General features: G+C 54.3%; 54 protein-coding genes, 1 tRNA gene and 1 other RNA gene (1 of these 56 cut by a window edge). 22 read left to right on the plus strand and 34 right to left on the minus strand.

Annotated features, from left to right (window positions below; all coding sequences use genetic code 11):
• The 5 genes from N9C89_RS08225 to N9C89_RS08245 all read right to left on the minus strand — a co-directional run.
• Window positions 1-1182, minus strand: the 5' portion of a protein-coding gene (locus N9C89_RS08225; protein WP_394358489.1) for an ABC transporter permease. It extends 45 nt beyond the left edge of the window; 1182 of the gene's 1227 nt are visible here — the first part of the coding sequence; it begins with the start codon at window positions 1180-1182; its stop codon lies off the left edge, out of view.
• Between the two features lie 4 nt (window positions 1183-1186).
• Window positions 1187-2476 (minus strand): ABC transporter permease, encoded by a 1290-nt coding sequence (locus N9C89_RS08230; RefSeq protein ID WP_263953406.1) that lies wholly within the window; start codon window positions 2474-2476, stop codon window positions 1187-1189.
• Between the two features lie 81 nt (window positions 2477-2557).
• Window positions 2558-3646 (minus strand): extracellular solute-binding protein, encoded by a 1089-nt coding sequence (locus N9C89_RS08235; RefSeq protein WP_263953407.1) that lies wholly within the window; start codon window positions 3644-3646, stop codon window positions 2558-2560.
• Between the two features lie 104 nt (window positions 3647-3750).
• Entirely contained in the window at window positions 3751-4851 is a 1101-nt protein-coding gene (locus N9C89_RS08240; RefSeq protein WP_263953408.1) for an ABC transporter ATP-binding protein, read from the minus strand.
• A gap of 277 nt (window positions 4852-5128) precedes the next feature.
• Window positions 5129-6499 carry an aspartate aminotransferase family protein gene (locus N9C89_RS08245; protein ID WP_263953409.1) on the minus strand — a complete coding sequence of 457 codons (1371 nt, stop codon included), beginning with the start codon at window positions 6497-6499 and terminating at the stop codon, window positions 5129-5131.
• A gap of 296 nt (window positions 6500-6795) precedes the next feature.
• Here N9C89_RS08245 and N9C89_RS08250 point away from each other — a divergent pair, with 296 nt between their 5' ends.
• Both N9C89_RS08250 and argE read left to right on the plus strand, forming a co-directional pair.
• Entirely contained in the window at window positions 6796-7980 is a 1185-nt protein-coding gene (locus tag N9C89_RS08250; protein ID WP_263953410.1) for a M24 family metallopeptidase, read from the plus strand.
• Window positions 7980-9134: an acetylornithine deacetylase gene (gene argE, locus N9C89_RS08255; protein WP_263953411.1), complete on the plus strand. Its 1155-nt coding sequence runs from the start codon at window positions 7980-7982 to the stop codon at window positions 9132-9134. The genes N9C89_RS08250 and argE overlap by 1 nt, the downstream gene beginning before the upstream one ends.
• A 5-nt stretch (window positions 9135-9139) precedes the next feature.
• Here argE and N9C89_RS08260 read toward each other — a convergent pair whose 3' ends face one another.
• The 4 genes from N9C89_RS08260 to N9C89_RS08275 form a co-directional block, all read right to left on the minus strand.
• A complete protein-coding gene (locus tag N9C89_RS08260) occupies window positions 9140-10000 on the minus strand; it encodes an urea carboxylase-associated family protein (protein ID WP_263953412.1) in 861 nt (286 codons plus the stop codon).
• A gap of 315 nt (window positions 10001-10315) precedes the next feature.
• Window positions 10316-11137, minus strand: a complete 822-nt coding sequence (locus N9C89_RS08265; protein WP_263953413.1) for an ABC transporter ATP-binding protein — start codon at window positions 11135-11137, stop codon at window positions 10316-10318.
• The gene (locus tag N9C89_RS08270) at window positions 11124-12146 is read right to left on the minus strand and encodes a FecCD family ABC transporter permease (RefSeq protein WP_263953414.1); all 1023 of its coding nucleotides are present in this window, start codon (window positions 12144-12146) and stop codon (window positions 11124-11126) included. The genes N9C89_RS08265 and N9C89_RS08270 overlap by 14 nt, the downstream gene beginning before the upstream one ends.
• Window positions 12143-13129 carry a FecCD family ABC transporter permease gene (locus N9C89_RS08275; RefSeq protein WP_263953415.1) on the minus strand — a complete coding sequence of 329 codons (987 nt, stop codon included), beginning with the start codon at window positions 13127-13129 and terminating at the stop codon, window positions 12143-12145. Before N9C89_RS08275 ends, N9C89_RS08270 begins: the two co-directional genes overlap by 4 nt.
• 97 nt (window positions 13130-13226) lie before the next feature.
• Between N9C89_RS08275 and N9C89_RS08280 the strand changes: the two genes are divergently transcribed.
• Window positions 13227-14138: an ABC transporter substrate-binding protein gene (locus N9C89_RS08280; RefSeq protein WP_263953416.1), complete on the plus strand. Its 912-nt coding sequence runs from the start codon at window positions 13227-13229 to the stop codon at window positions 14136-14138.
• A gap of 318 nt (window positions 14139-14456) precedes the next feature.
• Here N9C89_RS08280 and kduI read toward each other — a convergent pair whose 3' ends face one another.
• From kduI to dctP, 5 genes are all read right to left on the minus strand, one after another.
• Window positions 14457-15284: a 5-dehydro-4-deoxy-D-glucuronate isomerase gene (gene kduI, locus N9C89_RS08285; protein WP_263953417.1), complete on the minus strand. Its 828-nt coding sequence runs from the start codon at window positions 15282-15284 to the stop codon at window positions 14457-14459.
• A 39-nt stretch (window positions 15285-15323) separates the two neighbouring features.
• Window positions 15324-16565, minus strand: coding sequence for an AGE family epimerase/isomerase (locus tag N9C89_RS08290; protein WP_263953418.1), 1242 nt, complete (start codon window positions 16563-16565; stop codon window positions 15324-15326).
• A 111-nt stretch (window positions 16566-16676) separates the two neighbouring features.
• On the minus strand, window positions 16677-18428 hold the full coding sequence (locus tag N9C89_RS08295; protein WP_263953419.1) for a DUF2264 domain-containing protein: 1752 nt from the start codon (window positions 18426-18428) through the stop codon (window positions 16677-16679).
• 3 nt (window positions 18429-18431) lie between these two features.
• Window positions 18432-20387 (minus strand): TRAP transporter large permease subunit, encoded by a 1956-nt coding sequence (locus N9C89_RS08300; RefSeq protein WP_263953420.1) that lies wholly within the window; start codon window positions 20385-20387, stop codon window positions 18432-18434.
• Between the two features lie 58 nt (window positions 20388-20445).
• Window positions 20446-21435 (minus strand): TRAP transporter substrate-binding protein DctP, encoded by a 990-nt coding sequence (gene dctP / locus N9C89_RS08305; protein WP_263953421.1) that lies wholly within the window; start codon window positions 21433-21435, stop codon window positions 20446-20448.
• A gap of 210 nt (window positions 21436-21645) precedes the next feature.
• On the opposite strand from dctP, the gene N9C89_RS08310 reads away from it, so the two are divergent.
• Both N9C89_RS08310 and N9C89_RS08315 read left to right on the plus strand, forming a co-directional pair.
• Window positions 21646-22836, plus strand: a complete 1191-nt coding sequence (locus tag N9C89_RS08310; protein ID WP_263953422.1) for a glycoside hydrolase family 88 protein — start codon at window positions 21646-21648, stop codon at window positions 22834-22836.
• Between the two features lie 123 nt (window positions 22837-22959).
• The gene (locus tag N9C89_RS08315) at window positions 22960-23979 is read left to right on the plus strand and encodes a LacI family DNA-binding transcriptional regulator (protein ID WP_263953423.1); all 1020 of its coding nucleotides are present in this window, start codon (window positions 22960-22962) and stop codon (window positions 23977-23979) included.
• An 80-nt stretch (window positions 23980-24059) separates the two neighbouring features.
• On the opposite strand, the gene N9C89_RS16180 is transcribed toward N9C89_RS08315, so the two are convergent.
• Entirely contained in the window at window positions 24060-24281 is a 222-nt protein-coding gene (locus tag N9C89_RS16180) for a helix-turn-helix domain-containing protein (protein ID WP_394358491.1), read from the minus strand.
• A 520-nt stretch (window positions 24282-24801) separates the two neighbouring features.
• On the opposite strand from N9C89_RS16180, the gene N9C89_RS08320 reads away from it, so the two are divergent.
• The 3 genes from N9C89_RS08320 (at window position 24802) to N9C89_RS08330 (ending at window position 25833) form a co-directional block, all read left to right on the plus strand.
• Complete coding sequence (locus N9C89_RS08320) at window positions 24802-24999, plus strand: hypothetical protein (RefSeq protein WP_263953424.1); 198 nt, start codon at window positions 24802-24804, stop codon at window positions 24997-24999.
• Between the two features lie 63 nt (window positions 25000-25062).
• On the plus strand, window positions 25063-25464 hold the full coding sequence (locus N9C89_RS08325) for a hypothetical protein (protein ID WP_263953425.1): 402 nt from the start codon (window positions 25063-25065) through the stop codon (window positions 25462-25464).
• 126 nt (window positions 25465-25590) lie between these two features.
• Window positions 25591-25833, plus strand: a complete 243-nt coding sequence (locus N9C89_RS08330) for a hypothetical protein (protein ID WP_263953426.1) — start codon at window positions 25591-25593, stop codon at window positions 25831-25833.
• 377 nt (window positions 25834-26210) lie between these two features.
• On the opposite strand, the gene N9C89_RS08335 is transcribed toward N9C89_RS08330, so the two are convergent.
• The 7 genes from N9C89_RS08335 to N9C89_RS08365 all read right to left on the minus strand — a co-directional run bounded on the left by N9C89_RS08335 (window position 26211) and on the right by N9C89_RS08365 (window position 33523).
• Window positions 26211-26300 (minus strand) — tRNA-Ser (locus N9C89_RS08335).
• Between the two features lie 124 nt (window positions 26301-26424).
• The gene (locus N9C89_RS08340; RefSeq protein ID WP_263953427.1) at window positions 26425-27147 is read right to left on the minus strand and encodes an alanyl-tRNA editing protein; all 723 of its coding nucleotides are present in this window, start codon (window positions 27145-27147) and stop codon (window positions 26425-26427) included.
• The gene (locus N9C89_RS08345; RefSeq protein ID WP_263953428.1) at window positions 27144-29693 is read right to left on the minus strand and encodes a DUF3772 domain-containing protein; all 2550 of its coding nucleotides are present in this window, start codon (window positions 29691-29693) and stop codon (window positions 27144-27146) included. The genes N9C89_RS08340 and N9C89_RS08345 overlap by 4 nt, the downstream gene beginning before the upstream one ends.
• 3 nt (window positions 29694-29696) lie before the next feature.
• Window positions 29697-30734, minus strand: a complete 1038-nt coding sequence (locus N9C89_RS08350; RefSeq protein ID WP_263953429.1) for a cysteine synthase A — start codon at window positions 30732-30734, stop codon at window positions 29697-29699.
• A 54-nt stretch (window positions 30735-30788) separates the two neighbouring features.
• The gene (locus tag N9C89_RS08355; RefSeq protein ID WP_263953430.1) at window positions 30789-31913 is read right to left on the minus strand and encodes an NUDIX domain-containing protein; all 1125 of its coding nucleotides are present in this window, start codon (window positions 31911-31913) and stop codon (window positions 30789-30791) included.
• A 51-nt stretch (window positions 31914-31964) separates the two neighbouring features.
• Complete coding sequence (locus N9C89_RS08360; protein ID WP_263953431.1) at window positions 31965-32405, minus strand: TrgA family protein; 441 nt, start codon at window positions 32403-32405, stop codon at window positions 31965-31967.
• Between the two features lie 128 nt (window positions 32406-32533).
• On the minus strand, window positions 32534-33523 hold the full coding sequence (locus tag N9C89_RS08365; RefSeq protein WP_263953432.1) for an MDR family oxidoreductase: 990 nt from the start codon (window positions 33521-33523) through the stop codon (window positions 32534-32536).
• A gap of 143 nt (window positions 33524-33666) precedes the next feature.
• Here N9C89_RS08365 and ssrA point away from each other — a divergent pair.
• The 7 genes from ssrA (at window position 33667) to N9C89_RS08400 (ending at window position 38522) form a co-directional block, all read left to right on the plus strand.
• Window positions 33667-34015, plus strand: a transfer-messenger RNA (tmRNA) gene (gene ssrA, locus N9C89_RS08370).
• A 55-nt stretch (window positions 34016-34070) separates the two neighbouring features.
• Window positions 34071-34289: a DUF6500 family protein gene (locus N9C89_RS08375; RefSeq protein WP_263953433.1), complete on the plus strand. Its 219-nt coding sequence runs from the start codon at window positions 34071-34073 to the stop codon at window positions 34287-34289.
• 91 nt (window positions 34290-34380) lie between these two features.
• Window positions 34381-35646, plus strand: a complete 1266-nt coding sequence (gene chrA, locus N9C89_RS08380) for a chromate efflux transporter (protein WP_263953434.1) — start codon at window positions 34381-34383, stop codon at window positions 35644-35646.
• Between the two features lie 226 nt (window positions 35647-35872).
• The gene (locus N9C89_RS08385; RefSeq protein WP_263953435.1) at window positions 35873-36337 is read left to right on the plus strand and encodes an SspB family protein; all 465 of its coding nucleotides are present in this window, start codon (window positions 35873-35875) and stop codon (window positions 36335-36337) included.
• Window positions 36338-36458: 121 nt separating this feature from the next.
• Window positions 36459-37856, plus strand: a complete 1398-nt coding sequence (fumC, locus tag N9C89_RS08390) for a class II fumarate hydratase (RefSeq protein WP_263953436.1) — start codon at window positions 36459-36461, stop codon at window positions 37854-37856.
• A complete protein-coding gene (locus N9C89_RS08395) occupies window positions 37853-38056 on the plus strand; it encodes a DUF4169 family protein (RefSeq protein WP_263953437.1) in 204 nt (67 codons plus the stop codon). The genes fumC and N9C89_RS08395 overlap by 4 nt, the downstream gene beginning before the upstream one ends.
• Before the next feature lie 244 nt (window positions 38057-38300).
• Entirely contained in the window at window positions 38301-38522 is a 222-nt protein-coding gene (locus N9C89_RS08400; protein WP_317134929.1) for a ribbon-helix-helix domain-containing protein, read from the plus strand.
• Here N9C89_RS08400 and N9C89_RS08405 read toward each other — a convergent pair.
• Both N9C89_RS08405 and N9C89_RS08410 read right to left on the minus strand, forming a co-directional pair.
• Window positions 38519-39895, minus strand: coding sequence for a cytochrome P450 (locus N9C89_RS08405; RefSeq protein ID WP_263953438.1), 1377 nt, complete (start codon window positions 39893-39895; stop codon window positions 38519-38521). The two genes, N9C89_RS08400 and N9C89_RS08405, sit on opposite strands and share 4 nt — an antisense overlap.
• The gene (locus N9C89_RS08410; protein WP_263953439.1) at window positions 39892-41118 is read right to left on the minus strand and encodes a hypothetical protein; all 1227 of its coding nucleotides are present in this window, start codon (window positions 41116-41118) and stop codon (window positions 39892-39894) included. Before N9C89_RS08410 ends, N9C89_RS08405 begins: the two co-directional genes overlap by 4 nt.
• Window positions 41119-41244: 126 nt before the next feature.
• On the opposite strand from N9C89_RS08410, the gene N9C89_RS08415 reads away from it, so the two are divergent.
• The gene (locus N9C89_RS08415; protein ID WP_263953440.1) at window positions 41245-41490 is read left to right on the plus strand and encodes a sulfurtransferase TusA family protein; all 246 of its coding nucleotides are present in this window, start codon (window positions 41245-41247) and stop codon (window positions 41488-41490) included.
• Window positions 41491-41565: 75 nt separating this feature from the next.
• Here N9C89_RS08415 and N9C89_RS08420 read toward each other — a convergent pair whose 3' ends face one another.
• The 6 genes from N9C89_RS08420 to purC form a co-directional block, all read right to left on the minus strand.
• Entirely contained in the window at window positions 41566-44481 is a 2916-nt protein-coding gene (locus N9C89_RS08420; RefSeq protein ID WP_263953441.1) for an Rne/Rng family ribonuclease, read from the minus strand.
• 502 nt (window positions 44482-44983) lie between these two features.
• Window positions 44984-46315, minus strand: coding sequence for a sigma-54-dependent transcriptional regulator (locus N9C89_RS08425; protein ID WP_263953442.1), 1332 nt, complete (start codon window positions 46313-46315; stop codon window positions 44984-44986).
• A gap of 7 nt (window positions 46316-46322) precedes the next feature.
• Window positions 46323-48065 carry a sensor histidine kinase gene (locus N9C89_RS08430; protein WP_394358506.1) on the minus strand — a complete coding sequence of 581 codons (1743 nt, stop codon included), beginning with the start codon at window positions 48063-48065 and terminating at the stop codon, window positions 46323-46325.
• 164 nt (window positions 48066-48229) lie between these two features.
• Window positions 48230-48898, minus strand: coding sequence for a phosphoribosylformylglycinamidine synthase subunit PurQ (gene purQ / locus N9C89_RS08435; RefSeq protein ID WP_263953443.1), 669 nt, complete (start codon window positions 48896-48898; stop codon window positions 48230-48232).
• 56 nt (window positions 48899-48954) lie between these two features.
• Window positions 48955-49185 (minus strand): phosphoribosylformylglycinamidine synthase subunit PurS, encoded by a 231-nt coding sequence (gene purS / locus N9C89_RS08440; RefSeq protein ID WP_263953444.1) that lies wholly within the window; start codon window positions 49183-49185, stop codon window positions 48955-48957.
• 12 nt (window positions 49186-49197) lie between these two features.
• A complete protein-coding gene (gene purC / locus N9C89_RS08445; protein ID WP_263953445.1) occupies window positions 49198-49959 on the minus strand; it encodes a phosphoribosylaminoimidazolesuccinocarboxamide synthase in 762 nt (253 codons plus the stop codon).
• A 172-nt stretch (window positions 49960-50131) separates the two neighbouring features.
• Here purC and N9C89_RS08450 point away from each other — a divergent pair, with 172 nt between their 5' ends.
• The 5 genes from N9C89_RS08450 to N9C89_RS08470 all read left to right on the plus strand — a co-directional run bounded on the left by N9C89_RS08450 (window position 50132) and on the right by N9C89_RS08470 (window position 53524).
• A complete protein-coding gene (locus tag N9C89_RS08450; protein WP_263953446.1) occupies window positions 50132-50446 on the plus strand; it encodes a DUF1476 domain-containing protein in 315 nt (104 codons plus the stop codon).
• 218 nt (window positions 50447-50664) lie between these two features.
• Window positions 50665-51678 carry a betaine--homocysteine S-methyltransferase gene (gene bmt, locus N9C89_RS08455; protein WP_263953447.1) on the plus strand — a complete coding sequence of 338 codons (1014 nt, stop codon included), beginning with the start codon at window positions 50665-50667 and terminating at the stop codon, window positions 51676-51678.
• A gap of 178 nt (window positions 51679-51856) precedes the next feature.
• Entirely contained in the window at window positions 51857-52549 is a 693-nt protein-coding gene (locus N9C89_RS08460) for a corrinoid protein (protein ID WP_263953448.1), read from the plus strand.
• A gap of 106 nt (window positions 52550-52655) precedes the next feature.
• Window positions 52656-52853, plus strand: a complete 198-nt coding sequence (locus N9C89_RS08465) for a hypothetical protein (RefSeq protein ID WP_263953449.1) — start codon at window positions 52656-52658, stop codon at window positions 52851-52853.
• Between the two features lie 26 nt (window positions 52854-52879).
• On the plus strand, window positions 52880-53524 hold the full coding sequence (locus N9C89_RS08470; RefSeq protein ID WP_263953450.1) for a DUF1638 domain-containing protein: 645 nt from the start codon (window positions 52880-52882) through the stop codon (window positions 53522-53524).
• Between the two features lie 9 nt (window positions 53525-53533).
• Here the strand turns inward: N9C89_RS08470 and N9C89_RS08475 are convergent, their stop codons facing one another.
• A complete protein-coding gene (locus N9C89_RS08475) occupies window positions 53534-53956 on the minus strand; it encodes a SufE family protein (RefSeq protein ID WP_263953451.1) in 423 nt (140 codons plus the stop codon).
• Between the two features lie 161 nt (window positions 53957-54117).
• Between N9C89_RS08475 and N9C89_RS08480 the strand changes: the two genes are divergently transcribed.
• Entirely contained in the window at window positions 54118-54591 is a 474-nt protein-coding gene (locus N9C89_RS08480) for a hypothetical protein (RefSeq protein WP_263953452.1), read from the plus strand.
• Window positions 54592-54624: 33 nt separating this feature from the next.
• Here the strand turns inward: N9C89_RS08480 and rnd are convergent, their stop codons facing one another.
• From rnd to purM, 3 genes are all read right to left on the minus strand, one after another.
• A complete protein-coding gene (gene rnd, locus N9C89_RS08485) occupies window positions 54625-55782 on the minus strand; it encodes a ribonuclease D (RefSeq protein WP_263953453.1) in 1158 nt (385 codons plus the stop codon).
• A gap of 76 nt (window positions 55783-55858) precedes the next feature.
• Window positions 55859-56452 (minus strand): phosphoribosylglycinamide formyltransferase, encoded by a 594-nt coding sequence (purN, locus tag N9C89_RS08490; protein WP_263953454.1) that lies wholly within the window; start codon window positions 56450-56452, stop codon window positions 55859-55861.
• Entirely contained in the window at window positions 56449-57495 is a 1047-nt protein-coding gene (gene purM / locus N9C89_RS08495) for a phosphoribosylformylglycinamidine cyclo-ligase (RefSeq protein ID WP_263953455.1), read from the minus strand. Before purM ends, purN begins: the two co-directional genes overlap by 4 nt.
• Between the last annotated feature and the right edge of the window lie 176 nt (window positions 57496-57671).

Here is a 57671-nt window from a genome sequence, read left to right on the forward strand (position 1 = left end):
GAGTTCAACCACTGTCAGCAGTGCGATAGAGATCACCACGAGGATGGTCGCAACAGCCAGAATAGTTGGGCTGATCTGTTCGCGTAGGCCGGTAAACATCTGCCAAGGTAGGGTTTTCTGGCTGGCAGAGCCAACAAACAGAACCACAACTACCTCGTCGAATGAGGTGATAAAGGCAAAGAGACCGCCCGAAATCACACCCGGTAGAATGAGCGGCATTTGCACACGGAAGAAGGTCGTCATCGGATCCGCGCCCATGTTTGCCGCTGCACGTGTAAGAGAGCGGTCAAAGCCAACCAGTGTCGCTGTTACCGTGATGATCACGAACGGCACACCAAGCACAGCATGCGCGAGGATTACCTTCACATAGCCAACAAAGGTTTTGTTAAAGCCCAGAGAGTCCTCAAGGAAGTTGCCGATGCTGGAGTAGAAAAAGAACATCCCAGTGGCCGAAATAATCAACGGCACAATCATCGGCGAAATCAACATCGCCATGATCGCACGCCGGCCCGGCACGTGGCTTTGCGACAGGCCGATAGCAGCAAGCGTGCCAAGCGAAACCGAGATGATCGTCGCGATTGGCGCAATAATCAGCGAGTTCTTAAAGCTCCGCTGCCATTCATTGTTGGTAAAGAAATCGCGGTAATGCTTGAGGCTATACCCCTCCGGATCAAAACGCAGCATCTCTGGTGTGAAGGTAAAGAAATTCTCGGCGTTGAACGAGAGTGGCAACACAACAAGGATAGGCGTGATCAGGAAAATGAAAATCGCCGCACAGATAAACCGGAAGCCATAGTGCCAAAGCACCTGCTCCGCCGTCAGATATGGCGGCAGCCCGCGGCGATACTCGCGGAAATGAAGCCAGAACACCAACCGCGCAAAGAGAACGCCGCCGATCGCGCCAAAGAACGCACCGCCAAGGCTCCCGACAGCAAGGCCGGCAGCCGCAAAAAGGAGCGCACTCACGATCATGGCGGCAACATGGGTGCCGAAAATCGACAACAATGCATAGGCCAGCGCAACAGAAAGCCCGACGCCGCCCAAAATGGTCAGCAAGAACTCAGAGAAATCCTCAGCCGTTGTTACACCAGCGACAAGCATCGTAGCCGCAACCAAAAGCCCGATGAGGCTCAAGGTGAAGGACATGGAAATTGGAATGTGAACGTCTTTAAACTTAGCCATTTTTCTATCCCAGCTTCACGTTGTCGATGCCGACGATCTTGTCGTAGGCCCAGTAGAGAATAAGCACGACCGCGAGAAGGATGGTGCCAAGTGCGGCGGCAAGCCCCCAGTTGAGCGACGAGGAAATGTGGTAGGCAATCCGGTTCGAGATAAATACGCCTTTGGTACCGCCCACAATTTCGGGCGTGATGTAGTAACCAATTGCGAGGATGAACACGAGGATCGACCCTGCCCCAATTCCCGGAATACTCTGCGGGAAATACACGCGCCAGAATGCCGTCCAATTGGTTGCACCAAGCGATTTCGCGGCGCGGAGGTATGTTGGCTGAATGGTCTGCATCACCGAATACATCGGCAAAATCATGAACGGCAACAGGATGTGGGTCATGGCCACGATGGTACCGATTTGGTTGTTGATAATCACTAGCCGCGCGTCATCCGCGACCAAACCAAGCCAGACAAGCGTATCGTTGATAACCCCTTGTTGCTGCAACATAACCTTCCATGCAGATGTCCGCACCAAGAGCGAGGTCCAGAACGGCAACAGCACAAGGATCATTAACAGGTTCGATATACGCATCGGCAGGTTGGCCAGCAGCCAAGCCACCGGATAACTCAACAGAATACAAAAGCCCGTAATGATGAGCGACATTTTAAGCGTTCGGCCAAAGAGCGTGAGCAAAATCCGCTTGTTTTCAGGCTGCATTTCTGGCCCTTCGGCGGTGCGCTGCATATCAACCGCATTCAGAAAATAGCCATCGGTGTATTTTCCGGAATGCGTTTGAATCGTCGCCCATGTTTTGACTTCGCCCCATCCATCATGGATATCGATCAGCTTTTCTTTGAAGGGAGCGTCTTCGACCGGATCAAGCTTCTTGATAGCGCGTCCGGAACGGCGGAACATCGAGGACATACCGGTTTCTTCATAGTTCAGCCGCGAACCAAGGCGTGTATGGGTCTTTTCGTCAACGGCGACAACCATATCGCGAACGAAGGCGGCATAGACCTCTTCGGGCGGCAACTCGCCACTTGTGGCGTCCCAACTGGCCAATTCGGCAACGGTTTCGGGAAGCGTTTCCTCAACAATACCGTTCTCGACAGAGCGGAACAGCATGGAGGCAATAGGAACGAGGAAAGATAGAATAACAAACAACAGTAGCGGTGCGATCAGTATGAGAGCACGAAGCTTTTGCCGCCGCAAACTGCGTGCAAGGCTTTGCTTAAGAGGAGTTCCGTCTGCGGCCAGCACGGGGCCGTTGGACTGTGGCGCGTCTTGTTGTGTCGCGTCGGACATTTGTTCCGCCCTGTTTTTTTGAATTTAGTACGAAGGGCCACCGATGCGGCCCTTCGTAATTTTAGGATCTAAGCCAGAGGCTTATTGAGCAAGCCAAGCTTGGAATTTCGCGTCGATGTCGTCGCGGTAGTCAGCCCAGAACTCGTAGTTATAGAGGAACGTACGCTTCGCGTTCTCTGGATCGGTTGGCATATGTGGCGCCATCTCGATACCGAGTTCGGCGTGCTGGCCAACGAGCGGTGCGGAAGATGCACGCGCAGGACCGTAGGAGATGTATTTCGCTTGGTCAGCAAGACGCTGTGTATCTGTTGCGAAATAGATGTAATCCAACGCACGCTGCTTACGCTCTTCGGAAAGACCGGCAGGGATAATCCAACCGTCAAGGTCAAACACCTGCGCGTCCCAGAGCATCGCAACTGGCTGTTTCTGCTCTTCGATCACGGAGAACAGGCGACCGTTGTAAGTCGAACCCATTACAACTTCGCCATCGGCGAGAAGCTGAGGCGTATCCGCACCTGCAGACCACCAAACAACGTCATCCTTGATTGTCTCAAGCTTGGCGAGCGCACGGTCCTGACCTTCGTCGGTTGCCAGCACGTCATAGACTTCGTCGAAGCCAACGCCATCACAGATCAACGCCCATTCCATGTTGTTGATAGGACGTTTCTCAAGAGCACGTTTGCCAGGGTAAGCTTCTGTATCAAATACGGCGCAAACGTCTGTTGGCGGTGTGTCGCCAACCATGTCTGTGCGGTAGCCGAATGTTGTCGAGTAAACGATCTGTGGGATGAAACACTCGCTTACGAGCAGATCACCGAAGTCTTCGGAAGCTGGCGTGCCGTCTGGCGCAGGAGCGAGAACCTCGTCCGCATCGATTTCCATTGCAAGACCTTCGTCACACAGACGGATCGCATCAGAAGCCACAACGTCAACAACATCCCAAGTGACGTTGTCCGCTTCGTTCATTGCGCGCAGTTTGGCAACCGCTTCGTTGGAGCTGTCGTCGTTGATGATCGTAATGCCGGTCTTTTCGGAATATGGCTCGTGATAAGCCTTAAGCTGAGACTTCGAATAAGCCCCGCCCCATGACACAATTGTCATTTCTTCTGCCGTAGCCGCACCCGCAAGGGCAACTGCTGCTACTGACATCAAATACTTGGAATATTTCATTCATATTCTCCCATTCGTCCGCCTTGTTCATGTTCGATAGCCAGGGGCGGATCGATCCCAGCCATCGCGTTCATCCGCGCCGCGAGGCGACGCAGGCAAAGCAATTAAGCGTCGAGCGCCCGACAATCCTCGGCCAACCAGCCGATATTGATTATCTCGCCGGGTTTGAGTTTCACGGCGTCAGGGGCGTTCCGCGTTTTGACGATGAAATCATCGTTTCCAGCCACGCTTAGGCGGAAGCGGAAAATGTCACCCATATAGATGAATTCCTTAACTTCGGCCTTCAGCGTATGCGCATCTTCGTGCAAACGCTCTTTGTTAAATTCTACGCGCTCCGGACGGATAGACACTTTGGTCCGTTCGCCCGCATGGGTCACGTTAACGGGCATGGCGTCGATCTCTTCGCCATTGTCCAAGGTCACCACGCAATGGTTACCGGAGATTTTGGTAACAACGCCTTCTAGCGTATTGTTTTCACCAATAAATTGCGCAACGAAGCTGTTACCGGGCGCTTCATAGAGCTCATCCGGCGGCGCGAGTTGCTGAATACGGCCATCGTCGAATACGGCGACGCGATCCGACATGGTCAGCGCCTCTGTCTGGTCGTGTGTCACGTAAACTGTCGTAATGCCGAGCTCATGTGCCAGACGTGTGATTTCAAACTGCATGTGTTCACGCAGCTGTTTATCAAGCGCGCCGAGCGGTTCGTCCATCAAAACCAGCTCCGGCTCAAATACCAGCGCCCGCGCCAAAGCGATCCGCTGCTGCTGACCACCAGAAAGCTGAGCCGGACGACGACCGCCAAACTCACCCATCTGCACCATATCAAGCGCACGCATAACTTTTTTCTCGCGCTCGGATTTCCCAATTTTGCGAACTTCAAGCGGGAACGCGAGGTTTTCTGCAACCGTCATATGCGGGAACAGCGCATAGTTCTGGAACACCATGCCAATGCCGCGTTTGTGCGGCGGGATGTTGTTGATCGACTGACCATCCAACAGGATATCGCCATGGGTTGCGGTTTCAAATCCAGCGAGCATCATCAAGCAGGTTGTCTTGCCCGAACCCGAAGGTCCAAGCATCGTCAGGAATTCACCTTTCGGCATCGAAAGGTTCAGATCCTTCACAACCAAATTTTCGCCATCGTATGATTTTTGCACGCGTTTGAACTCTACGAACGCGGCGTCGTTTGACAATTTGGCCACAAGGCCCCCCTGTTTTCTTTTCAGCCACTTTTGTTGGGCCGTTTTGTTGAAATCCATTAGAACGCATGCACCTGCGGCAACGCAACCGGATTCTAGGAAGTTCTTGGATCACTCCCCAATTGCGCCGTTTTATCGTTCAAAAACGACAACTTATACCGTGACCTGAATCCAACAGATTCGCCGGAAGCCCCCAAAAACCGATTCGTCACCCTCGCAGTCTCCATCACTGAAAATACTGCAGTAACTGCGATTTTTTGGCGCTTTCCGGCATCATTATTCACCCTAGCACACTCCGAATTGCAGAGGCTGTTTTAGCCGCAATCTCGTCTGCTTCGGACTGGCTCAGGCATAGCGGTGGTGCGAAACCAAGGATGTCTCCCTGCGGCATTGCGCGAGCAATTACCCCCTCTGACAAGAGTGCCGCGGCGATCGATGGCCCGACTTTTTCGCCCGCATCAAAGAACTGTCGCTTCTCACTGTCTTTGACCATTTCGACCGCACAGAGCATCCCCTCGCCGCGCACTTCGCCAACATGAGCCATGTCGCCCACAGCCTCCCGCATAACGGCATTGAAATATGCACCGGTTTTGCCCGCGTTTTCGACCAACCCAAGCTCATCAATCAACTTGAGGTTTGCAACGCCAGCCGCCGCACCAATCGGATGCGCGGAATAGGTCCAGCCGTGGCCAATCGGGCCGTTTTCGTCTGTCCCCTGCTCCAGAACTTTCCAGACCTTGTCGCTGATGATGGAGCCAGAGAGCGGCGCATAGGCCGAGGTAAGCCCCTTGGCGATCGTGATGATATCTGGCCGCATGCCGTAATGATCGGAACCAAACATCGATCCAAGCCGCCCGAAGCCCGTTACGACCTCATCAGCTATCAAAAGGATGTCGTATTTGGCCAATACTGCTTGAATAGCGTCCCAATACTCTTCCGGTGGCGGAACAATCCCGCCTGTGCCCAAGACCGGCTCGCCGATGAAGGCCGCTATTGTCTCTGGGCCCTCGTCCAGAATTTGCGCTTCCAACTTGGCGGCGCAATCGGCAACGAATTCCGCTTCGGACATGCTCGTGTCTTCGCGTCGATAGAAATATGGCGCTTCGGTATGGATGACCTGCGCCAATGGCAGATCGAATTTCTTGTGGAACAACTCCAGCCCTGTGAGCGATCCGGTCATCAGGCCGGAGCCGTGATATCCGCGCCAGCGACTGATGATCTTCTTTTTCTCTGGACGGCCAAGAATGTTGTTATAGTACCAAACGAGCTTGATATTTGTCTCGTTGGCGTCGGAGCCAGAGAGCCCGAAATACACTTTGGACATATGATCAGGCGCACGGTCCAGAACCATTTTAGCTAGTGTAATTGACGCTTCTGTCCCATGTCCTGCATAGGAATGGTAATAGGCAAGCTCTTGGGCTTGGGCCGCAATCGCATCAGATATCTCGCGCCGCCCATACCCCACGTTGACACAATAAAGCCCCGCAAAAGCATCCAGAAGCCGTGTGCCATTACGATCTTCAATATGGCAGCCTGACCCTGTGGTTATAATCCGGCTCGGGCTTTCGCCACGCGCGTGTTGCGCGAGGTGGGTTGAAGGGTGGAAGAAGTTATCGCGGTCCCATGAATCCAGCGTGTCATTTTTCAGCATTGCATATCCTCTGGCGGTATTTGCCTGTGGTGTATTGATCTTCACAAAGCCAGGGGATGCGCACAAATCGGGCAACATGGCTCCGTTCTCCGCAGCAGCGCGCAATGCCTTTCTTGCGGAGACAGGCAATACATAGTCAAAAAAACCTGTCATGGCCACAGTTTAAATGGACAGGTTAATTTCATTGCGGCGCCGCAAGGCTATTGCCATGTGCAAATTTGCATGCTCAAATCCGCGAACGTCGGCGGTATTTCGTACCGCTACGCTTCATGACAACCGAATAGAGGACGCCCGCCATGGCCCATGCAAATCCGGCATTCACGCAAGCGGAATATGCGCGCCGCCTTGCCAAGACACGCGCTGCGATGGCCAAAGCGGGGCTTGATGCGCTCTATGTGCAGGACCCTTCGAATATGGGCTGGATCACCGGTTATGAAGGTTGGTCGTTCTATGTGCATCAGGGAGTGTTGATCTTTCACGATCAGGACCCGATCTGGTGGGGGCGGAATATGGACGCCAAAGGCGCCCTGCGTACAGTCTGGATGGATGACGCCCGCGTGCACGGCTATGACGATACTTACGTGCAATCCACAACCCGTCACCCCATGCAAGACCTCGCCGCCCTTTTTCAGGAGTTAGGGTATAGCAATGGGCGGATCGGCGTCGAACTCGAGAACTATTACTATTCGGCAAAGGCGCACCTTACTTTGGTCGAGAGCCTCCCCGACGCAACGCTGATCGACGCCACTGCCCTCGTGAACTGGCAGCGCGCGGTGAAATCGGACGAAGAAATCGTCATGATGCGCAATGCTGCGCGTATTTCCGAAAGGATTATCGACGGGTTGGTCGAACGCATTGAACCGGGCCTAAGAAAGAATGACCTCGTTGCCGAGATCTATCGCGACGCAATCAGCAGCACAGGAGAAATCTGGGGCGATTATGCTGCCATCGTGCCGCTGCTGCCCTCTGGAGCGGACGCCTCTGCCCCGCATCTCACGTGGGACGGCAAACCGCTCAAATCCGGAGAATGCACCTATCTTGAAATCTCGGGCTGTTATCGCAGGTACCACGCACCGTTCTGTCGCTCTGTTTTCCTAGGTACGCCGCCTGATCACGTGAAAAGGGCCGAAGCTGCACTTGTGGAGGGGTTACAGGCCGGACTTGACGCTGCCCGCGCTGGAAACCGAGCCAAAGACATCGCACATGCGCTTGCAGGACCGCTTGAACGCGCGGGTATTAAACGCGGCGCGCGCTGTGGCTATCCAATCGGTCTTTCCTATCCGCCAGATTGGGGAGAACGGACAATTTCCTTGCGCGACAACGACGATACAATTTTGGAGCCTGGGATGACATTCCACTTCATGCCCGGCCTATGGATGGACGATTGGGGCCTTGAAATCACCGAGTCCATCCTGATCAAACCTGAAGGCCCAGCCGAGTGTTTCTGTGACCGCCCGCAAAAACTGTTTGTTAAACCCTGATGCGTGACCAAACCATTGATATCCTGCGCGACCTGATCGCATACCCAACTGTTTCCTCGGAGAGCAATCTCCAAATGATCGGGCACCTTGCTGGACAGCTTGAAGCCGCCGGCGCGCGCTGTTTTCTCTCGGGGGACGATACGGGCAGTAAAGCCAACCTCTTTGCAACGCTTGGCCCTGACGGCCCTGGCGGCATACTTCTTTCAGGGCATAGCGATGTCGTGCCAGTTCTGGATCAGGACTGGAGCAGCGATCCATTTGAGATGACAGAGCGAGATGGCAGACTTTATGGTCGCGGCACCTGCGACATGAAGGGGTTCATCGCGGCCGCCGTAGCCTTCGCCGGGCAAATCGACCCTGCCCGCCTGATCCGCCCGTTGCATTTTGCCTTTACCTATGACGAGGAAGTCGGGTGCCTTGGGGCACGCCACCTTGTGGGCGAACTGGCCCAGCGCAATATACTGCCGGACATTGCAATTATCGGCGAGCCCACAAAAATGCGCATCATCGAGGGGCATAAGGGCTGCTGTGAATACACCACGCATTTTAGCGGGTTAGAGGGGCATGGCTCCCTGCCCGACGCGGGTGTGAACGCCGCTGAATACGCCGCTCGCTATGTAAGCCGCTTGATGGAGCTGCGCGAACAACTCAAACCCCGCGCGCCACAGAACAGCCGCTTTGATCCGCCGTGGACCACCATCAACATCGGACGCATTGCCGGCGGGGTGGCTCATAACGTGATTGCGGGCAAGGCAGAGGTAGATTGGGAAATGCGCCCTGTGCAAAAGACTGATGCGGAGTTTGTGAAGCAAGCGCTCGCCACCTATGTGCGCGACACCCTTCTTCCGGACATGCATGCGGTTTGCAACCACGCAGCGATCACAACCGAAACCATCGGAGAAGTCACGGGCCTTGACCCCATGCACGATAACGCCGCGCGCGATCTTGTGGCAGAGCTCACTGGATCAAACAGCGCCGATGTTGTCTCGTTCGGAACGGAAGCAGGTTTGTTTCAAGAGCTTGGCATGAACGTTGTGGTCTGCGGCCCCGGCTCTATTGAACAGGCGCACAAACCCGACGAGTTCATTACCGTGGAGCAGCTCAACAAGTGTTGTGACATGCTCGCGCGTTTGGGCAAGAAACTAACTGCATAAAAGGCTTAGGCTCCGTGACTTCGGTCATACGGCGAAACCGCGGGCAATACATGTGCGGCACGGGCCTCTTCGCCCGGGTCCCATACCTCAATGAGCAATGGATAGCATTTCGCCACGTCAGAAGAGTGGGATGCAGAGCAATCACCCCCCGGACAGGCGGAAAGCCCGACGGTAAGGTCAATCTCCGCAAAAAACTCAAGATAGTCTGCCGGACGTACAGGGCTTGCCTTCATGAAATACTGTCCCGTATCCCGCGTAAATCCGGTGCACATGAAAACATTCAAAACATCATGCACCAGCCCCTCTGCAATCGGAAGGTCCATCCCTGCATGCTGCGCCAAGGCGCGGGTGAGGTTAGAGTGGCAGCAGTAATGATAATCCCCACCACCAAGCAAACGCCCCGTGTAGGGATCGCAGCGCGTCCCGATTACATCATGAACAGAGCCGCCGTACGCATCAAAGTCATACCAATCAAGCGTATCATCTACGATCGTCGCCATTGGCCGTAAAAACGGAAAACTCGACCACATCCGGTCTCCGGTCGAAAGATGCGTGCCATGCAACGCACGGGTCTTGCCGGAATAAAACCTCTCGTTCAGGTCTTTGGTGTTCCAGATATTGAGATCCCCAACCTGTGGCCCCTCAACAGACACAATCCGAAAAAATGCGCCAGCTGGGACGTCTATGCATCCTGCATCGCGAGGATCAACAAGGCATTCCGCGACTTTGGTTGCCCCTCCCCGAACTTCGGACATCCGATCTAGGTCAGGCGCTTTCAGACTTTCGGTCGGATAACATATGACGGGCTGAACAGCGCGCCGCTTTTCCGCATCCGCAGGTGCAGAATGAAATGAATGCGTTTTCAAGTCTCAGAACTCCGTTTATCGCGAAAAGCTTTCGGCTCCCAAAGAAACTCTCCTCCAAACGTCAAGCGAACAACTGGAAGCGGACAATGTGATCTCGGTCAACTAACTGACGTCTTCACGCCATTGCCTGCCCTATCTTCGCTGTCGTTCGCGCAAGGAGAGAACTCTTAACTACCTATCCGCCGTGGCAGTGTCTTCCAAGAGGTTTATCGTGTTACATGTTTCCGGCAAACGGAGCCCAGCACACTGGCTAGAAATCGCTCAGTCATAGCCGATAAGAAACCTGTAGCCCTCAACTGACACGATGTAGCTGTTTTACTCCGCCGCACAGATCGCACTTAATTCACAACGCTTCAGCGGGACGATTACTGGGCGGTCGATATCGGGCAAGGTAATGATGCGGCAGTCTATTTCGAACACGGTTCGGATTGCCTCTTCGCGCAGAACATCCTGTGTTGGCCCCTCGCCAGCGATCCGCCCATCATCAAATAACACCACATGATCGGCATACCGCATGGCAAGGTTCAAATCATGCAGCACGATAACAAACCCGTGGCCATTCTCGCGGTTTAGACGCGTAACCAGATCGAGAATGTCGAGTGCGTGAGCGATGTCGAGATGATTGGTCGGTTCATCCAAAAAAATATGCGGCGCTTCTTGCGCCAGTACCATTGCGATCCACGCACGCTGAATCTGGCCGCCCGAAAGTTGCCCGAGGGTGCGCGTGGCAATCCCTGTCATATTGGTTGCCGCAAGCGCACGATCTACTGCGTTTCGATCGGTATCTGTCAACGCAGCAAAGCGCCCACGATGTGAATACCGCCCAAGTAAGGCGAGATCGTAAACTGTCATATCTTCTGGCGCTTGCGGGGATTGGCTCAGCATCGCGACTTCTCGCGCCAAGTCTCGGGGATTCCACTCGCTAACATGACGACCAGCCACCGAGACCGCCCCCTGAACAGGAGAATGCAGCCCACGAAGTACGCGCAATGCAGTGGACTTGCCGCTGCCATTTGGTCCGCAGAATGCGATGATTTTGCCTTCTGGCAAATCCAGATCAACTTTGTGCAACGCTGGCGCGTCATTATATGTTGCGGTGACCTCAGAAAGTGTGGCGAGGGTTTCAACTTTGGACATTTTGCCTCCGAGTTAGGAGCGTCAGGAATAGCGGAGCCCCAAGCAATGCAGTCAATGCTCCGGCGGGCAGTTCGAGCGGATACAGGATCATGCGTGCCACCGTATCGGCGGTCAGCACAAGCAACCCGCCGATCAATGCCGTCACTACGAGATAGCCAAGGGTGAACTGCCCATAGTAAAGGCGCGCAGCCTGTGGTGCGATCAGCCCGACAAAACCAATCGCCCCGACTTGTGACACCGCCAATGCGGTAAGCAGCACCGAAAGGATCAACAAGGCAACACGACTGCGGTTGACAGCGAGGCCGGTGCTCTGTGCGCTTGCGGCATCGAGTGTGATTTGGTTCAGGGGCAAACGCGCCATGATCAGCACAGGTACAGCTATAAACAGCCCGCCCCCAACCACGGCAACGTCACTCCAATGCGCTGCGTTAACCGAACCGGTCAACCAACGCAGCGCTTGCCCAGCGCGATAGACAGGACCGATGATCATCATCAGTGTGACAGCGGCCTTCGCTAGCGCAGACATCGCCACCCCATAAAGGATAAGTCGCAAAGGATCGTTGGGTCTTGGGTCTTGCAGCGCCAAGATCGCAATGAGTGCGGCCAAACCACATGCGCCAAGAATGGCGGCGACTGGCAGCCAGTGAACGGAGACGGTGAGCGCGTTGCTTTCGTTGGAAAACAACCAAAGAAACGTGACGACCCCTAACGCTGCTCCGTCACTGACACCGAGAATTGACGGTACGGCCAGCGGATTACGCAAAGCGCGTTGCATAAGTGCCCCTGCCAACGCCAGCGCCATGCCTGCGAGTACGGCCAAGACGACACGTGGCAGCCGTAACGTCCAAACGATAACACCATCCATGCGGCTTCCACCTCCAAAGACCGCCGCCACTACTCGCTCGGGGGATAGAAAACTCGATCCCAAACCTGTTGCCACAACCAAAGCGACAGCCAAAGCAAACCCGAGCAGCGCAAGCCGCCAATGAGGCTTTCGTAAATAGGTCATAGCGCGACCGCCCGTCGACTACGCAACAGGTACATCAGGAAAGGCGCACCAACGAGAGCAAGAACAGCGCTAATCGGCGCCTCTCCTGGCGCTACGATCAAACGGGCGAGAATATCCGCAAGCACCGCCAAAACCGCACCACAAAGCATCGTGATCAAAGCAAGATGGAAAAAGCCGCGAGACCCGTCGCTTATGCGCCGCGCTATGTGCGGAGCGATAAGCCCGAGAAAGACCACAGGACCAGCCATCGCAACCGCCGCCGCAGCCAATAGCGCCGCCAAAGTTAATGCCGCGAGCCGTATGCGTGTTACTCCAACTCCGATGCCCTGCGCGCTTTGATCATCCAATCGCAAAGCGTCTATGCCACTGGCCATGCTCGCGCATGCGATCAGCGCAACAGGAAGCGCAATCGCCCCGCCCCAAATCATTATGAGAGGCCGATCTGCGAACCCGCCCGAAAGCCAGAACAGCAACGTCTCTAGCGCAGTTTCATCCAGCAGCAACATAACTTGTGTAAGCGAAGCCAACAGCGCCGCTATGGTTACCCCGATCAAAAGGATCGGTCCTGTATTACCAGAAGGTCCAAGCGTCAGGCCAAAACCGAAAACCAATGCAGTTGCTATGAGTGCACCAATCACCGCAAGCGCGCCAATCGCCAGAGGTGAAGACAAGGCAAACACGGTAAGCCCCACTGTCACAGCAAATGCCGCACCTGCGTTGATGCCGAGCAATCCTGGCTCTGCGAGCGGGTTGCGGGTAACGGATTGCATTAACAAGCCGGAGATTGCGAGGGCTGCGCCGGTTAGTGCGCCGATAATCGTACGCGGCACACGAAGAGTTCGAATGATGATTTCTTCGGTTGAAGCGCCTCCGTTTAGCGCTGACCACACAGTCTCAGGCGCATAGACCCGCAACCCGAGGTGCAGGCTGGCAACGCAAGATAACGTCAGGGCTAACACGAGAAATATCAGAGTTCGGATCATTGGCTTCTATCAAGTTGGCTACTGCCGTTGACATAACCAACTAAAATAGTAAACAAAAGCCAATAATTGACAAATACACTCAGAAAAGGATTCCAATATGTTCAAGCCAAGTCGGCTCCTGTGTAGCTTCGGCCTCACGATCGCCCTTGCGACCAATGCCCTTGCGCGCGATATCGAGACTGTCACGGGAACCGTTACAGTCCCTGATGATCCGCAACGCATTGTTGTTTTGACCAATGAGGGAACAGAAGCCGTCCTTTCTCTGGGCTTTACACCCGTTGGTGCAGCCAATTCTTGGAACGGCAATCCTTGGTGGGAGCATATCACCGAAGCGATGGGCGATGCTCTTCCTGTCGGGACTGAAAGCGCTATAAACCTAGAGGCAGTGGCCGCTCTTGAGCCGGATTTGATCCTTGGGAACTTCGCACGCCAAGAAGAGATTTACCCACAACTTTCGGCCATTGCTCCGACGGTTTTATCTGAACGCCTGCGCGGTGACTGGAAAGTCAACTATCGCCTCTACGCAGAAGCACTGGGGCTGGAAGAGGAAGGCGCCGCACAGATCGCGGAATATGACGCCGCAGTCGCAGATTTGCAGGACAAACTTGGCGACAAACTAAACGAAGAAGTTTCGGTTATTCGGTTCCTAGCGGGTCAAATCCGAATTTACCAACTCGACAGCTTTTCTGGTGTCCTCCTGAAAGACGTTGGGTTTGCGCGTCCTGAAATCCAAAACGTGGACGATTTCGCGATCCGTACGGGCAAGGAAGCAATCCCGGACATGGATGGCGACCGTATCTTCTACTTCACCTATGACAACGGAAACGGCGAAGGCCGCTCAGCCGCGCAAGACGCGCTGAATGATCCGCTCTGGCAATCACTTTCCGCAGTGAAAGAGGGCAAGGTGTATGAGGTAAGCGATGCAATCTGGAACACCGCTGGCGGTATTCTTGCGGCAAAGCTCATGCTCGAAGACCTCGACGAAATCTATTCACAAGACGATCAGTGAATACAGTTGGGGTGCTCTAAGAGCGCCCCAATTCCAATTCTATTAGTTTGGCTGCCTATACATAAGATAAGAAATCACGGTTGCTTGTCGCCCTTCACTCAAACCAAAGCCTTTAGCTTGGATTGCCACACACAGGTGGAAGACGCTTTGACTTAGGCAAGTGTCTGCAAACGGAACCAAAGCAAAAGCTCAGAGTTTGCAGCTATTCGCGAGATCAAATAGCGTTCCTGCTCGATGCCGAAACTAAGTTCAGATTTTGGCTTAGATAGCAGGCAAAAGTGTTCTCTCACTTCTGCCTGCTTTTTAATGTTCTAGGATCTATTTGAGTTCCGACGGCTGGATGAAGTCCATATCGGTATAGTCAACGTTGTCGCCGGCCATTGCCCAGATGAAGGTGTATTTGCCAATTCCCGCACCAGAATGGATCGACCACGGCGGCGAAATTGCACCTTCCTCATTGCTGATAAACAAATGACGGGTCTCTTCCGGTTCCCCCATGAGGTGCAGAACGCGCGACTCTTCATCCATCCCCCAATACAGATATGCTTCCATACGGCGATCATGGACGTGCGCGGGCATTGTGTTCCACACAGACCCTTCAAGCAGCGCCGTATACCCAAGTACCAATTGGCAACTCGGCATAACAAGCGGGTGAATAAACTGGTTGATACGCCGTTTGTTCGACGTATCTGCCTCTCCCAAGACCACTTCTTTGCTCTCGGCAATCGTCACAAGACGGTTCGGGTACGCTTGGTGGGCCGGACAGGACGTAATATAAAAACGACCCTCGCCAGCGAAGGTGATCGCCCCTGTGCCCATCCCAAGGTAAAGAACGTCGCCCTGCTCTAGCGTATATGTCTCGCCATCTGCTTCGACGGTGCCGGTTTGGCCAATATTGACAATCCCCATCTCGCGACGTTCGAGAAAGGTCTCGGTACGGGTCTCTTCGACCTTATCAAGAACCAGCGTTCCATTTCCTGGAACCGCGCCACCTACGACAAAGCGATCATAATGGGTGTAAACAAGGTTGATCTCGCCAGTCACGAACATCTTCTGAAACAGAAAATGGTTGCGCAGTTCATCTGTGCCCATTTTTTTGCAATGGTCTTGATGAACGGCGTGGCGGGTTTCGACGTTAAGTGTCAAGTCGTTACTCCTTTGAAGTTGATAATGCCCATTGGGCGGTTAGCCTGCTTTAGCAGACACGCGTGAGAGCGCGGGAACAGGCGGGAAAAGTCCCGCTTGGATGGCGTGGTAAATATCTGGCTTCCCCAAGAATTGCTTTGAAACGGCTTGGCCGGCGTCGTCCAGCTCGGGGAACCAGCCGCCCTTCTCGTGGTCAATCAAGTAGCTGTCTGCGAATGCCCAAAGCGCACGATAGCGCTCCTCATCCTTGGGTTGCGGGTCGACCTTTTGAAGAGCCGCGAAAGCGCCGATTGCCTCTGTCACAGGCCACCAGTACCGATCAGGGACAGATACTTTCCCATCGCGCAAGGTATAGACCAACCCACCGTCGGGCCGCGCCGCATCTGTATAGGCCGTTTCAATCACCCGCCGTGCCTTTGTGGGCATGCTCGCATCGCTTCGACCTTTCAAATCCCAATACTGCAACAGCATACGACCAAGCTCCATGCTGTGCCCAGGCGTACTTCCCGCAGGGCGGAACATCGGGTCGCCTTCGTAGTCGGCATCAACCTTCCAGTTCTCGTCAAAATGCTCCGGCAAACGCCAGTTATACGCGGGGGCCAGTTCATCAAAGAAGAACGAAAGAATTCGACCGGCGCGTTCGAGATATGCAGTGTCATCCGTTGCTTCGTATGCGGCCAAATGCGCTTCGACAGCGTGCATATTGGCGTTTAACCCGCGATAGGCGGAGAATGTCGTCCAGTCCGCACGGAATTCATCCGCAAACCGGCCATGTGCCTCTTCCCAATAGCGGGTTTGCAGAACTTCGGTCACATCGGCAAGCAAACGGTCCGCATCACTATGCCCTGCATCTTTTGCAGTCGAGGCCGCGAGCAATACAAAGACATGCCCATAAGCAAGCTTAACGTCACTTGCCGCCGTGCCATCGCGGTTTACTGATGAAAAGTATCCGCCATGAACCGGATCCCGTTGCTGGTTCCACAGATACGCCATCCCCGCATCAATTACGTCATCACACCCGTCAAATCCGAATTGTTTGGCAAGCGCGAAGGAATGCACCATGCGCGCTGTTGTGTGAATTTCTTGCGGCCCGTCGGGCAGTGGTGCACCGTCAAAATCCGGCACGTCAAATCCACCATCACTGCGCAGCATAGGTCGGAAAAAACCGAGCTGCGCCCGAACGTCGTTCTTTAGAAACTTCTGGTGCATTGGGTCGTTGATCCAAAGACCGTCCCACTGTGGATCGCCGATTATCGCTTGAGTAGATTGTTTGTTCGCCATTTGGTACACGCCATTATTGATTTTCATTTCATTTAAACTTGCTGCGAACAGCAAATTCACCACAGCATTGACATCGGCCAAAAGACTGCGGTGCAAACCTGATTGTTCACGCTAACTATGCCCTCTACCGCATTCCACATAGCAAGCGAACCAGCTTTCTCCGTTTTTTGCTGTGCCGAGAAGCTGTGGTACTTCAACTTTCGGTGTCAAAAGAGACAAGTTTGCTGCAGGCACATGCAGGCGAGATTTTCGATTTCCGTTCAGGTCTTGGATCAAGCTTCCAAGCTCAGCTTCAACACGCCCCGCTGTGTCCCATGTCGATCGAACATGCGGCAGCATGCAATCACGCGGTGAGGCAAAGCCCCCTTCGATCAACTCGAGCTCAACTGCACTGCGAATACGATGCTTCCTGATGTGACCTGCGCCGTCAAAACTCAGCCAACTCTCAATTATTACATCGTCATAAGGCTGCCATTGTGTGTGCAATACCTTCTCTGTCAGGCTAATGCGGGTGCTATTTTGCCGTATTTTCCAAGGCCGCCCCACAACATTAACCGCGAGTGAGTTATCAAGCGCAGCCGTATCAAATTGCGTATCTCGTGCTTCAACACAGAATGGCGCCGCAGTTGAGTAGGCAAATTTCGCGTATTTCTCGGCACCATGTCGAAACATAGGAGCGTCCTGCCCTGCGGAAAGTACAGTGACCTCACTATCAGCGTTTCGAAGCAAAAAACCTGGCTCCTTTTGAAGCTCAATTTGATCGGCACCGAACGGAAACGGCAACTCCTCTGCCTGCCAGAAGGGATGCTCGTCAGGGATGGCCAGCAAGAGAAATGTCTTCATGGCCCAGTAAGGAGACCCAGGTGAGTTATAATCCTCTGCCATTTGGGGGTTGGCATAGCCATAGCCAACAGACAAAATGCCATCACGATCAGAAATCGGCTGCTCTGACCACCAACGTAAGTTCCGCAATACTATCCCTTTGAGCACACCCCACGGCAAGACCGGATCAGGATCGCACAAAGCGTAGACTCCGAAAAACGCTGTCATGGCAAAGCGATAAGTCATAGAGCGGCCAAAGGCTAGCCCGCGCCCCTCGCTGTCAAACCATCGCGCAAATTGCGGCGCGAACTGCCTTGCGCGGGCAAGGTGATCGCCCTTATCGGTTTCTGGCGCAAAGTGTTGCAGCAGCAGGCCGTAAACGTGAAACGCAAATCCGACATAGTGATCAACACGGTTTCCCGGCCCATCCTGGTACCACCCCTGCCCCAGATACAGGGCATCCAACGCGGCGCGCTCCTGATCGCCACTATCACCTGGTGGGCCATCGCCCGTAGCTCGTAAACCCGCGTCGATCAGCAGACGAAAATACATCCAATTGTTGGGCGAAAACTCTCGCGTCCTGGCCTGAAGCAAATAGGCCCGTACCCGCAATTTCGCTGGATCCGACAGCGGTTCCCAAAGTTCATCTTTGGCGACCAGAAGCGCAAACCCAATTGCCGCTAGCTCCACAAGGCGTTGATCGACATGGTTCAGGTCGCCCCAATATTCCGAATGTTCCGGATTGGTACCGTTCTCAAGCCCTCTGCGATAAGGCTCCCAATCAATTTCCTTTTCACCACCAGCGTATGCGGCCGCCAATGCCCAAAGCGGGCGAGCAAACCCTTCAAGCTCCGCGGCGCCATGATCAAATATCGCACCCGTCGGTCCAAGCCGAACACGTGCACGCCCTACTGACCGATGCGCCTCAAGCGGTTCCAGTAGACGAAACATAGCCGCAATTAGGTCTGATTTTGTTTTCAGGCGCTGCCCATGTAGCGGGTTGTGCCTGACATATGGCGCAAGTGCCTTATCAACCGCCATCACCTACAACCCGAATAGCGTTGGCAGCGCCAAACTGATTGCCGGAACGAATGTAATAAGCAACAACCCAGCAGCCTGAAGCGCAAAGATGGGCAACAACGGTCCGATTACTTTACTGATGGGTTCACCGCTAATCGAACAGGACACAAATAAGACGGTACCAACCGGCGGCGTCACGAGGCCAAGTGCGAGGTTATAAATCAGAATTACACCAAAATGTACCGGATCAACACCAAGTTCTGTTACGATTGGATAGAAAATCGGCGTAAAGATCAGCATTGCCGGTGACATATCCATAAATACCCCGACAACCAACAAAATCAGGTTGATCATCAGCAGAATGACGATGAAATTGTCGCTGACGGACGTCATCAACACGCGCACAGTCTCGGGGATCGAGGCGAATGTCATCGACCAGCTCATCATCGTCGAGGCTGCAATCAAGAACAAGATTGCGCCCGTAACGATTGAGGTATCGCGCAGGATTTCAAAGAGCTTGCGCAAATTGAGGCCACGATAAACCAGCGCAAGCATGAGACTATAAACAACCGCGATGCCTGACCCTTCGATGGCGGTAAACGCGCCGCCGAGAATACCCGAGATCACGATTACAACCAACATGAGGCTTGGGGCTGCGCGCATAAACAGTCGCATGGTTTCTGCGCGGGATGGCTTGTCGGACTCAGCTTCGTAGCCGTGTTTTTTGGCATACCAATAAGCAACCAACATAACCGAAAGCCCCATGATAATGCCCGGCAAATACCCTGCCATAAACAAGGCAATAATAGACGCCCCACCACCTGTAATCAGAGAATAAACAATCAACGCACCGGACGGCGGTATCAACATTCCGGATGGCGCCGATGCGGCGTTCACCGCCGTGGTCATTGCCATATTGTACCCTTTTTCACGGGCCACCGGATTGATGATACCACCAATCGCCGTCGCCGAAGCAATGCCGGACCCTGAAAGCGTCCCGAAAAGCATATTTGCAAGCACATTGGTTTGCCAAAGGCTTCCGGGAATACGCCCCCCCAAAAGCATCGCAAAATCAATCAAACGCCGAGCGAGGCCAGTGGCGTTCATGATATTGCCCGCCAGAATAAAGAACGGCAGAGCCAGAAATCCAAAACTATCAAGGCCGTTGAACATTGTTTCGCCAACGGTTGGCATCATCACATCAAGATCGATCTGAAGGCCAAGCGTAAGAACACCAGCAAAGGCAAGCCCAATCGCAATTGGCGCGCCGATGATTAGAAAAACAACGAAAGTCGTGAATAGAACAATCGTAGAGGTCAATTCCAAAGAGGAATAGACGTGCTCTGACATCCAATCAGATTGCCAAAGCGTCACAATACACGCCCCAAAGATAGCAACTATAAGCGTTGCAATTGCAAGCTGCCCAAAGGTAGCCCCTTCTGTCGGCGCAGGAGCTTGAGGATCACGCGGTACGATACCGAGTTGACACAAGACCCGGATCGTTTCCGCAATCAGGATCATGGCACCGCAAATGATCAACACAGACTGCAACCAGCCAACGGGAATCTGTGTCATCGGGGTCAACATTTTACTGTTGGCAACAAAGCTTGTGGAGCCGCCCCAAATCAGGATGGCGCCGAATATCATCGAAAGTTCGGAGTTAATGAACCGCAAAATCTTCTGCGGCACCGGCGGCAATACATCAATCAACAGCGGCAAACTCATATGCCGCCCGCCAACAAAGCAATACCCCGCCGCTATCATCCCCAACCAGATCAGAGAAAAGCGCAAGAATTCCTCGGAATACATGCTTGGGATATTCAGCAAATAACGGGATGCAACCTGCCAAGAGATCGCAACGACCATGAGGGCCAAAAGGATCGCAAGAAACAACGCGATCGCACCTTCGACAGCCCGCCCAACCTTGATAATCGCAGGTGTTGTATTCCCGCCTGCTAATGATTGCGCAGGATTTTCCATGATGCCCCCTCCACGGTAGTAAACCCCGCCGCCCGTTTTCGGGCGACGGGAAAGTATATTAGAACTCGCGGTTCTCGATTGCGAAGATCGCTTCGATCAAAGGACGTTTTGCCTCGTCAGCGCGAGCATTTTCATACATCGGACGCACCGCTTCGATAAAGGGAGCAGTATCGACTTCGATAACTTGAACGCCCATTTCGTCAACAGCTTTCTGAAGATCAGCCGCTTCGCTTGCATCAGAGAATTCAACCGACTTCAGGCTGATTTTCTGGAACTCTTCCTGAACGATCTCAAGATCAGCAGGGTCAAGGCTCTCAACAAAACGGTTCGACGTCACAACAAAGTCCGTAAGTCGAGTCTGGTTAGTAAGAAGTGCGTATTTTGCGACCTCACCGAATTGCGCAACATAGAGCCCCGCAAGACCACCCTCGGCACCATCAACGATCCCTTGCTGCAGTCCGGCATATAGCTCGCCAAATGGCAACGGTGTTGGTACTGCACCAAACAACGACAGCATTTCCATATAAGTTGGGCTCGCGATTGCACGCAGCTTCAGACCCTGAATATCCTCGAAGCTCTCAACAGGCTCTGTTGTGTAAATCGAGCGGAACCCCGAAGAGATAAAGCCTAGCGGAACAACATTGTGCTCTGCTGTAGCATCAAACAGCGCTTGCTGGACTTCTGGAGCTGTCATGACTTCGGCATATTCCTCGGATGTACGGAATACGTATGGAAGGTTCATAACCCCAACAGCCGATGCAACATTCTCAAGTGTACCGGAGTTTACAAGACCCGCATCGATAACGCCGCGCTGGATTTGCTGGAAGTACTGGCCCTGATCGCCAAGTACACCGTCATTAAACATACGAAATTCAACACGCCCTTCTGTGCGCTCTGCAACTGCGCCCGCAAATTCGGCAAGCAATTGGCCCGCGGTGCTGTTGTCGGACACGTTTGTTGCCAAACGATAGGTGTCTGCCATAGCAGTAGTAGAAGCCAAAGACGCGACCAAAGTGCCGGCTGCAGCCAAACGGGTAAACATAGTCATGGTATTTCCTCCTGTAGCGCGGCGCACGCGAAACTTTCGCTTCGATCCGCACAGCCGCCTCCCATTTCAACACGTAATTTTTGCGAGTTTTGTAACGTTCTCGCATCATTTCGATGACCCTAGTTACGAAGTTCGTCACACTTCGTCAAGAAACTTTCTTACTTGACGAAACATTCGAAAAGAGAGAAACAGCATTTCGGAGGACGAAAAATGAGCGACACACAAAAGACTTCATATTTCTCAGGCGCATCCGATGCGAATGCCGAGGGTAATCCCACTTACGAGGCTGCTCTCCTGCGCTGTGTTGAGCGTCTGAGAGAGGTCTTGCCGAAGGCAGGGCTGCGCAACCCCAAGATCGGGCGTGCCGATAATACGTGGATCTGGTGCGATGGCCCGGATTGGGTCATGGGCTTTCTCTCCGGACAGCTGTGGCTCGCCCACCAACTTACTGGTGACACTACATTTTCCGCCGCTGCCCGCGCCCGCCGCGGCGCCTTCCGCCAAATGCTAGATGATCGCAAAGCACGCGACCATGACCTCGGATTCGTTTACTCTCTCTCCTCTGTCGCCGAGTGGCAGATGACGGGTGACAAAACCGCACGCGACATGGGAATCGAAGCCGCCCGCGCGCTTGTCGCTCGGTTCCGCGAGGACGGACAATATATACAAGCTTGGAACCCCGTCGGCCCTCATGATCGTGAGCAAGCTCGATTCGCCAATGGGCGTATGATCGCGGACACGATCCAAAATCTGGCGCTCCTTCATTGGGCCCACCGCGAAACCGGAATCACCGATTTTCGCGAAGTGGCAGACCTTCACGAGGCAACATCACTGCGCTTTCTCGTTCGCGCTGACGATACAACGTTCCACACCTATACATTCGACCCAGCCACCGGAGAGCCCCTCCGCGGTGAAACGCACCAAGGATATGCGGACGATTCCTGCTGGGCGCGCGGACAGGCTTGGCTCATTCACGGTTTTGCCAATTGTTACCGGCTAACAGGGCGTATTTCGGCGTTAGACGCTGCCCGCCGTCTCGCAGCAAAATTCGAAGGATTGTTAGGAGATAGCGCCGTTCCGGTTTGGGATTTCGCCCTGCCCGCCAACGGATCACACCCAATCGACAGCTCAGCTTCAGCAGTCACCGCCGCTGGCGCATTCATGTTGGCAGATTTGGTTCCCGCCGAAGAAGCACCACGCTGGAAAGCTTTTGGGCATCGCCTTCTGGATGGGTTACTTGAGGAATGTGACCTCACCAATATTAAAGGAGCGCAAGGCCTCCTTGGGCATGGGGCTGGACATGTTCCGGCAGGCCGTGAAGATGCAATGCTTCCTTATGGCGATTACTATTTCATGGAAGCCCTGATGCGAGCTCAAGGCCACAAAGCGTTCTTCTGGTAGTACGACAGATATTCAGAACGCCGCTACGAAAGTTTCGTTTGCCTCTCGTGGCGATGTCCTGCTACCCAGTAAGGGATTGTAAATACAGGTTTCAACCGCGTTTATCACAGGAAAGACCCTACCGTGGCCACATCCCGAACGACCAATCCAACTCTTAAGGATATCGCCAAAGCAGCCGGTGTCTCTGTGGCCGCGGTTTCCAAGGTCTTAAATAACCGCGAGGGCGTCGGCGAAGACACACGCCAGCGCATCCTGACCACAATTGATGAACTTGGCTATAACGGGCGCGCGGGTCGTGACTCCATCGTCGGCAGCGCGACCATCTTGACTTTAGAGCAATACGTTACCAACGATGCGTTCTACGGTGAAATTCTAGAGTCTGTAAAAGCCGCCAGCCTGCGCTCGGGGTTGGATATCGGGATTTCAGTATATCGCAGTGCAACAGACATGCGCGTGGCCGTAGAGAAAAGCACCGTCGGCGGACCACTTATGCTTATGGGAGTCGACCAACCCGATATCGTTGACGCTGTGATTGACCGCGGTTTGACAGGTGTGATCGTGAACGGCATGGATCGCTCAATGCAACTCACCAGCGTTTCGCCGGATTATCATTTCGGCGCCGCACTTGCGACGCAACACCTTATTTCTCTCGGGCACAAAGACATTCTTCACGTTACACACCCCTACCGTGAATCAATCAGGCGACGCATTGATGGATTCCGAAATGCACTCGAAGAAGCCGGTATTGCATTCAACCCCGAGCAACATATCCTTGACCTCGGAGCGCCTCAGAATATTTCACTCGCAGCGCGAGATATCGTGCTGCAGAGGCTCAAGCACGAGCCCGTTCCTACAGCAATTTTCTGTATGAACGACATGGTCGCACTCGGCGCCATGCAAGCGGCACAGAGCTTGGGCCTATCTGTTCCTGACGATATTTCTATTGTTGGCTTTGACGGGCTTTCAATAGGTGAGTACGCGACACCGCCGCTTACCTCTGTTCAAACCAACCGTGCGTCTCTTGGTGAAATTGGTGTGAGCCTCTTGGTCGAGCGCATCAACCAGCCCACCGCCGCAGTTCAGCGCGTGACAACAGGCGGCAAACTGATCGTGCGCCGTTCATCAACTACGTCGCCAAGGTAAGAAACGGATTAGGCCCACCAAGGCTCGTATGTAAGTTTGGTTTCTAAAACGGCACAAGCAGCGGCCTTGACCGGAACCGATCACATTCGAGCAAAAGAAGACGGTGGCCTTCCGCAGCTACTGCGGAAGGCGCGGCTAAAATTCTGCGCACTCTCATAGCCAAGATAAGTTGCAACATCCTGAACAGACCATGCTTCGTCTTTCAGAAGACACTTTGCTGTTTCGGTTCGCACTTGATTACCCAAGACCCGAAAGTTGGTGCCCTCTGTTCTCAAGCCGCCGCTGCAAGGCTCTTGCTCCAATATCTAAAGTGTGAGCCGCATCCTCAAGTCTGATATCATCATTGGCGATTTGAAGCATTATGATGCAAAAAATAATTCTGAGAAACTTTTGGGAAGCGTCTCTGAGCGCTCCAGAACAACATCGTTCAGCGTAGTGCCCAAAGCATCGGCAGAACTAGCAGATTTTTTCATCTCAGTTTGACGAAACCTGATTTTAAGCCGATCGCTTCCCCACACGATTTGGCAACCAAACGTATCTGCAATAGTTTCATGATCTTTGGGACGAGGAAGATTGCAGGTAATCCGAAGAGGGCGTCAAGCGTTCCCGAGGTAATGCCTAAAGATAATGAAGACCGACAAGACCGTAAATCAACCGAAGGATTGCTCGGAGCCGACAAACGAGATTGCAAACAGGAAGAGCGCGCGGCCTCATAATTGAGGTATCCTAGGTTTCTTGAAGAAAACTTCGAGAAGGAAACTGTTCGCATCGTCGCTGTTCGGAGAAACGGCCGCACCAACCGAACCAGACGAAAGAGAAACAATGAAGATCAACCTTATGCTGTCCGCAACAGCTATGTCATTGGCAATGCCTGCGTTTGCTCAGGACTACGCTGCCGATGTTCCTGAGAATGTTCTGACGCCGGATGTCGTGGAAACACAAACCCTTGGAGCCATAGTGTTTTTTGACAGGATGCCGAATGCAGATACGTCGAGAAGGTTCTTGACAATCTGGACCTAATACGCACAACCACTGCTTTCTTGGATGGTATGAAAATTGCATCTCTACACGGCATTTGAATACATGGCCGATATCGGCGCACTCGGAGCGGACAAAGGTAAAGGTGGGAAGTATCTTCCGCTGCACAATGACGATGAAACGCCAGTAACAGAAGGCTATTTCGAGCTGCGGACCAAGACCTACGAGCATTGGCTGTTGTTGCAACGCTCTCCTGAATCTTACGGAAGCGCCGAGGGGCCGGTTACCGAAATCAAGGATGGCCTAAATGTCTATTCATACGCCAACGCCGAAAACCCTCCAGAAGAAACCTTCATCAATATCTCGGGCGTGCAGCACAACACTGTGCGTACCAACAATGCAGACTTCTTTGAGGAAGTCCACATTGAATTGGAATACAACCCCGAAAGCGCGTTCGCGCCCGAAGTCCTTGGCACTTTTGCCTCAATCGGCTTGAAAAAAAGGTGAGCCATTTGAGCCCGATGAACGCATGCACTCGATCATGACGAAGGCCGCTCGTATCGCGAATGCCACCGCGCGAGCGATTACTTATGCGTCACGTAACCAAGGCGTTAACTTCTACGAAGATCGCCAATGGAATTCGCCCTTTCACGCCAAAGCTACGAGTTCCTCCAGGATGGTGCCCGCATTCTAGATGACCGCACCTATTTCTCCTACATGGCAGCTACACTATCTACGTCGGCCCCAAGGCGCCTGAAGGCTGGAAAAACAACTGTCCCTGTCAAAAGCTTCAACGTCATGATGCGACTCTACGGCCTTCTGGAGCCGTGGTTTGATAAGAACTGGAAATCGGGCGACTTTGAACTGGTAGCGTAGCTCTCGATTTCATTGAGTGTGTATCAGCTGGTGGAGCGTAAGAACTCCATCGGCTTCTCACATTTTTCAGTGATAGAATTGCTTGAGACGGCAAAATCAGGTGCGAAGAAGAACCAAAGCGCATCTTGGACGCGTTACTCGGATATTTAGCAAAAATGAACAGTAGAAAATGTTTCATTGCCTCTAGTGTTCTCAAAAAATTTTCTTCGTGCAAAGTACCCAAAGGCTCATATTGCTCCAGCGTCCTTAGCTCATGTTTCCGATCCATTTCTCATTCAGAGAGCCGCAAGAAACTTAGAGTAGAGCCATGCTGCTGTTTTGCGCAGATAAAGGAGCAGCCTCTTTAGGGCCCCAACGAACTGAAGAAAAAAGAAAGGTGGCGGACAGACAGGGATTCGAACCCTGGAGACGGTCTCCCGCCTACACACTTTCCAGGCGTGCGCCTTCGACCACTCGGCCACCTGTCCGTAGCGCGGGTTTTAGTGCGGGAGCTTCAGGGTTGCAAGGGAAAATCTTGGGGATTCACAAGGAAAATTGGCCCGCGCTGTTCTGACCTTGAAAGAACAGGAAAACGAGCACAATTTCGGGCCTTTAGGCTTCCAATAGAAGATTTACGCGACGATTGGTTTTGCCCTTTTTCTCGACTTTGCCGAAGTGAACGCGCCCGATTTCACTTGTGCGGGCAACATGGGTTCCGCCGCAAGGTTGCAAATCGATCATGTCCTTGCCTTCCCCGATTGCCACAAGGCGAATGCGACCCGATCCGCGCGGCGGCTGCACGCGGAGTGTTTTGACGAGGCCGGGGCTGGCATCAAGTTCTTCGTCGGTAATCCACGTTTCGCGAATGGGAAGGTCACGGTCAATCAGCCCGTTTATCCCCTCTTCCAACGCATCTCGGTTCTCTAAAGGTTCGGGCATGTTGAAATCCAGCCGACCCTTTTCAGCCCCAACAGCCCCTCCGGTTACGGGCAATGGAATAACCACCGAAAGCAAATGCAGCGCCGTATGTATACGCATGTGGCGGTATCGACGCTCCCAGTCGAGCTTTTGGTCCAAATGGGTACCGATCGGTGGCATAGGGTTTGGCGCAGCGGGAACCAAAACAATCTGATCCCCCTCGCCTTTGATCGTTGTCGCGATCTCAAGCGACTGCCCGTTATTCCATGTCAGCACACCGGAATCGCCGGGCTGCCCGCCACCTGTGGGGTAAAACACGGTTTGATCCAAAATGATGCCGCCCTCATCTGTGTGGCCGAGCACCTTGCCCTTGGCTTCACGCTGATACGGGTCGGAACGAAATAGCATCTCCGTCATGCAGAGTCCTCTGATGGAGTTTTAGGCGATGGTTGTGCGGTTGGCCTTGACGTGGGGCGTAGCGCCTCTGGGTTGCGCAGCCAAATGTCGCGCTGTGCGAATGGAATCTCGATGCCCTCCGCAGCGAAACGCTTAAGAATTTCATGGTTCATCTCGGAGGCAACCGCCAGCTTCCAGTTCACATCACGTAGGATTGCGCGAATTTCGAAATCTATGCTGTCTGCGCCAAACCGTACAAGGAGCGCGGATGGCTCTGGTGCCGCAAGAACCATTGGATGCCCCTTGGCCACTTCCAGCAGGATTTCTTGCACGCGCTCCGCATCAGACCCATAAGCCGCTCCGACAGGAAGGACCAGCCGACCAACAGAGTTACCACGGGTCCAGTTTGTGACGACGCCAGACACAAGATCGCCATTTGGGATAATCACATCGGTGCGGTCAAAGGTTTCAATGCGAGTGGAGCGCACGGAAATGTCGCGCACATACCCCATTTGCCCACCGACATCGATCCAGTCCCCTTCTGAGATTGGTCGTTCCACCAAAAGAATAATGCCTGATACAAAGTTTGAGACGATGTTTTGCAGGCCAAAGCCAATGCCAAGCGAGAGCGCACCCGCGACAAATGCGAGCGACGTCAAATCAATTCCCGCAGACATAACAGCAACGAGGCCAGCAAGGAAAATTCCGACATATCCAACGCCCGCGACCAGAGCGTTCTGTCCGCCGATATCAAGGCGTGTTTTCGGCAAGATTGTCGTGCGCAGCGCTCCTTGCACCAGCCGCGTGATCATGAAGCCGATCGCAAAAATCAGCGCGAAGTAGAAAAATATCTCTGGCGAGATTTGAAGCCCGCCGATGGTTACGCCCTCGCGGATAGTTGTCCAAAGTTCAGAGAGCTGCGCAGCCCGCACGCCCCAGATCAAAGCAAAGACCGGCAAGGAGGCCAAACAAACCAGAAAGGCGAACATCACCGGCAACAGCGCGTCGTTATGAGCGCCTGATTGCTTCGACACAGCGTCATAAACTTCGTTAACCACGCGGAACAGCAAAGTCAGAACAGCGATCAAGCCAATCGACGGGATCATCGGGAACACCAGCGCAACCGATGCGGTATAGTATCCAGCGGCGGCCAGAACCGGACCGACAATAGAAATCGCCATAACGATACGGCAGATGAACTTCAGAATCTTGTCGCGGAATGCGGTCTGCTGCTCTTGGTCTTCAAGTCGATTTAGTGAGATTGCCTTAACCACGACATGTGCGAAACGATACGCCAGCAAACCAGTTGCCACGATCAGCGGGAACAGAATGACAGCGCGTGTGCCGATCTCCGGAATCTCAAATCGGAAAATCACGCGCGCAAATAGAAACAAACCATAGATCAGGCCAAGAAGTTCGAAATACAGCCGCGCCTCAAAGCGCCTGTCGCTAACAAGATCCGCAACGCCGATGCGATCATCCGCGCTTGGAAACAGCATATGCGCCAGCCAATGCGCCACATAGAAAGAGATCGCAAGATACTGCAGCCCCTCGACCAACGCGGCGGCCCGTAATCGCACATATCCAGTTTCCGATATGGCCTCGAACACCAGCAGAAGCCCCGCGAGCGGCGCCATCGACGCAAGGAAGCTTAGAACAAATACGATAAGCCAGTGGCGCGACGATGCGACATCGGCATCGGATTTCGGCATGTAGGATCGCACGAGCTTTGAACCACGGAACAATAGCGCAAGCCCAAGAACCCCATACAAAATAATAAGATGAAAGTTCTCTTTGAAGTGATCATAACGCCGACGTTCGACCAAATCGCTTGAGACGACATCCTCGCGCTCAAAAGCAAAATTATAGAGTAATTCAAGCGCGCTGCCCCAATATGTCGGCAGCAGTGGCGACGGAGCAATCTCAGACAGCGCATCAACTTGCCGCTCGCGCATCAAGGCATCAATCTCGCGAATAAGCCCCGTGGCCTGTGCTAATGCCTCGTCGACGGCTTGATGTGGCAATCGTACACGAGCGATCTCTTCTTCGAGCGCTTTGCGTTTCTCGGTAACAACATCGACTTCAGGAGTTTCCGGCGTGGGCTTTGCGATGGCGGCGAGTTGCGCCTCTAGTGTTCTCAGCCGCTCTTCGTTGCCAGGACGCCCAGTTAGAAACACCTCGCGCCACTGAGCAACCTCGCTCCGGAGTTCCTCGATCTCTTGATCAGTAGCCTCAGGGTTGCCTATTATCTCCTCGGCTTGCCGCGCTGTTATCTGCCAATCTCTGTAAACACCGGTGCCGACGATATCTTCTGCGTCGAGCAAATCCAGATCAGCCATCGCAAGCAGGCTTCGAACCTGCTTGGCCTCGCCCTCAAGAGGGATACTTTCGCTTTCTCCAGTTACTTCGCTTGCGGCCTCGGCTTCATTTCCTTCGGCAGGCGCCTCTGCATCCTGCGTAAAACCGGCACCAGCCCACAGCAAAATGAACGCAGCACACAAGAGCGCCGCGCCCCAACGAAGCCAGTTAAGAGATTGGATGTGACGCTCCGAACCGGCTCGCTGCATATCTTAGTCCTCGAATACTCCGGGGATCGAGCGCGGAGCTTGATCAAGCCAGTTTGGAACAGGAAGCCCCTTGTCTTTCAGGAACGCCGGATTGAACAGCTTACTCTGATAACGCGTGCCGTAGTCGCACAGGATCGTTACGATCGTATGGCCCGGTCCAAGTTCCTTTGCCAGACGCACCGCACCCGCGACGTTGATACCAGAAGATCCACCAAGGCAAATTCCTTCTTCTTCCAGAAGGTCAAATACATAAGGCAGAGCTTCGGAATCAGGGATTTGGTAAGCGTGATCAACGGAAAGCCCCTCAAGGTTCGCTGTGATACGCCCCTGCCCGATACCTTCAGTGATCGACGTTCCTTCGGACTTCAACTCGCCGTTCTTATAGAAGTTATAGAGCGCTGCACCTTCCGGATCAGCGATCCCGATTTTCACGTCCGCTTTTTTCTCTCGAAGCCCCATAGCCACGCCCGCAAGCGTTCCGCCTGATCCAACTGCGCAGATAAACCCGTCAACATTGCCCTTTGTCTGCTCCCAGATTTCAGGCGCAGTTGTCTCATAGTGGGATTGACGGTTTGCGACGTTATCAAACTGGTTCGCCCAGATCGCGCCGTTGGGCTCGCTTTTGGCCAATTCTTCGGCCAAACGCTGGCTGTAACGCACGTAGTTATTCGGGTTTTTATAAGGCGCAGCAGGCACTTGCACCAGCTCGGCCCCTGCGAGGCGGATCATGTCTTTCTTTTCCTGACTTTGCGTTTCAGGAATGACAATCACGGTTTTAAACCCCATCGACGCGCCCACAAGCGCAAGGCCAATACCGGTATTACCCGCAGTCCCCTCGACGATCGTACCGCCCGGTTTCAGAGCACCGGATTCAATCGCCGCACGAATGATATAAAGCGCAGCGCGATCCTTGACCGACTGGCCCGGATTCATGAATTCGGCCTTACCCAAAATCTCGCAACCAGTGGCGTCGGAGACAGAGTTCAGGCGCACCATCGGGGTGTTGCCGATCAATTCCGGCAGGTCTTTACAAACGCGCATTTCAAGCCCTTTTTCTAAGATGTTGGCACTGTTTAGGATGCAGCGCAACGGAACTCAAGCGCCAGCGTTGGCCAGCATACGAAGTCGTGAGCGGTTTTGAGCCAGCCACAACGCCGAAAGTACCAACGGCCCATTGGCATTCCGCCCACCAGAAACCAGTGACATAAGCGCCTCAAACGAGAGAACATGGCTTTTGATGTCTTCCCCCTCCTCGGCAACACCGGAGATTCCGGCGATACTATCAGGCAGGTCGGCGATCCCCACATAGCTGGTGAGATACTCGCTCGTCCCGCCCGGAGACGGGTAGTAACGGCTGATGAACTCCAACCGCGCAAACGAGACGCCAGCTTCTTCCTGTGCTTCTCGGTGAGCGGTGTCTTCTGGTGTTTCGCCCGGGTCCATACGTCCGGCAATTGGCTCCAGACTTAGCGAATACCGGTCTCCTCGTGCAAATATCCCCGCTCGGAATTGCTCGATCAGTAACACCTTATCCCGCTGCGGATCATACGGCAGGACCGTAACAGCATCCGCCATCAGAAACACGGCGCGTTCTACTTCTAGTTCGCGCTGCCCGTCAAAGCTGGTGTGAGACAGCACAAGATCATCAACTGCAAAGAACCGATCATATCCGCGTGACTGCTTCTTCACAGCCGCGACCGGACGTGCAGCGCCTGCCCCTTCTCGTTCCACTTCAGCCATGGCGCGCAATTTCGAGGCTGCGCGAATGCGGATCGGCCCGAACCGTGCGCCAACCTCTTCTGGCGCTTCCTTGCCAAATCGCGACATGACCTCACTGGCGGCCTCGAGGGCGATTGCCCCCCACCGCGTGGACCAAGCCTCAAGGTCCCAAACCGCATCACTTTCTGGCTCTTTGAGCGGACGAAACACGTCTGCGATTTCGCCATTCGCGAGCGTCACACTCTCGAGCGCGTAGCCAAAACAAGCTTCGTAGAAGGCCAATCGATCACGTACGCCAGTGTCGGCGCTCCGCAAGCAAAGGCCCTCGGCGCGCTCGCCCTTGGCATGTACCAAACAGGGATAATCTGCTCCGGCAACAGTATTGATTGCATGATCTTCTAGGGTCGCGGCACCAAGGCTTGTTGTTAGATCACGCCCCGCAACAAGGTTGAGCAATGGCAGGTAACGCAATGTACCAAAAAGAAAAATCGCATCAGACATAAATAAAACGGCCTTATCACTCCGGCCGCTTTCAGCATGAAAACCGCTGGCTTAGTTCCAGCGGCGGCTTGCCCATTCGACCATATAGCCAGCGGCACAACCGCCAACCAGAAGCGTAATAAACACCGCAGGCGTTGCAAGGTAAAGCGCCATTTCACCGTAGATTTTTGCCATCTCGACAAGCGCATCCATCGGGCCATCATATCGGCCTCGCATAGAGGTCATGATCATCTCGTATCCGGATTGAAAGAAGAGGCAGGTAAGAACCGCCGCCACCATGGCCGTGAACCCGTTTCCGAGCGCAGCAGAGTAGCCGATCCGTTGCCGAACGCCAGCCACGCGCCATGCAACGATACCTGCAAGAATCGCGTTCACCTCTGATAGTTTGCCTGCGTTCATTCCTTCCGGCAGTTCAAACTTCACCAATTCAGACGCAAACCACGCAACCGCTGCAAACGTCACAAAGGCCATAACTCGAGACATCGAGAGCATGAAACACCCCTTTTTTGTCATGGGTACGGGGGTTTACTCCGTGGAGCAACGGATTTCACGCCTACATGCGGTTTTCCCTACGCAGGGTTGCACGCGCACAACGTTCGGGTGTGGCGCTAAAGCTCAAATCACGCACGCACATCCACAACAACGCGTCCTTTGACCTGCCCCTTCAGGATATCGCGGCCAAGTTGAGGAAGGTCTTCGAGCGTCGCGGGAACGATCATGTCGTCAAGCTTGTCTTTTGGAAGAAATTCAGCAAGCGCATTCCATGCTTTCACCCTGTTTTCAAAGGGTTGCATGACACTATCAATCCCAAGCAAGTTCACCCCACGCAGGATAAACGGCAAAACAGTCGCCGGCAATTGCGGTCCTCCGGCAAGCCCAACCGCCGCGACCGAAGCGCCATATTGCATTTGACCAAACACCCGCGCCAGCATATCGCCGCCAACGGCATCAATGCACCCTGCCCATGTTTCTGACTCTAATGGCCGCTTAACAGTTTCGGCAATCGCTTCACGCGGGACAATTTCTGTGGCGCCAAGCCCTCGCAGGTATGGCTCGGTTTCTGGCCGCCCAGTCACTGCGGCAACTTCATATCCTTTATTTGCCAAGATCGCTGTTGCAACGGAGCCAACACCGCCTGCCGCTCCCGTAACAAGAACCTTGCCCTTGTTTGGCGTAAGCCCGTGCTCTTCGAGCGCGACAGTCGCCAGCATTGCGGTCAATCCCGCAGTTCCGATCGCCATGGCTTGCCGCGTTGTGAGCCCATCCGGCAATGGAACCAACCAATCCGCCTTCACACGAGCCTTTTCAGCATAACCGCCCCAATGAACCTCTCCTACGCGCCAACCAGTCAGAACAACCTTGTCGCCAACCGAATACCGCTCATCACTGCTTTCCGCGACTGTTCCTGCAAAATCAATACCCGGAACATGCGGATAATTTCGGACCAGCCCGCCTCCGCTCCCAAGACATAACCCGTCTTTATAATTCACAGTGGAATAGTCCACATCAACGAGGACATCACCGTCAGGAAGATCATCGACAGAGATATTCTTTACACCCGCGTGTGTTTTTCCCTCATCATCTTTCTCGACAACCAGCGCTCTAAACATATGAAAATACTCCCTGATTTCGGCAAACCACAGATAATCTCCCGTTTGCCACTCCACCCTTTAAATCAACAAGACACCACGTTGGCGCATATTGCAAGAACAGCCGAACCAATGCGGGCAAGACCGGAAAATTGCGGCGATGATCCCTTGTAAGTTCCGCGCGCCGCGCCTAAGTTGAGGCTGTCCTTCGGGACTATGAACATAAACGCGCTCGTAATAAGCGGATCGGACCCGGGGGCGGTACCCGGCGACTCCACCAAATACCTTCATTTGAGGTCCATGGGGTCGAAATAGGATCGACGAACGTCTAAAGGGGTTTGCTTTGTTTCGGTGAGTTACCACCGTTATCGGTACATTTAAGCTAGTTGCAAATGACAACGACGCTCCGATGGCTCTGGCTGCTTAAGCAGTCCGAAAAGTCGAAACTTTAAGCCCTAGCGCATTGCTGCCCTAGGCGGGGTTCGCAGGTACCTGGCAACAGAAACCTGCACTTACCTTCCCCAGTATTTCGGCATAAGTATGAAGCTCCATGTTTTAGGGTTTCCTTATGCGCGCCTCTCTCCGCCAACACATCCTTCGCGTCTGCGACGAAAAAATCGCCCGTAAAGGCGATGATGTCGGCGTATCGTTTTATGCCTTCTTCAAGAACAAGAATGACAACCCCGCCCTTTTGATGGAAGCGGCGACATGGTGGATTGAGACCCATCAGCTTGATCACTTTGTCAATGCGGCAAAGATCAAAGAAATGGTCATGCGCGGCGATTGAACTCTATCCGTTCAAAAGAATTGACCCAATATCGATAACCGCCTAACTCTCGACGCAACTAACACGCTGAAAACAAGCCTGAAAGTACGTCGTGAATAACCCCACTCTCTCTGAGGCAACTCGCATCTTTGCCCGTATTGGCCTGCTGTCGTTTGGCGGGCCTGCGGCGCAAATTGCACTGATGCACAAGGAGTTGGTTGAGGAGCGACCGTGGCTTAGCGAGTCTCAATTCCTCTCGGCGCTGTCGTTCTGTATGTTACTTCCCGGACCCGAAGCGATGCAGCTTGCGACCTATGCTGGCTGGCGGCTTCATGGCGTGAGGGGCGGTCTGATTGCTGGCGCTTTGTTCGTCATTCCCGGGGCAATCGTGGTGCTGGCGCTGGCGATGGCCTACGCGCTCTTTGGCGAGGTGCCTTTGGTCGAGGCTCTTTTCCTCGGAGTAAAAGCAGCGGTGGTCGTGATCGTCATCGACGCTTTGCTCAAGGTCTCGCGTCGCGCGCTCAAATCACCACTTGCATGGGGAATTGCGGCCTCAAGCTTCATCGCAATCTATGTGTTTGCGTTACCCTACCCGCTCATCGTTGCACTTGCCGCTCTGATCGGTGCAATCGGGCTTCGTGGTTCACTTCCTGAAATGACCGTCGAAAATGGGCCTGCAACGCGCCCGCAAACGTTAAAAACCGTTTTGACTTGGGGAAGCCTATGGGCCGCACCTCTCGCGCTTTTGTACCTCTCCGGCGCTCAGCTCCTAACTGCAATCGGTTTGTTCTTTTCAAAACTTGCGATCGTCACCTTTGGCGGTGCCTACGCCGTACTCGCCTATATGACCCAAACCGTGGTGGCCGAGCATGGATGGATCAGCACCGCAACGATGATGGACGGGCTCGGACTGGCCGAAACAACTCCCGGCCCGCTTATTCTGGTTACGGAGTTCGTTGGATTTCAAGCTGCCTATAACGCCGGAGGCATGGCGCTCGGGATCGCCGGGGCTCTCGTTGCGCTCTGGATGACCTTTGTGCCCTGTTTCCTCTGGATTTTCACCTTCGCACCTTACCTTTCAACTCTAAGCACCCGACCAAAACTTTCCGCCGCGCTCGCAGGGATTACCGCCGCTGTGGTCGGTGTTATTCTGAACCTCTCGTTCTGGTTCGCGGCCCATGTGCTATTCAAGGATACGACCCAGTACAGATACGGTTGGTTTGATGTGCTCCTGCCGAATCCGGCGAGCCTTGATCTTGCCGCTGCTGGCCTCGCTGTTCTTGCCGGAATACTCATGTTTGTAGCCAAGCTCGGCATGGGGCGAACCTTGCTTATCATGGCGCTTGCGGGCCTTGGCCTTCATACCATTGGACTCTAAAGCATCGGGCGAAATTTCTGGATCACTTACGCGCTGCCTCTCGTAATCAGCGAGCTCAAAAATTGAAACATGGTTGTCATGAGCCTGTGGCCGCGCGCTTTGGGCAAAGTTCATAGAACCTCACAATTTTCATTGCGCCGTTTCGGGAAAAACGCTCGCGCCCCCTTTCCTTCCCGAAACCGCAGGCTTATGCTTTTTAAAGACGCGACTATCCAAAGGCCAAAAAATGTCTGACTTCATCGACTATGGAAACCTGATGCACAGCGCCATGCGGAGCCTTATCCAAAAGGTGCTTCAAGGCGTTCAGGAGAATGGCCTTCCAGGCGCGCACCACTTTTTCATTACCTTTGACACCCTGCATCCCGACGTCGAGATGGCAGACTGGCTATCGGATCGCTATCCGGGTGAAATGACGGTGGTAATGCAGAACTGGTTTGAAAATCTTGAAGTTTCGGATGACGGTTTCAAGGTTACGATGAAATTCGGCGGAACTCCGGAAAACCTATATATTCCATATGATTCCATCGTAACATTTGTGGATCCTTCGGTTGAGTTTGGCCTTCGGTTTGAAACCCAAGAAGACCGCGAAGAAGAGGCCGACGCCCCCGTTGAAGAAGCCCCAATGGCCGAAGACGTGGAAGAAGAAGCAAAGGACGCCGAAGTTGTCAGCCTCGACAGCTTCCGCAAATAGCCACCGCGCCTAATATTCGGGCAATTTACCGCGCCCCTTCCCCCTCCTGAGAGATTGTCAAAACCGCGCCTGCGCTCTATAGCTTACGGCGAATTTTGCCTTGAGTTCTCAGGAGAGATAAATGACCGCAACTCGTACCGAAACCGACAGCTTTGGCCCTCTTGAGGTCCCTTCCGACAAATACTGGGGCGCGCAAACGCAACGGTCGCTTATCAATTTTCCGATCGGCTGGGAGAAGCAGCCCGTTGCCATCGTTCGGGCGCTTGGCGTCATCAAGAAAGCCTGTGCGCAAGCCAACGTAGAAAGCGGCGCACTGGATGCGAAAATCGGCGGTGCGATTGTTGAGGCCGCTGGCGAAGTCATCGACGGTAAGTTCGATGACAACTTTCCGCTCGTCGTCTGGCAAACAGGCTCCGGCACGCAATCCAACATGAACTCCAACGAGGTGATCGCCAACCGTGCGATTGAAATTCTCGGTGGTGTGATCGGCTCCAAAGATCCTGTGCATCCCAACGATCACTGCAATATGGGCCAGTCCTCGAACGACACCTTCCCAACTGCCATGCATATCGCGACCGCAATGACCGCGCGTGATGTCTTGATCCCCGGCCTTGAGAAGCTCCACGCTGCGCTCGAAGCCAAAGTTGCGGAGTTTGAGGGCATCATCAAAATCGGCCGCACCCACACAATGGACGCAACACCGCTCACCCTCGCACAGGAATTCTCCGGCTATGCCCACCAGCTTGCCAAGGGGATCGAGCGCGTAAAAGCATCCCTGAACGATGTTTACGAGCTTGCACAGGGCGGTACTGCCGTTGGAACCGGCCTGAATACACGCGTCGGCTGGGGCGAGAAGGTTGCGGCAAATATGGCCGAAATCACTGGTCTGCCCTTCGTAACAGCACCAAACAAATTCGAAGCGCTTGCCGCCCATGACGCGCTTGTCATGTTCTCCGGCGCGTTGAAAACCGTTGCGGCGAGCCTGTTCAAAATTGCAAACGATATCCGCCTTCTCGGTTCCGGCCCACGCTGTGGCCTTGGCGAGTTGTTGTTGCCTGAGAATGAGCCCGGCTCCTCGATCATGCCTGGCAAAGTGAACCCGACACAGTGTGAATCCATGACGCAGGTTTGCGCCCATGTCATCGGCAATGACGCCGCGGTTGGTTTTGCGGGCAGCCAAGGGCACTTCGAATTGAACGTTTATAATCCAATGATGGCTTATAACGTCCTGCAGTCCATGCAGCTTCTGGGCGACGCGGCCTCTGCGTTTACTGATAATTGTGTGGTCGGCATCAAAGCCAACAAAGACCGCATCGAGAAGATCATGAATGAATCGCTCATGCTCGTGACAGCCCTCGCCCCGACCATTGGTTATGACAACGCAACAACCGTTGCCAAGACCGCGCACAAAAACGGCACAACCCTCAAAGAAGAGGCGATTGCGCTTGGCTTTGTGGACGAGAAAACCTTTGACGAAGTCGTGCGGCCAGAAAACATGATCGGCCCCAAAGACGCATGACCAAAATCACCAATCTGAACCGTGCGCGGAAATCCCGCGCACGGGAAGAAAAACGCGCGCAGGCGGATCAAAACGCCGCGCAATTTGGCCGCTCCAAGGCTGAGCGCCTACTTGATGCATCTCGCAACGAAAAAGCGCGCAAAATGCTCGACCAACACGAGTTGACAGAGCAAGAAGACGACGGCTTTGAAGCCGACTAGTACCGCCGGCCCGACACGCTCGGGCTGGCAATCCGGCGCCGCAGTAGCCACCACCTTGCGGCCCAACGTACTTTGTTTCTGAGTAAAATAGAGAAAACACGCCCAAGTTGACGTAAGGTCGCCTGACTTTTGTACAGGTTGCCAAGGATTCCTGACGATTTACGATGGGGATGTTCGGGCGTGTAATGTTTGCCCGAAGGTAAAGGACGTTCGGGCCAAATTGCTTGATCGAAAGTATATGAGTATGAGACCAAAAAAGCGTTCTTTGACCTTGAACGGTCATAGAACGAGTGTGTCGCTGGAAGATGAATTCTGGGCGGCCTTTAAAAAAATTGCGGACGAGCAGAAAACTCCGTTAAACGCCCTAGCGGCACAGATAGACAAAGAGCGTGGCATTGACCTCGGGCTTGCCTCGGCGATCCGGCTGTACATCTTGAAATATTATCAGGACAAGCTGAAGAGCTAGGCGCTTTTACGGGAACTGACCTTTAACCAAATACCATTTTTGGCGCGCACTGTGAGATGCGCAACGGGTATTGGTTTTGGTCCATCGGCCGCGCTAAAGGAAAAAGCGCGGAGCAGATGGGCAAGGATCATCGGCCCTTCAGCCATCGCAAACCCCGCGCCTGGACAGACACGCGCGCCCTTTGAAAACGGAAGATAGGCCTTGCGCAGCGCGGCCTTGCCTTCAGGTGTTTTGAAGCGGTCCGGATCAAAACAATCTGGGTTATCCCACATGCCAGTGTGTCGCTGCATATGCCACGGCGAGATCACAACCTGTGCGCCCTTCTCAACATTCCGTCCGCGAAACTGGTGCGGACATTGCGCCTCTCGTACCATCATCGGAACCGGCGGATAGAGACGCAACGCCTCTTGAAACACATCGCGCGTTAACCGCAACTTCCCGAGTTTAGATAAGCTTACCGGACCTTGCCCAACCTGCGCGTCGATCTCGTCTTGAACACGGCCCTGCATGTCCTGATCGACCGCCAACAGATACATGGCCCAAGCGAGCGCAGAGGCGCTTGTTTCATGCCCAGCGAGGAAGAATATCGCCACCTGATCGACCATTTCTGCGGGTGAAAAGCAGTTGCCGGTTTGCGGGTCCTTCGTTGTCATGATCTTCGTCGCTAAGTCGTCTGGTGCGTCGCCGCGCTCAATGGCTTTGGCGCGATCCATCACCAGCTCGGTGATAAGCTCACGTAAGGCACGCGCGCGCTTGATTGTCGCACGTCTGTGAAACCGTGGGACCCAACGTGGAATCGGCAAGAATGCTGCCAGATTGAGGATCGGTTGTGTGCGCTGAAACCCTTGGAACTGCACAAACACTTCGGACGCGGTGTGATGGGTAATCGGAATGGAAAACAAAGTCCGGAAAATGATATCGGCGGCTGTAAAGCTTGCCTCCTGCTCAAACTCTACCGGATCATCCCCCGCCCTCTTCGCGAGCCGCTCCACCATTGCCGCACTTGCCGCCTCCATCGCCGGAAGCACTTCGCGCAGTCTCCCCCCTTCAAACGCCGGATTGATGATACGGCGCTGCCGCTCCCACTCCGCACCATTGGTCAGGAACACAGAGTTTCCAAGCAGGGGTTCCAGCCCCTCTCGGATACGGTTCGACTTGGGAAATTCGCTCGGGCGTTCCTTCAGGACCAAGTCCACAAGTTCTGGCTGGTTAATGAGAAACGAGCGAAAGAACGGCGTTTTGAACTCGGCCATCTTGGCGCCATAGAGCTTTTCCGGCTGGGCAGAGAGGATATCTTTGCGAAACGCCCGTAAATAGGCGAAAAGACTGGCTTTTTCGGGACGCGAAGAAGGTTTAGGAGGTGTGAAACTCATGTGTCTGTATAAGGCGATGCCTCAACATCTATCCTTGATTTTGATGGGGCTCGCCCGCGAAAGCGTTCGGCCAAGGTGAGCGGGCCAGCCGTAATCTGGAAATAGTCATAGTCGTTCGGACGGTCAAACGCACAGAGATACTGAAAATGCAGGCGAAAATAGCGCCTTTTGAGCTTCTGCCACATCTCGGGGCTTAGAGTTTGAGAAAATGCCGCAGAGATTACGAGCGGCCATTTCTTATTGCGCGGCGCGACACCAGACACAGCAACAGGATCGCAGAGCGCGAAGGAACACCCATCCGCCGGCGCAGACACATCAACCCAGCACAAATCATCACGCGTTGACAAGAACGCCAAATCGCCACGTAGCCGACGCGCCTCGGGTAAGAAAGACATCATAGGAATGGCTTGCCCAAGCGTGAGCAGCGCCAGCGCAGGCCCCTGTGGCGAAGGTGGCGCCTTGCGGATCAAATCAGCAAGGATCGATACCGCTAAATGCGCGCCGGAAGAGTGACCAACAACAAGAACCTCGTCGTAATCCTGTTCCATCGCATCTGCTATACTGTGTCGAAACGCTTTGATAACTGCCTCATCTGCATCCGAATAGGCACCGCGCAGTTGTACCGCATGCGCGTAGTCATGCATCAGGTAGTAAGCGTAAATCTTGCTATCGATCGAGCGAAACCACCTGAGGATCATCACGAATACAAGCGGGAAAATCACCCAACCGACGTTGGGATAAATCGCCCAAGACACCGCCCCCGCCGCTACACGCGCAACGAGGAACGCGGCCAAGAGTTGCAAGAGCAGCGTCAAAACAGGATAAAATGCCGCGATGATTGGCCCTTTGCGCAACATCATCAGGCTGCGCAATGTTCCGGTTCTCGTATAAATCCACGTCGTTCGAACAAGCTGCCAATAGGTCGACAGAACGCCGCGCGACATGGATTTTTTGACAATGTCCGTCCATGGCAAAACGGTTACATCTGCTTGGACGGGCCTGCCGTCAATTTGCGAAAGTACCTGCCAGCCAAAATCATCCTCGCCGATGATCGGGCGGCCGAAGGTTATGTCGTATTCCGAAATTTCGCTCTGCCGGATTGCCTCTGTGCGATACAACTCACGATACCGCCGAGGCGGATGCGGATCATATCCGGGAATGTAAAAAACCTTGCGCTTACTCACCAATCCCGGTGTTTTCTGCCTAAGCTCTTGCCCCACCACGTCAATTTGCCCGTTCTTGCCCTCGATAAACCACAGCCTAGCGCAATTACCTGAATGAAATAAGTACAAAATCAGCGGCAGTGAAGAGCAATGGACAAACCGCAAGGCGCGCCATAGGTTCTGTGCATGACCTATGACGAAGACATTGATGCGCTTGGCCTTTTGTGCCCGCTACCTGTTTTGAAAGCCCGCAAGAAACTTGGCACAATGCAAGCTGGAGCGGTTCTCGCCGTGATCGCAGATGATCCCGCCGCAGAGATCGACGTGCCGCATTTCTGTGCTGAAAACGGACACGAGTTTCTAGGTCAGGAAACCGCAGAAGGCCTTGGACATGGTCGTGCAGCGACGCGGTACTTCATCCGCCGAAAATAGAAACTCAACGCTACAAATGCCAACGCCGAGTCCAAGACTCGGCGTTGTTTCGATTTTCTAATGTGCCGCTAAGAGCTACTTCCCGAGCGACCACCAGCCCTTTTTCTTGGGCTTCTCTTTAACTTCAGGCGCGGCAGCTACTGGCTCTGGCTCCGGCTTTGCCACTGGCGCGGCTTCCGGTTCAGGCGTTGCAACCGCAATTGCGGCCTCTTCCTTAGCAGGCTCTGCGGCCACTGCAGGGGCCTCTTCCGCAGGTTTGGCCTTTGGCTTACGGCTTCGCGTCTTCTTAACAGGAGCTTCCTCGGCCGCCGCTTCTGTTGAAGCGTCTTCTTTTGCCTTCTTACGCGGTGCGCGTTTGCGTGCTGGCTTAGCCGGCGCCTCTTCAGACGCTACTTCCGGCGCATCCGTAGAAACAGTCGCGTCACCTTGATCAGCAGCTTCTGCAGCTTCCTTTTTCTTGGAAGTGCGGCGACGCGCTGGTTTCTTCACTGGCTTCTCTTCCTTAGAGGACTCAGCTTTAGCGTCTTCGCCCTCTGTAGAAGCCTCCTCTTTTACCTCAGCGTCAGAGGCTTTCTTACGCGGAGCGCGGCGACGTTTCTTAGGCGCCTCCTCTGTCTTTGCTTCAGAAGAGTCTGCTGCTTCCGCCGGTTTAGCTTCAGCGTCCGCTTTCTCCTCGTTCTGAGCCTCTGTCGGCTTGTCATCAGAGGTTTGCGTATCTGTCGAGTTCTCGTTGTTGGCGTTTTCAGCGTCAGCATTGTTATTGCCTCCGCCACCACGACGACGGCGACGACGACGACGGCGCTTCTTGGGCTGCTGCTCTTCCTCGGACCGCGCGGAATTCTCACCGTTCTGATCGTTGGATTGGCCGTTTTCGCTCTCGATATCTTCGTCAACGCCATCCATCAGGGATGCATCAACTGATACAACTGGCGCAGCGGTTTCGCGAAGGTTCCGAGTCGCTGTTTTGAACCGCTCAATCGAGAAATCAGGGCTAACAAGGAACGGATCGGCTTCAATCCGCACCGAAAGGCCGTAACGCGCTTCGATCTGGGCGATGTGTTCACGCTTGGTGTTCACGAGGAAGTTCATAATGCCAACTGGCACCTTCAGCAGAACCTCGCGGGAACGGCGACGCACACCCTCTTCTTCAAGCTGGCGAAGGATGGACAGCGCAAGGTTGTCATCAGAACGGATCAAGCCCGTGCCGTGACAATGGTGACATGGCTGTGTTGTAGCTTCGATCATACCAGGGCGCAGGCGCTGGCGTGACATTTCCATCAAGCCAAATCCAGAGATGCGACCGACCTGAATTCGGGCGCGATCGGTCTTGAGCTTTTCCTTCATCCGCTTTTCAACGGCAGCGTTGTTGCGGCGGTCTTCCATGTCGATGAAGTCAATCACGATCAGACCGGCCAAATCACGCAGACGCAACTGGCGAGCCACCTCATCGGCGGCCTCGAGGTTGGTTTTGACGGCCGTGTCTTCGATCGAGCCTTCTTTGGTGGCGCGACCAGAGTTTACGTCAATGGCCACAAGCGCCTCGGTCACACCAATCACGATGTAACCACCTGATTTAAGCTGCACCGTCGGGTTAAACATTCCCGCCAGATAGCTCTCGACCTGATAGCGCGCAAACAGCGGCAAAGGATCAGTATAGCGTTTCACATTTTTGGCGTGGGACGGCATGATCATTTTCATGAAGTCTTTGGCCACGCGATAGCCAGCTTCGCCCTCTACCGCGACTTCGTCGATATCACGGTTATAAAGATCGCGGATCGACCGTTTGATCAGATCGCCCTCTTCATAGATTTTCGCTGGCGCGATGGATTTCAGTGTCAGTGCGCGAATTTGCTCCCAGAGGCGCTGAAGGTATTCATAGTCGCGCTTGATCTCTGGCTTGGTCCGCTCGGCCCCTGCGGTACGCACAATAAGGCCCGCGCCTTCTGGCACGTCAATTTCTTGCGCGATCTGCTTGAGTTTCTTGCGGTCGGCCACGTTGGTGATCTTGCGTGAAATGCCGCCACCGCGCGCAGTGTTTGGCATCAGAACACAGTACCGGCCTGCGAGCGAAAGATATGTGGTCAGCGCCGCGCCTTTGTTGCCGCGCTCTTCCTTTACGACCTGTACCAGAAGGATCTGGCGAACTTTGATCACTTCTTGGATTTTATATTTGCGTGGACGACGCTTGCGTGGCACGCGGATTTCTTCAGTGACATCCTCGTCCGCAACCGACTCGATCTGGTCGTCTTTTTCAGTTGCGTCTAGCGGCGCATCATCATCGTCGTCATCGCTGTCGTCAGTGTCATCCTCAGAAGCATCATCGCCTGCGCCATCGGATTTCGCGTCTGCTTTCGAAGCATCCTCAACAGGTGTCTCAGCGCCTTTTGTTGCTTCTGTTTTCTCGTCAGCAGCAGCGTCTGCGGTGCTGTCGTCTTCTGCAGCCTTCGCAGTTTCTGCTTCGCCTTCGGTTGCAGCAGGTGTCTCGACCGGTGTTTCGCCGACGAGTTCCATGGGCGAGCTGCCCTCTTCGGACTCGTCAAGATCAACCACATCCATACCAGACGGACCGGACTTGGATGCAGACGTTTCCTCGACCTCTTTGGTCTCTACAGCGTCGTTGGATTTGTTCTCTGCGGCTTTACCACGGCGACGACGGCGGCGCTTGGGGGCAGGTTTTTCGTCCTCTTCCTCAAGCGATTTCGCATATGCGCGTTCCTCGGCCAACAGCGCTTCGCGGTCGGCAACGGGAATTTGGTAGTAATCCGGATGAATCTCGGAAAACGCGAGGAAACCATGACGGTTTCCGCCATAGTCGATAAAGGCCGCCTGAAGCGACGGCTCAACCCGTGTTACTTTTGCAAGATAGATGTTGCCAGCAAGCTGGCGTCTGTTTTCGGACTCAAAGTCAAATTCCTCAACCTTGGTTCCATCAACCACCACAACGCGAGTTTCCTCTGCGTGGGTGGCGTCGATAAGCATTTTCTTAGCCATGTGATCTCTTTGCACGCTCGCAAGCTGCGCAATCCTGTTTGGGATCCGCGTATTGCAAGGTGTCTGATAAGGGCGAACTGCGTGTCCAGGAGTCGCGGCATGGCTTTAGGGGCGGCGCTTACGCTCGCTCTTGCCTCCAGCCTCTGATCTCCGGCGCGTCTCATCGCGTTTCTTCTCCGATGCTCTCTGCAGCTAGCGACAACGTCGTCAATTGCGGAGGCACCCGTTCATGCGCCCGGGCCGGCTTGCGGCCTCTCGGGCAAATTAGTGGCCTTTCGGCCTATCGGTCTGCGCCGTCGCCAGAGCCTTGGCTCCGTCCCGCCGGTCGCAGCGAAACTTTCCGTGCGGTACAGCCCAAAATCAGGGCGGCCCACCGTAGCACGATACTAATGGGCTTCTACAGGCAATTACAATGGGGAAAATACCCCACAACGCGAAACGGGGGCGAAAGATGGCGGTAAACACCATCTCAAACGCCCCGCAACCCGTCACTTTTCAGTGTTTAGAGGTAATCCGAGCGCGACAGCGCATATTTCGCCATTTTCTCGTTCAATGTCCGTCGCGGCAGGCAAAGCTCGTCCATAACAGAGACGATACTGCCCTTGTGGCGGCGCATTGTGTTGTCAATCAACATACGCTCAAATGCCTCGACATACTCCTTGAGCGGTTTGCCTTCGGTTGTCATTGTCGGCGCAACTTCTTCGTTATCGGCCATCAACAAGCTGGCAATTGTCCCCGTGCCACGACGATTTTGCAACACCGCACGCTCGGCAATATTGATAAGCTGACGCACGTTACCCGGCCATGGCGCTTGCAAAAGCTGCGCAGCCTCTTGCGCGCTCACTTCAGGCGCGTCACAGCCATATTCGTCAGCGAATTGCTCTGACAGACGTGTGAACAGCAACAAAATATCTTCACCACGTTGGCGCAGCGGCGGCAGCGTGATTTTAAGCGCGGCAAGACGGTAAAATAGATCGGGGCGCAACGCATCTTCACAGGTTTTACCCTGTTCCTGAAGGTTACAAATTGCAATGATCCGCGTTTCTGCGGGGGTTCCCTGATCATTGATAAAGGTCAGCAGCCGCGCCTGAAGTGCCTGACTTAGAGCTTCGATATCTTCGAGAACGAGCGTTCCGCCGCGTGCATCTTCGACAAGTGGTTGGTTGCCACCATCCTCAATCGGGCCAAACAGGCGTCGCGCAAGCTCTTCTTCTTCATACGCACCGCAGGAGATCAGCTTGAACTTCTTCCCTGCGCGTGCGCCGACAGCGTGCAGCGCGTGGGCCACAAGCGTTTTGCCGGTTCCGGTTTCGCCTTCAATCAGAACATGGCCGTCCGCCTGCCCCAGATCGAGAATATCCTCGCGCAGGCGCTCCATGACTGGGCTGGCACCAATCAGCTTTTTCATCACTGCGCCACCATCACCAAGCTCACGACGCAATGCGCGGCTGTCGAGTGTTAGGCGACGGGATTGGGTGGCTTTCTTCGCCAATTGGGTCATTTGGTCGGGGTTAAAAGGCTTTTCAAGGAAGTCATACGCTCCGACCCGCATCGCCTCCACCGCCATCGGCACATCACCGTGACCAGTGATCATAATGACGGGAAGCCCGCTATCAATGCTCATCAGCTTCTTCAAAAGCGCCATGCCATCCATTCCAGGCATGCGGATGTCGCTCACGACGATACCGGGATAATCCGGCCCAACAACCTTGAGTGCCTCTTCAGCGCTCGCGAATGTTTCCGTGTCAAATCCGGATAACGCCAACCATTGACTGATGGACTGACGCATGTCCTTTTCATCATCCACGATTGCAATTTTCATTGCCTTTGCCATGAGGCCCTCATTCGGCTGCTTCAAACTCTTCGCTTAATATGGGGAGTTGAACTTCAAATACAGCCCCCCCTGCTTCTGCATTTCGTGCGGTCAACCGACCGCCAAAATCATTGACGATGCCGCTGGAAATTGCCAGCCCGAGTCCGACCCCATCGCCTGGGGCCTTGGTTGTATAAAACGGCTCAAATAGCGAGTCGAGATCATCGATCCCATCACCATTGTCCCGCAAAGCCAAAACCGCTGTTTCTCCTGCAGTTAGGAGAATATCAACTTTGGGTGATTTTGCCGTTTTGGTTGCGTCAAGCGCGTTGCGGAACAGATTGATAATCACCTGCTCAAGCCGCATTTGGTCCGCCATGACCCAAACGGGCTCGTTCGGAATTGTACGTGTCACCTCGACCTGCCGGCTCTTGAGTTGCGGCTCCATCATAGCCAAGGCAGAGGACAGCGCGGTGCGAACATCCACGGGCTGAAAACTTTCGCCGCCCTTTCGGGCATAGCTTTTAAGCTGTTTCGTAATCGCGCCCATACGTTCGATAAGGTCGTCAATCCGCTGAAAACTCGCGGCTGCTTCTTCTGGTCGTTTGCGTTGAAGAAGTAGCTTGGCCCCCGCCAGATATGTTTTCATGGCGGCAAGCGGTTGGTTCAATTCGTGGCTCACGGCCGCAGACATCTCTCCCAACGCCGCAAGTTTGGAGCTCTGTGCGAGGGTTTGTTCGGCCATATCCAGATGTTTCTCGGCTTTCTCGCGCTCCGCAATCTCGCTCTGAAGCCGCTGGTTCAGGCGCCGCAATTCTTCGGATTCATTTTGGAAAAACATCGAAGACACGCGCGCACGCCGCGACACGACATAAAAGCCCAGCGCCAGCAGAATGGCAAAGGTCATGATTTCGAGCGCAAGGAACCCGTTCACCCGTTCGCGCACGGATTCATAGGAGGTAAAGCTCGTCATGCGCCACCCTTGGAACGGAATGCGCACATCCTGCCGCATGAAGGAGTCCCCCTGTAGATACGCATCTACAGGCAAGTTGGTCCATTCATTCGCAGAACTGAACGCGCGGGCAATGGCGGTAGACGGCGATTGCGCCGCGAGGGCTTCGCCTTCTTTCAACCCGCGCCACCGCGGTTCGGTCGTCAGGATGATCGTCCCTTCGGAATCGGCCACCATAACCGCGTCGGCAAACCCTTTCCACGCGACCTCGAACTGGCGCAAATCGACTTCGACAACAATCACACCAATGAAATTGCCGTTGAAGGATATCTTCTGCGAATAGGAGAACCGCGAGAGCCCTGCTTCGCTCGTACCAGAAGAAAAGACCGACTTCTCAGAGCGTGTCGCCGCAACAAATGCCGCCGAGGATCGCGCATTCTGACCCAAGAGATTGCGGTCCGTCGCCGCGACGACCCGCCCCTCGGAATCCATCAAGGCGAGCCCCTCAATGCCGATTTCATTGGCATAAGAGATCAGCTGCTGGCTGGATTTCGAGTAATCCCCAGACGTCAGCGCAAGGGCGAGCGCCGGATCACGCGCCAGCACCTGTGGCACAACCGCGCTTTGTTGAATTTCAGCGATAATATTACCCGAATAAAGCGCAAGGCGCACTTGCGCGCGGCTGCGCGTGGATTCGGTATAGCGGTCTGTCAAAAGGATATTGGTGGACCAGACAATTGCGACCGCGATAACGATTGCCAATACCACACCAAGCCGAAGCCACCATGACATACGCATTTCGCCACGGTTGGCCTTCATCCTGCGCAATCGCGCCCGCGCCTCGGCCCGTGACCTGCGGCCACCCGAGCGCGGCAAGAACCAAGTCTTGCCAAAGGGTTCCCGACCCGAAGAGGTGGACGTGGATTTTTTGTTGGCCATGCCCCAGCTTATGCCGCTAGGGACCTGTGCTCAAGCGCTGGAGATCAGGCGGAAACCATTTCCTCGACGAGCGAGCGGAAAAACGCCTGTCCGTCGGAATTGCCATGCGCATCTTCGAACGCACGCTCAGGATGCGGCATCATACCAAGAACGCGTTTGTTGGCGCTTAGTACTCCGGCAATGTCGTCCGCGGAACCGTTCGGGTTTTCGCCATAGGTAAAGGCAACGCGGCCTTCATCCTTGAGCTTCGCCAAAGTGTCCGGGTCGGCGGTATAGTTGCCATCATGATGGGCGATTGGAATGTTGATCACCTGCCCCTGCTCATATCCGCGCGTATAGGCGGTTTCGGCATTTTGAACCACGAGCGGAACCGTGCGGCAAATGTACTTCAAGCCCGCATTGCGCAGAAGCGCGCCGGGAAGAAGGCCAGTCTCGGTCAGGATTTGAAAACCGTTGCAGACGCCAAAGACATAACCGCCCTTTTGTCCGAATTCGACAACGGCTTTACAGATCGGGCTTTGCGCTGCAATCGCGCCACACCGCAGATAGTCACCAAAGGAAAACCCGCCCGGCACACCGATAAAATCAAGACCGGAAGGTAGCTCGCTATCTTTGTGCCAAACGCGGGTCACATCTGCGCCGCTGTCGCGCAGCGCCACTTCGAGATCACGATCACAGTTCGATCCAGGGAAAACGATGACGGCGGCTTTCATGGGAATGTCCTTTGCAAAGTCAGGCAGTTGGCGGCCAGTAAGGGAAATGCGTGGGGTTACACAAGTTCGATCGAGTAGCTTTCGATCACTGTATTGGCCAGCAGCTTCTCGCACATGTCTTTCACTGTGTCTTCGGTTGTGCCATCGGCAAGGTCGAGTTCGATGATCTTGCCCTGCCGGACCTTCTCTACGCCTTCAAAACCGAGCGTTCCGAGCGCGCGGCGCACCGCAGCCCCCTGCGGGTCAAGAACACCATTCTTCAACATCACATGCACGCGGGCTTTCATAGCAGTCGGTCCTTAGTTAATCAGAGTAGGTTTTGGAGTGTGGGTCACGTTGCTGGGCATGACGCCAAGCCGTTTCGCCACCTCGGTATAGGCATCGGCCAAATCGCCAAGATCCTGCCGGAATACATCCTTGTCGAGCTTGCGTCCGGTTTCGATATCCCAGAGACGGCAACTATCAGGGCTAATCTCATCAGCAACGATCAGACGTGGGAAGTCACCTTCGTAAATACGACCAATCTCGATCTTGAAATCAACGAGCTTGATGCCAACCCCATAAAGAACACCAGATAGGTAGTCATTCACACGCAGTGCCAGCGAAATAATATCGTCAAGGTCCTGCTGGCTCGCCCAGCCGAAAGCGATGATATATTCTTCGGGAACCATCGGATCCCCTAGCGCGTCGTCCTTATAGGAAAACTCTACAATCGGGCGCGGCATCGGAGTGCCTTCTTCGACGCCCATACGCTTGGAGAAAGATCCGGCGGCAAAGTTGCGCACAATCACTTCGAGCGGAACAATCTCGACGCTCTTGATCAACTGCTCTCGCATATTGAGGCGCTTGATGAAGTGAGTCGGCACGCCAATATTGGCCAGACCCGTCATGAAAAACTCGCTCAGGCGGTTGTTCAACACGCCTTTGCCGTCAATTACATCGCGCTTTTCGGCGTTGAATGCGGTGGCATCATCCTTGAAATACTGCACCAATGTGCCTGGTTCCGGCCCCTCAAAGAGTGTTTTTGCCTTACCTTCATAGATCTTTTTACGACGTGCCATCTGGTCTCCGATCTTCGGATGCTGTGGATAGACGCAGACCCCGAGTCCACATCCCTTGCGCGCCCTATAAGGCATGGACCGTTTTGCCGCAAGCATCACCATCACTCTTGCAGGTCGGTGCGCGAAGTTACATATTGAGAAAGAACACCACTTACACCTCTGAGGACCAGACATGACGACATTTGACGATCGCGAAAACGCATTCGAAGCCAAGTTTGCGCATGACGCGGATATGCAGTTCAAAGCAGACGCCCGCCGCAACAAGCTTATCGGCCTCTGGGCTGCTGAGTTGCTCGGAAAAACCGGTGAAGCTGCAGAAGCTTACGCCAAAGAGGTCGTTAAAGCCGATTTCGAAGAAGCCGGTCACGAAGACGTCGTGCGCAAGCTGGTTGCAGACCTTGAAGGCAAGGCCGACGAAGCCACCATCCGCGCACAGATGGAAGATTCGATGAAAGAGGCCAAAGCGCAGATCGCCGAAGAGCACTAATCCGCGCGAGAAAACCTTACAAAAACGCGTCAGCCTCTCCGCTGGCGCGTTTTTTGTTTCAGAATGCTCAATGTTAGCACCCCAAGTCGCACCGCAATTGAGCCAGTTTCACAATCATTATGACCATTATGAATTTGCACCCGCCGACTAAAACTGGCATCTGGTGCGCAAACGCCCTTGTTTATGGGGCCACTTCTGTATTTTGAAAGGCGAAACCAATGACCAACGCGCTGCAAGCCATGCTTTCGGAGAGGGATTGGATTCTCGCTGATGGGGCAACCGGAACCAACCTCTTTAATATGGGGCTGTCATCTGGTGATGCACCAGAGCTTTGGAACGTCGAAGAACCAGAGAAAATCAAGGCGCTCTATAGCGGCGCCGTTGATGCTGGCAGCGATCTGTTCCTAACCAACACATTCGGCGGCAACGCCAGCCGCCTCAAGCTGCATGACGCCCAAAACCGCGTTCGCGAGTTGAACATTGCAGCGGCACACCTCGCCCGCGACATCGCAGACGCAGAGGATCGCCCAGTGATCGTTGCTGGTTCTGTTGGGCCTACTGGCGAAATCATGGAGCCAATGGGAAGCCTCACACACGCGATTGCCGTTGAGATGTTCCACGAGCAAGCCGCAGCTCTTAAAGAGGGTGGCGTTGATGTGGTTTGGGTTGAAACCATTTCCGCCGCCGAAGAATTCCTTGCTGCTGCCGAGGCTTTCAAACTCGCAGATATCGACTGGTGCGGCACCATGAGCTTTGACACGGCCGGACGTACGATGATGGGGCTAACCTCGTCTGATCTTGTTGATCTCGTTGCCAAGATCGAAAACCAGCCGCTCGCCTTTGGCGCAAACTGCGGTGTTGGTGCGAGTGACCTGCTGCGCACGGTCCAAGGTTTCTCGGCTCGTGGTCCTGTTGTTCCGCTTATTTCCAAAGGCAACGCGGGTATCCCGAAATTCCACGACGGCCACATTCACTATGACGGCACGCCCGAGTTGATGGCTGACTATGCCTGTCTCGCTCGTGACAGCGGCGCGACAATCATCGGCGGCTGCTGCGGCACCACGCCTGAGCATTTGAAAGCGATGCGCGAGGCGCTGGAAACGCGCGAGAAAGGCCCCCGCCCCTCGCTCGAAACAATTACAGAGCGCCTCGGCGGTTTCTCTTCTGCGGGCGACGGCACCGGCGAAGACGCAGCCAAACCAGAGCGCACACGCCGCCGCCGCCGCGGTTAAGTAAATCGTATCTTCCGGCAGGCAAACTGGCGGAAACCACATAATTTCGGGGCTTTGCCCCCAATGGGGTCGGAATTTCCGCTGCTTTGGTCGTAAATCACCAAACACACCCGCAGCGCTCCGACCAAGAATAACAGGACCACCCCGCGCGCCCGCGCCTTTTTGATAGGGACAGACCATGGCTGACGACGAAGACATCATCCTGAGCGAACTTTCCGACGATGAACTCGTGCTGCAGATGCAGGACGATCTCTATGACGGAATGAAAGAGGAAATCGAAGAAGCCGTAGAAATCCTTTTGGAACGTGGCTGGGCTCCTTATGACATTCTAACCAAGGCTCTGGTTGCTGGGATGACAATCGTGGGACACGACTTCCGCGATGGTATTCTCTTTGTACCTGAAGTCTTGCTTGCAGCAGGCGCAATGAAGGGTGGCATGGCAATCCTGAAACCGCTGCTGGCCGAAACCGGGGCGCCACGTATGGGCAAGATGGTAATCGGTACAGTCAAAGGCGACATTCACGACATCGGCAAAAACCTCGTCGGCATGATGATGGAAGGCGCTGGTTTTGAGATCATCGACCTCGGCATCAACAACCCTGTTGAAGACTACCTTGATGCGCTGAAACGTGAGGACGCGGATATCCTTGGAATGTCCGCCCTGCTTACCACCACCATGCCCTATATGAAGGTCGTGATTGATACGATGGTTCAGGAAGGCATCCGCAACGACTACATCGTACTCGTTGGTGGCGCACCGCTTAACGAAGAGTTCGGCAAAGCGATCGGTGCAGATGCATATTGTCGTGACGCGGCGGTTGCTGTGGAAACGGCCAAGGAACTCGTAGCGCGGCGGCACAACCAGCATTAGGGCAAAGCAGAGACAACCTTGTTTCGGCACCTTCAGGGCTAAAAATTAGATGCGGCGCTCCATATATCATTGAAAGACCACAGGTTTCGCAAAGATTGGAGTGCCCATGCCGCGCAATAAGTTCATTCTTCTACTGAGTGCCGTTTTCGCTGCGGCCGCAGGAACCGTATTTATCGGCAGTTTTCTTGCCGAAAGCATCTCTGCACCGTGGGTTGGCATGTTAATCGGCCCTCTGATGCTATTGGCCTATGTCGCGGTTCGCGTTGTCAGAGCCCGCCTTGAAGCTGACCAGACCGACACATAAATCAAACTCCCTCTAAGGGGCTCCACATGCCTACCGGCGATCAACCGTTAAACGACCAAACGCTAACCGACCAAGAGATCGCGCCGGTGAAGTCCGGTTCGACCCTTTTGATCGCCTGCGGCGCGCTTGCACATGAAATTTTGGCCCTCAAGAAGCTGAATGGATGGGATCACCTCGCTCTGCGCTGCCTTCCGGCAAAGCTGCATCTGTTCCCCGAGAAGATCACCTCCGAGGTGGCCCGTGTTGTCAACGAAGAGCGCGAAAATTTCAACAGTATCTTTGTCGTCTATGCAGATTGCGGCACGGGCGGACAGCTTGCCGCTTATTGCGCAGAACAAGGCATCGAGATGGTACGCGGCCCGCATTGCTATGCGTTTTATGAGGGTGTCGATGCTTTCGCTGCCCACGACGATGAAATCACCGCCTTTTACCTAACCGACTTTCTGGTTCGGCAGTTTGATGCCTTTGTCATTAAACCCATGGGCCTTGATCGTCATCCCCAGCTTCGAGATGCCTATTTCGGCAATTACACCAAACTTGTGTACCAAGCCCAAACAGACGACCCCGCACTCACAGAAAAAGCGCGCGCCTGTGCAGAGCGGCTTGGCCTTGCGTTTGAACGGCGGCTTACGGGCTATGGCGATCTTATACGCGAGCTATCGCGCGCCTAACGCTGCAAACTAAAGCGTCTCTTGTGCAATTCGACGGATACGCTCGACCATAGACCGCACACCGTTTGAACGCTGCGAAGATAGATGCTCGTCAAGTCCCAGACGACCAAGCTCAGCGCCCGCATCAACCTCAAGCACCTCACGGACCGTCAGGCCAGAATATAGAGCCTGCAAAACGGCAACGAGGCCACGCACGATCATTGCGTCGCTTTCACCGCGAAAATCGAAAATCGCATCTGCGCCCTGCCCTTTTACCGCAGGCATCAACCACACTTGCGACGCACAACCGTCCACTTTGGTGGCAGGAACGCGGAATTCTTCCTCAAGCGCATCCAACTCCTGCCCCAACTCAATCACGTGCCGATAGCGGTCTTCCCAATCGTCCAGGAACTCGAACGTTTCCGCAATTTCCTCAAATGCCTGACTTGCCATTGTCTGCTCCGTCGCTAATTCGTGCCAACAGTTAGGCGTCAGAACGCCAAAGGTCCAGAGGCGGTTTGACGCTTTTCCATTCGCGGCCTTTTCAAAATGCCCAGAGTGCGCTACGCCTTTCACATATTGATGAGTTTTCAGTCGCGTAAGGAATACCCGCCATGAAGAACCAAACTCTGGCCCTTGCAACATGTGCGCTTTTTCTGGCGGGATGCAGCAGCGTTTCGGATTCCAATTACAATCCGCTAAACTGGTTTGATGGCGATAGTTCGGACCAGCAGCTCGAGCCAGAAGAAGGTTATGTAACGGTTACTGATCCGCGAAACCTGATTGCCGACGTTCGAGAATTGAGGATTGAACCGACCCAGGGCGGCGTTGTCGTTGCCGCTATGGGAATGCCACCAACCCAAGGGTATTATCGCGCCGATCTTATCTCGCCGACCAATAACATTCCGGAAAACGGGACTCTCACACTCGAATTTCGTGCTGCGAAACCACCGACGCAACAGCCCGTTTCAACAGAGGTCTCTCGAGAGGTTTGGGTTGCCTACTTCCTGTCGAGCATAGAGCTTCGGAATATTCGCCAAATCCGCGTGGTTGGCGCAAACAACAGCCGCACCAAGAGCAAACGCTAATTAAATCGGCGACGGAGTAGTCTGACCCAGAGGTCAGACGTCAACCACATCCACGGTCTGGCCTTTAAGCGCCAAAGCAACTTCGCCACGGCATAGGCGCAAAGCGTCTCGCCCGAACACCTCGGCCCGCCAACCAGAGAGCGATTTAACATCTCTCTCCCCTGCCGCGATCTGGTCAAGCTCTGCGGAATTGGCGATGAGCTTCGGAGCCACGCCGGTAATTTCGCACTTTGCCTTGAGCAAGACTCGCAAAAGATCGGCCAAGGCCGGATTGACCTGTAGCTTGTCGCGCGACCGATCCGGTCGTGGCAACTTGTCAGCCGGTTTCGACAAGCCTGCTTCAACGGCGGCAAGGATACCATCTGCAATGTCGCCCCGCCGCGCCTCTCGTAGCAACAAACGACTACGGCCAAGGTCTTGACCTGTTTTGGGTTTGGTCGAAGCAAGTTCGAGCAATGCATCATCCTTAAACACACGATTGCGCGGGATGTTGCGGCTCTGGGCATAGCTTTCACGGAACTTTGCAAGCTCCATAACCACGCCCATGAACTTGGCGCTGTTGGTGCGGGTTTTGACCCGCTTCCAAGCATTCTCTGGTTCGACAATATAGGTCGAGGGGCTCATAAGCACCTGAATTTCTTCTTCTACCCATTTGGAACGATTGGACTTCTTTAGTTCTTCGGCAAGAAACTCATAGATCACCCGAAGATGCGTCACATCGGCCAGCGCATAATTCTTCTGTGCATCAGTCAGCGGGCGGCGCGACCAATCGGTAAAGCGCGAAGTCTTGTCGATCTGGGCTTTGGCCACTTTCTTGACCAACGTTTCATAGCCAACCTGCTCGCCGAACCCACAAACCATCGCGGCAATCTGGGTGTCAAACAGTGGTTTTGGAAGGACATTACCCTCTATGTAGAAAATTTCGAGATCCTGCCGCGCGGCATGGAAGACTTTCACAACGTTTTCGTTGGCAAAGAGCTCATAGAGCGGCGCCAGCGACAGGCCCTCAACCAGCGGATCGACCAAAACTGCGTCTTCTTCGGCATCGCCTTTGACGGCCAATTGCACAAGGCAAAGTTTGGAATAATAGGTGCGCTCGCGCAGGAATTCCGTATCAACAGTCACATAGGGCATTGTGGCCGCCCTTTGACAAAAGGCTTCCAACTCGGCCGTCGTTGTAATGGTGATCATATAGCGCTGTACTTTTTCTTGTTCTTTCAGTTTCTGCGATCTTAGGCAAAGAGTTGCAGAAAGGAAAGAGAACCCGTCAGGACAAGTTCAAAAGCTCGCGTTCGCCTTTGATAAACCGACGAAGCACCGCCGGATAAAGCTTATGTTCAAGAGGAAGGATACGTGCCGCAAGCGCATCGTGCGTGTCTCCTTCAAGGATTGGCACCCGCGCTTGGCCGAGAATCGGGCCGCCATCAAGCTCCGCGGTCACTTCATGCACGGAACACCCAGCTTCGGTATCTCCTGCTTCGATTGCACGAGCATGGGTGTTCAACCCTTTGTATTTCGGCAGCAGCGATGGATGGATATTGAGCATCCGCCCTTCCCAACGCGCCGTGAATTCCGGTGTCAGGATACGCATGAACCCTGCGAGGCAAATCACATCTGGCTCTGCGCGCTCCAAGGCGTCTGTCACAGCCGCATCAAACGCCGCGCGGTCTTTGCCGAACGGACGGTGATCAATCGCGACAGTGTCGATCCCGCGCGCAGCCGCTTTGGCAAGACCGCCTGCATCAGGGTTGTTTGACAGCACCAAACAGGGGCGCGCCGGATGCTCGCCCACCATATCCTCACAGAGCGACACCATGTTGGAGCCCCCCCCGGAGATCAGGATTGCAACGCGTTTGCTCAAAGAAGCGACCCTGTATAGCGAACGCCTTCGCCCTTGGTCACGCGGCCAATGGTAAATACTGTTTCACCCTCCGCGCGTAGCAGTTCAGCAATTGCCTCGGCGCGGCTTGCGTCAACCGAAAGCACCATACCGATACCAGAGTTGAAGGTCTTGAGCAGCTCGGCCTCTTCGATTTTGGCGACACCAGCGAGCCAGCTAAAGACGGGCGGCAACTCCCATGCACCAAGATCAATATCTGCACCTAGCCCTTCCGGCAAAACACGCGGCAAGTTTTCTGTGAGGCCGCCACCTGTTATATGGGCAAGGGCATGCACCCCGCCTGCCCGCACAGCAGCGAGCGTTTGTTTTACATAGAGGCGTGTCGGCGCCAGAAGTGCCGCGCCAAGCAAACCCTCTCCAAAGGGCGAGTCGGCGTCCCAGCCAAGGCCCGAAACCTCAACAATTTTTCGTACCAGAGAATACCCGTTGGAATGCACACCATCGCTGGCCAGACCAAGCAGCACATCGCCTTCGGCGACGTCTGCAGGCAAATCAGCGCCGCGTTCCATCGCGCCAACCGCAAAGCCCGCTAGGTCAAAATCGCCGTCGTGGTACATGCCTGGCATCTCGGCGGTTTCGCCACCGATCAGCGCAGCACCTGAAAGTTCGCAGCCTTTGGCAATGCCGTTGATGATCGCTGTGGCCTGATCCAGTTCAAGTTTGCCTGTGGCGAAATAATCAAGGAAAAACAGTGGCTCCGCGCCCTGACACACAAGATCGTTAACGCACATTGCGACAAGATCAATGCCGATTGTATCCACATTGCCCGTATCAATCGCAATCCGGAGCTTGGTGCCGACACCATCGGTTGCTGCAACCAGAATTGGGTCTTTATAGCCAGCATCCTTAAGGTCAAAGAGCGCCCCAAATCCGCCGAGACCAGCCATCACACCAGATCGCGCGGTCTTTTTTGCAGCTGGCTTGATCCGGTCGATCAGAGCGTTGCCTGCGTCAATATCCACGCCTGCGTCTGCATAGGTCAGGCCGTTTTTTCCTTGTGTCATCGGAGCACCTTTCTCGCTGTTGGCGCTGCTTTAGCCTAAGGGTGGTTAAATTGGAACCTTCATTGCGCGTTTGACAGCCAGAAATTAGCGCGACATGCAGAATTCTGTTCCCCAACGACGAACGGATGGTTCACCATGACCAGTGCGAATTGGTGACCTATTGGAAAACAACGCCC

The organism is Halocynthiibacter sp. SDUM655004 (genome assembly GCF_026015885.1).
GTDB classification, from domain to species: Bacteria; Pseudomonadota; Alphaproteobacteria; order Rhodobacterales; family Rhodobacteraceae; genus Falsihalocynthiibacter; species Falsihalocynthiibacter halioticoli.

Excerpts from the sequence above, each read along its gene's own strand:
- N9C89_RS08230 (WP_263953406.1), bottom strand. The coding sequence starts at position 2,476 with ATGTCCGACGCGACACAACAAGACGCGCCACAGTCCAACGGCCCCGTG.
- N9C89_RS08235 (WP_263953407.1), bottom strand. The coding sequence starts at position 3,646 with ATGAAATATTCCAAGTATTTGATGTCAGTAGCAGCAGTTGCCCTTGCG.
- N9C89_RS08245 (WP_263953409.1), bottom strand. The coding sequence starts at position 6,499 with ATGCTGAAAAATGACACGCTGGATTCATGGGACCGCGATAACTTCTTC.
- N9C89_RS08250 (WP_263953410.1), top strand. The coding sequence starts at position 6,796 with ATGGCCCATGCAAATCCGGCATTCACGCAAGCGGAATATGCGCGCCGC.
- argE (WP_263953411.1), top strand. The coding sequence starts at position 7,980 with ATGCGTGACCAAACCATTGATATCCTGCGCGACCTGATCGCATACCCA.
- N9C89_RS08265 (WP_263953413.1), bottom strand. The coding sequence starts at position 11,137 with ATGTCCAAAGTTGAAACCCTCGCCACACTTTCTGAGGTCACCGCAACA.
- N9C89_RS08270 (WP_263953414.1), bottom strand. The coding sequence starts at position 12,146 with ATGACCTATTTACGAAAGCCTCATTGGCGGCTTGCGCTGCTCGGGTTT.
- N9C89_RS08275 (WP_263953415.1), bottom strand. The coding sequence starts at position 13,129 with ATGATCCGAACTCTGATATTTCTCGTGTTAGCCCTGACGTTATCTTGC.
- N9C89_RS08280 (WP_263953416.1), top strand. The coding sequence starts at position 13,227 with ATGTTCAAGCCAAGTCGGCTCCTGTGTAGCTTCGGCCTCACGATCGCC.
- N9C89_RS08290 (WP_263953418.1), bottom strand. The coding sequence starts at position 16,565 with ATGGCGAACAAACAATCTACTCAAGCGATAATCGGCGATCCACAGTGG.
- N9C89_RS08295 (WP_263953419.1), bottom strand. The coding sequence starts at position 18,428 with ATGGCGGTTGATAAGGCACTTGCGCCATATGTCAGGCACAACCCGCTA.
- N9C89_RS08300 (WP_263953420.1), bottom strand. The coding sequence starts at position 20,387 with ATGGAAAATCCTGCGCAATCATTAGCAGGCGGGAATACAACACCTGCG.
- dctP (WP_263953421.1), bottom strand. The coding sequence starts at position 21,435 with ATGACTATGTTTACCCGTTTGGCTGCAGCCGGCACTTTGGTCGCGTCT.
- N9C89_RS08310 (WP_263953422.1), top strand. The coding sequence starts at position 21,646 with ATGAGCGACACACAAAAGACTTCATATTTCTCAGGCGCATCCGATGCG.
- N9C89_RS08320 (WP_263953424.1), top strand. The coding sequence starts at position 24,802 with ATGAAGATCAACCTTATGCTGTCCGCAACAGCTATGTCATTGGCAATG.
- N9C89_RS08325 (WP_263953425.1), top strand. The coding sequence starts at position 25,063 with ATGGCCGATATCGGCGCACTCGGAGCGGACAAAGGTAAAGGTGGGAAG.
- N9C89_RS08330 (WP_263953426.1), top strand. The coding sequence starts at position 25,591 with ATGGAATTCGCCCTTTCACGCCAAAGCTACGAGTTCCTCCAGGATGGT.
- N9C89_RS08340 (WP_263953427.1), bottom strand. The coding sequence starts at position 27,147 with ATGACGGAGATGCTATTTCGTTCCGACCCGTATCAGCGTGAAGCCAAG.
- N9C89_RS08345 (WP_263953428.1), bottom strand. The coding sequence starts at position 29,693 with ATGCAGCGAGCCGGTTCGGAGCGTCACATCCAATCTCTTAACTGGCTT.
- N9C89_RS08350 (WP_263953429.1), bottom strand. The coding sequence starts at position 30,734 with ATGCGCGTTTGTAAAGACCTGCCGGAATTGATCGGCAACACCCCGATG.
- N9C89_RS08355 (WP_263953430.1), bottom strand. The coding sequence starts at position 31,913 with ATGTCTGATGCGATTTTTCTTTTTGGTACATTGCGTTACCTGCCATTG.
- N9C89_RS08360 (WP_263953431.1), bottom strand. The coding sequence starts at position 32,405 with ATGCTCTCGATGTCTCGAGTTATGGCCTTTGTGACGTTTGCAGCGGTT.
- N9C89_RS08365 (WP_263953432.1), bottom strand. The coding sequence starts at position 33,523 with ATGTTTAGAGCGCTGGTTGTCGAGAAAGATGATGAGGGAAAAACACAC.
- N9C89_RS08375 (WP_263953433.1), top strand. The coding sequence starts at position 34,071 with ATGCGCGCCTCTCTCCGCCAACACATCCTTCGCGTCTGCGACGAAAAA.
- N9C89_RS08385 (WP_263953435.1), top strand. The coding sequence starts at position 35,873 with ATGTCTGACTTCATCGACTATGGAAACCTGATGCACAGCGCCATGCGG.
- fumC (WP_263953436.1), top strand. The coding sequence starts at position 36,459 with ATGACCGCAACTCGTACCGAAACCGACAGCTTTGGCCCTCTTGAGGTC.
- N9C89_RS08395 (WP_263953437.1), top strand. The coding sequence starts at position 37,853 with ATGACCAAAATCACCAATCTGAACCGTGCGCGGAAATCCCGCGCACGG.
- N9C89_RS08400 (WP_317134929.1), top strand. The coding sequence starts at position 38,301 with ATGAGACCAAAAAAGCGTTCTTTGACCTTGAACGGTCATAGAACGAGT.
- N9C89_RS08405 (WP_263953438.1), bottom strand. The coding sequence starts at position 39,895 with ATGAGTTTCACACCTCCTAAACCTTCTTCGCGTCCCGAAAAAGCCAGT.
- N9C89_RS08415 (WP_263953440.1), top strand. The coding sequence starts at position 41,245 with ATGACCTATGACGAAGACATTGATGCGCTTGGCCTTTTGTGCCCGCTA.
- N9C89_RS08420 (WP_263953441.1), bottom strand. The coding sequence starts at position 44,481 with ATGGCTAAGAAAATGCTTATCGACGCCACCCACGCAGAGGAAACTCGC.
- N9C89_RS08425 (WP_263953442.1), bottom strand. The coding sequence starts at position 46,315 with ATGGCAAAGGCAATGAAAATTGCAATCGTGGATGATGAAAAGGACATG.
- N9C89_RS08430 (WP_394358506.1), bottom strand. The coding sequence starts at position 48,065 with ATGAAGGCCAACCGTGGCGAAATGCGTATGTCATGGTGGCTTCGGCTT.
- purQ (WP_263953443.1), bottom strand. The coding sequence starts at position 48,898 with ATGAAAGCCGCCGTCATCGTTTTCCCTGGATCGAACTGTGATCGTGAT.
- purS (WP_263953444.1), bottom strand. The coding sequence starts at position 49,185 with ATGAAAGCCCGCGTGCATGTGATGTTGAAGAATGGTGTTCTTGACCCG.
- purC (WP_263953445.1), bottom strand. The coding sequence starts at position 49,959 with ATGGCACGTCGTAAAAAGATCTATGAAGGTAAGGCAAAAACACTCTTT.
- N9C89_RS08450 (WP_263953446.1), top strand. The coding sequence starts at position 50,132 with ATGACGACATTTGACGATCGCGAAAACGCATTCGAAGCCAAGTTTGCG.
- bmt (WP_263953447.1), top strand. The coding sequence starts at position 50,665 with ATGACCAACGCGCTGCAAGCCATGCTTTCGGAGAGGGATTGGATTCTC.
- N9C89_RS08460 (WP_263953448.1), top strand. The coding sequence starts at position 51,857 with ATGGCTGACGACGAAGACATCATCCTGAGCGAACTTTCCGACGATGAA.
- N9C89_RS08465 (WP_263953449.1), top strand. The coding sequence starts at position 52,656 with ATGCCGCGCAATAAGTTCATTCTTCTACTGAGTGCCGTTTTCGCTGCG.
- N9C89_RS08470 (WP_263953450.1), top strand. The coding sequence starts at position 52,880 with ATGCCTACCGGCGATCAACCGTTAAACGACCAAACGCTAACCGACCAA.
- N9C89_RS08475 (WP_263953451.1), bottom strand. The coding sequence starts at position 53,956 with ATGGCAAGTCAGGCATTTGAGGAAATTGCGGAAACGTTCGAGTTCCTG.
- N9C89_RS08480 (WP_263953452.1), top strand. The coding sequence starts at position 54,118 with ATGAAGAACCAAACTCTGGCCCTTGCAACATGTGCGCTTTTTCTGGCG.
- rnd (WP_263953453.1), bottom strand. The coding sequence starts at position 55,782 with ATGATCACCATTACAACGACGGCCGAGTTGGAAGCCTTTTGTCAAAGG.
- purM (WP_263953455.1), bottom strand. The coding sequence starts at position 57,495 with ATGACACAAGGAAAAAACGGCCTGACCTATGCAGACGCAGGCGTGGAT.